53 protein-coding genes (2 of these 53 only partly in view) are annotated in these 55,228 nt (G+C 68.8%); 34 read left to right on the top strand and 19 right to left on the bottom strand.

The window, feature by feature from the left end; genetic code table 11:
* The 4 genes from glnE to PFX98_RS04920 all read left to right on the top strand — a co-directional run.
* Positions 1-947 carry the 3' end of a bifunctional [glutamate--ammonia ligase]-adenylyl-L-tyrosine phosphorylase/[glutamate--ammonia-ligase] adenylyltransferase gene (gene glnE / locus PFX98_RS04905; protein WP_285234053.1) on the top strand. It extends 1,810 nt beyond the left edge of the window, so 947 of the gene's 2,757 nt are visible here — the last part of the coding sequence; its start codon lies beyond the left edge, outside the window; its stop codon occupies positions 945-947.
* Positions 947-1,522, top strand: a complete 576-nt coding sequence (gene rrtA, locus PFX98_RS04910; protein WP_285234054.1) for a rhombosortase — start codon at positions 947-949, stop codon at positions 1,520-1,522. The genes glnE and rrtA overlap by 1 nt, the downstream gene beginning before the upstream one ends.
* Positions 1,509-2,402: a DMT family transporter gene (locus PFX98_RS04915; RefSeq protein WP_285234055.1), complete on the top strand. Its 894-nt coding sequence runs from the start codon at positions 1,509-1,511 to the stop codon at positions 2,400-2,402. Before rrtA ends, PFX98_RS04915 begins: the two co-directional genes overlap by 14 nt.
* A gap of 76 nt (positions 2,403-2,478) precedes the next feature.
* Positions 2,479-3,132, top strand: a complete 654-nt coding sequence (locus PFX98_RS04920; protein WP_285234056.1) for a glutathione S-transferase — start codon at positions 2,479-2,481, stop codon at positions 3,130-3,132.
* Positions 3,133-3,378: 246 nt separating this feature from the next.
* On the opposite strand, the gene PFX98_RS04925 is transcribed toward PFX98_RS04920, so the two are convergent.
* Positions 3,379-4,569, bottom strand: coding sequence for a serine hydrolase domain-containing protein (locus PFX98_RS04925; RefSeq protein WP_285234057.1), 1,191 nt, complete (start codon positions 4,567-4,569; stop codon positions 3,379-3,381).
* A 124-nt stretch (positions 4,570-4,693) separates the two neighbouring features.
* Between PFX98_RS04925 and PFX98_RS04930 the strand changes: the two genes are divergently transcribed.
* From PFX98_RS04930 to PFX98_RS04950, 5 genes are all read left to right on the top strand, one after another.
* Positions 4,694-5,350 (top strand): response regulator, encoded by a 657-nt coding sequence (locus tag PFX98_RS04930; protein ID WP_285234058.1) that lies wholly within the window; start codon positions 4,694-4,696, stop codon positions 5,348-5,350.
* Positions 5,347-6,738: a sensor histidine kinase gene (locus PFX98_RS04935; RefSeq protein WP_285234059.1), complete on the top strand. Its 1,392-nt coding sequence runs from the start codon at positions 5,347-5,349 to the stop codon at positions 6,736-6,738. Before PFX98_RS04930 ends, PFX98_RS04935 begins: the two co-directional genes overlap by 4 nt.
* 141 nt (positions 6,739-6,879) lie before the next feature.
* Positions 6,880-7,230: a GntR family transcriptional regulator gene (locus tag PFX98_RS04940; protein ID WP_285234060.1), complete on the top strand. Its 351-nt coding sequence runs from the start codon at positions 6,880-6,882 to the stop codon at positions 7,228-7,230.
* Entirely contained in the window at positions 7,227-8,114 is an 888-nt protein-coding gene (locus PFX98_RS04945; RefSeq protein ID WP_285234061.1) for an ABC transporter ATP-binding protein, read from the top strand. The genes PFX98_RS04940 and PFX98_RS04945 overlap by 4 nt, the downstream gene beginning before the upstream one ends.
* 23 nt (positions 8,115-8,137) lie before the next feature.
* The gene (locus PFX98_RS04950) at positions 8,138-9,028 is read left to right on the top strand and encodes a hypothetical protein (RefSeq protein ID WP_285234062.1); all 891 of its coding nucleotides are present in this window, start codon (positions 8,138-8,140) and stop codon (positions 9,026-9,028) included.
* A 71-nt stretch (positions 9,029-9,099) separates the two neighbouring features.
* On the opposite strand, the gene PFX98_RS04955 is transcribed toward PFX98_RS04950, so the two are convergent.
* Positions 9,100-9,969 carry a ferritin family protein gene (locus PFX98_RS04955; RefSeq protein ID WP_285234063.1) on the bottom strand — a complete coding sequence of 290 codons (870 nt, stop codon included), beginning with the start codon at positions 9,967-9,969 and terminating at the stop codon, positions 9,100-9,102.
* A gap of 81 nt (positions 9,970-10,050) precedes the next feature.
* Positions 10,051-10,989: a MerR family transcriptional regulator gene (locus PFX98_RS04960; RefSeq protein ID WP_285234064.1), complete on the bottom strand. Its 939-nt coding sequence runs from the start codon at positions 10,987-10,989 to the stop codon at positions 10,051-10,053.
* 586 nt (positions 10,990-11,575) lie between these two features.
* Between PFX98_RS04960 and PFX98_RS04965 the strand changes: the two genes are divergently transcribed.
* From PFX98_RS04965 to PFX98_RS05000, 8 genes are read left to right on the top strand one after another with little or no spacing between them, the layout of a single operon-like run.
* On the top strand, positions 11,576-12,919 hold the full coding sequence (locus tag PFX98_RS04965; protein ID WP_285235536.1) for an NAD(P)/FAD-dependent oxidoreductase: 1,344 nt from the start codon (positions 11,576-11,578) through the stop codon (positions 12,917-12,919).
* Positions 12,920-12,954: 35 nt separating this feature from the next.
* Positions 12,955-13,689, top strand: coding sequence for a DUF1365 domain-containing protein (locus PFX98_RS04970; RefSeq protein WP_285235537.1), 735 nt, complete (start codon positions 12,955-12,957; stop codon positions 13,687-13,689).
* Positions 13,690-13,715: 26 nt separating this feature from the next.
* Positions 13,716-14,936, top strand: a complete 1,221-nt coding sequence (locus tag PFX98_RS04975) for an SAM-dependent methyltransferase (protein ID WP_285234065.1) — start codon at positions 13,716-13,718, stop codon at positions 14,934-14,936.
* Between the two features lie 7 nt (positions 14,937-14,943).
* Positions 14,944-15,480: a chalcone isomerase family protein gene (locus PFX98_RS04980; RefSeq protein ID WP_285234066.1), complete on the top strand. Its 537-nt coding sequence runs from the start codon at positions 14,944-14,946 to the stop codon at positions 15,478-15,480.
* Positions 15,467-16,744 carry an MFS transporter gene (locus PFX98_RS04985; RefSeq protein WP_285234067.1) on the top strand — a complete coding sequence of 426 codons (1,278 nt, stop codon included), beginning with the start codon at positions 15,467-15,469 and terminating at the stop codon, positions 16,742-16,744. The genes PFX98_RS04980 and PFX98_RS04985 overlap by 14 nt, the downstream gene beginning before the upstream one ends.
* Positions 16,741-17,277 (top strand): DUF3833 domain-containing protein, encoded by a 537-nt coding sequence (locus PFX98_RS04990; RefSeq protein ID WP_285234068.1) that lies wholly within the window; start codon positions 16,741-16,743, stop codon positions 17,275-17,277. Before PFX98_RS04985 ends, PFX98_RS04990 begins: the two co-directional genes overlap by 4 nt.
* Positions 17,278-17,279: 2 nt before the next feature.
* Positions 17,280-18,074: an SDR family NAD(P)-dependent oxidoreductase gene (locus PFX98_RS04995; protein ID WP_285234069.1), complete on the top strand. Its 795-nt coding sequence runs from the start codon at positions 17,280-17,282 to the stop codon at positions 18,072-18,074.
* The gene (locus PFX98_RS05000) at positions 18,071-18,514 is read left to right on the top strand and encodes a nuclear transport factor 2 family protein (protein ID WP_285234070.1); all 444 of its coding nucleotides are present in this window, start codon (positions 18,071-18,073) and stop codon (positions 18,512-18,514) included. Before PFX98_RS04995 ends, PFX98_RS05000 begins: the two co-directional genes overlap by 4 nt.
* Here PFX98_RS05000 and corA read toward each other — a convergent pair whose 3' ends face one another.
* Positions 18,515-19,489 carry a magnesium/cobalt transporter CorA gene (gene corA / locus PFX98_RS05005; RefSeq protein WP_285234071.1) on the bottom strand — a complete coding sequence of 325 codons (975 nt, stop codon included), beginning with the start codon at positions 19,487-19,489 and terminating at the stop codon, positions 18,515-18,517. It abuts the gene before it with no gap.
* Between the two features lie 543 nt (positions 19,490-20,032).
* Between corA and hpf the strand changes: the two genes are divergently transcribed.
* From hpf to hprK, 3 genes are all read left to right on the top strand, one after another.
* The gene (gene hpf / locus PFX98_RS05010; protein ID WP_285234072.1) at positions 20,033-20,374 is read left to right on the top strand and encodes a ribosome hibernation-promoting factor, HPF/YfiA family; all 342 of its coding nucleotides are present in this window, start codon (positions 20,033-20,035) and stop codon (positions 20,372-20,374) included.
* A 229-nt stretch (positions 20,375-20,603) separates the two neighbouring features.
* Positions 20,604-21,074, top strand: coding sequence for a PTS sugar transporter subunit IIA (locus tag PFX98_RS05015; protein ID WP_285234073.1), 471 nt, complete (start codon positions 20,604-20,606; stop codon positions 21,072-21,074).
* A gap of 23 nt (positions 21,075-21,097) precedes the next feature.
* Positions 21,098-22,060: an HPr(Ser) kinase/phosphatase gene (gene hprK / locus PFX98_RS05020; protein ID WP_285234074.1), complete on the top strand. Its 963-nt coding sequence runs from the start codon at positions 21,098-21,100 to the stop codon at positions 22,058-22,060.
* Positions 22,061-22,090: 30 nt separating this feature from the next.
* Here hprK and fur read toward each other — a convergent pair whose 3' ends face one another.
* Entirely contained in the window at positions 22,091-22,519 is a 429-nt protein-coding gene (gene fur, locus PFX98_RS05025; protein ID WP_285234075.1) for a ferric iron uptake transcriptional regulator, read from the bottom strand.
* 119 nt (positions 22,520-22,638) lie between these two features.
* On the opposite strand from fur, the gene PFX98_RS05030 reads away from it, so the two are divergent.
* The 9 genes from PFX98_RS05030 (at position 22,639) to PFX98_RS05070 (ending at position 32,452) form a co-directional block, all read left to right on the top strand.
* Positions 22,639-23,220 (top strand): outer membrane protein assembly factor BamE, encoded by a 582-nt coding sequence (locus PFX98_RS05030; protein WP_285234076.1) that lies wholly within the window; start codon positions 22,639-22,641, stop codon positions 23,218-23,220.
* Between the two features lie 41 nt (positions 23,221-23,261).
* Entirely contained in the window at positions 23,262-24,026 is a 765-nt protein-coding gene (gene dapB / locus PFX98_RS05035; protein ID WP_285235538.1) for a 4-hydroxy-tetrahydrodipicolinate reductase, read from the top strand.
* Positions 24,026-24,676 (top strand): MotA/TolQ/ExbB proton channel family protein, encoded by a 651-nt coding sequence (locus PFX98_RS05040; protein ID WP_285234077.1) that lies wholly within the window; start codon positions 24,026-24,028, stop codon positions 24,674-24,676. Before dapB ends, PFX98_RS05040 begins: the two co-directional genes overlap by 1 nt.
* 1 nt (position 24,677) lies before the next feature.
* Entirely contained in the window at positions 24,678-25,103 is a 426-nt protein-coding gene (locus tag PFX98_RS05045; RefSeq protein WP_285234078.1) for an ExbD/TolR family protein, read from the top strand.
* 49 nt (positions 25,104-25,152) lie between these two features.
* Positions 25,153-27,786 carry a leucine--tRNA ligase gene (gene leuS / locus PFX98_RS05050; RefSeq protein ID WP_285234079.1) on the top strand — a complete coding sequence of 878 codons (2,634 nt, stop codon included), beginning with the start codon at positions 25,153-25,155 and terminating at the stop codon, positions 27,784-27,786.
* Entirely contained in the window at positions 27,786-28,280 is a 495-nt protein-coding gene (locus tag PFX98_RS05055; RefSeq protein ID WP_285234080.1) for an LPS-assembly lipoprotein LptE, read from the top strand. Before leuS ends, PFX98_RS05055 begins: the two co-directional genes overlap by 1 nt.
* A complete protein-coding gene (holA, locus tag PFX98_RS05060; RefSeq protein WP_285234081.1) occupies positions 28,280-29,353 on the top strand; it encodes a DNA polymerase III subunit delta in 1,074 nt (357 codons plus the stop codon). The genes PFX98_RS05055 and holA overlap by 1 nt, the downstream gene beginning before the upstream one ends.
* Before the next feature lie 77 nt (positions 29,354-29,430).
* Positions 29,431-30,036, top strand: coding sequence for a methylamine utilization protein (locus PFX98_RS05065; RefSeq protein WP_285234082.1), 606 nt, complete (start codon positions 29,431-29,433; stop codon positions 30,034-30,036).
* A gap of 7 nt (positions 30,037-30,043) precedes the next feature.
* Positions 30,044-32,452: a putative bifunctional diguanylate cyclase/phosphodiesterase gene (locus tag PFX98_RS05070; protein WP_285234083.1), complete on the top strand. Its 2,409-nt coding sequence runs from the start codon at positions 30,044-30,046 to the stop codon at positions 32,450-32,452.
* A 10-nt stretch (positions 32,453-32,462) separates the two neighbouring features.
* On the opposite strand, the gene PFX98_RS05075 is transcribed toward PFX98_RS05070, so the two are convergent.
* The 6 genes from PFX98_RS05075 to thiL form a co-directional block, all read right to left on the bottom strand.
* Positions 32,463-35,210 (bottom strand): ATP-binding protein, encoded by a 2,748-nt coding sequence (locus tag PFX98_RS05075; RefSeq protein WP_285234084.1) that lies wholly within the window; start codon positions 35,208-35,210, stop codon positions 32,463-32,465.
* 127 nt (positions 35,211-35,337) lie between these two features.
* A complete protein-coding gene (locus PFX98_RS05080) occupies positions 35,338-38,124 on the bottom strand; it encodes an ATP-binding protein (protein ID WP_285234085.1) in 2,787 nt (928 codons plus the stop codon).
* Between the two features lie 8 nt (positions 38,125-38,132).
* Entirely contained in the window at positions 38,133-39,074 is a 942-nt protein-coding gene (locus PFX98_RS05085; RefSeq protein WP_285234086.1) for a 2-hydroxyacid dehydrogenase, read from the bottom strand.
* Complete coding sequence (locus PFX98_RS05090; protein ID WP_285234087.1) at positions 39,074-39,574, bottom strand: CinA family protein; 501 nt, start codon at positions 39,572-39,574, stop codon at positions 39,074-39,076. The genes PFX98_RS05085 and PFX98_RS05090 overlap by 1 nt, the downstream gene beginning before the upstream one ends.
* Before the next feature lie 5 nt (positions 39,575-39,579).
* Positions 39,580-40,125, bottom strand: coding sequence for a phosphatidylglycerophosphatase A family protein (locus PFX98_RS05095; protein ID WP_285234088.1), 546 nt, complete (start codon positions 40,123-40,125; stop codon positions 39,580-39,582).
* Positions 40,122-41,096 carry a thiamine-phosphate kinase gene (thiL, locus tag PFX98_RS05100; protein ID WP_285234089.1) on the bottom strand — a complete coding sequence of 325 codons (975 nt, stop codon included), beginning with the start codon at positions 41,094-41,096 and terminating at the stop codon, positions 40,122-40,124. The genes PFX98_RS05095 and thiL overlap by 4 nt, the downstream gene beginning before the upstream one ends.
* 222 nt (positions 41,097-41,318) lie before the next feature.
* Here thiL and PFX98_RS05105 point away from each other — a divergent pair, with 222 nt between their 5' ends.
* Entirely contained in the window at positions 41,319-42,569 is a 1,251-nt protein-coding gene (locus PFX98_RS05105) for a D-alanyl-D-alanine carboxypeptidase family protein (protein ID WP_285234090.1), read from the top strand.
* A gap of 220 nt (positions 42,570-42,789) precedes the next feature.
* Here PFX98_RS05105 and PFX98_RS05110 read toward each other — a convergent pair whose 3' ends face one another.
* From PFX98_RS05110 to PFX98_RS05120, 3 genes are all read right to left on the bottom strand, one after another.
* Positions 42,790-43,374 (bottom strand): glutathione S-transferase, encoded by a 585-nt coding sequence (locus tag PFX98_RS05110; protein ID WP_285234091.1) that lies wholly within the window; start codon positions 43,372-43,374, stop codon positions 42,790-42,792.
* Between the two features lie 131 nt (positions 43,375-43,505).
* Positions 43,506-43,988: a GreA/GreB family elongation factor gene (locus PFX98_RS05115; RefSeq protein ID WP_285234092.1), complete on the bottom strand. Its 483-nt coding sequence runs from the start codon at positions 43,986-43,988 to the stop codon at positions 43,506-43,508.
* A gap of 192 nt (positions 43,989-44,180) precedes the next feature.
* Positions 44,181-44,741 (bottom strand): GNAT family N-acetyltransferase, encoded by a 561-nt coding sequence (locus tag PFX98_RS05120; protein ID WP_285234093.1) that lies wholly within the window; start codon positions 44,739-44,741, stop codon positions 44,181-44,183.
* Between the two features lie 122 nt (positions 44,742-44,863).
* Between PFX98_RS05120 and PFX98_RS05125 the strand changes: the two genes are divergently transcribed.
* On the top strand, positions 44,864-46,186 hold the full coding sequence (locus PFX98_RS05125; protein WP_285234094.1) for a M16 family metallopeptidase: 1,323 nt from the start codon (positions 44,864-44,866) through the stop codon (positions 46,184-46,186).
* A 5-nt stretch (positions 46,187-46,191) separates the two neighbouring features.
* Here PFX98_RS05125 and PFX98_RS05130 read toward each other — a convergent pair whose 3' ends face one another.
* Positions 46,192-46,833 (bottom strand): response regulator transcription factor, encoded by a 642-nt coding sequence (locus PFX98_RS05130; protein ID WP_285234095.1) that lies wholly within the window; start codon positions 46,831-46,833, stop codon positions 46,192-46,194.
* Positions 46,830-48,914 carry a sensor histidine kinase gene (locus PFX98_RS05135; RefSeq protein WP_285234096.1) on the bottom strand — a complete coding sequence of 695 codons (2,085 nt, stop codon included), beginning with the start codon at positions 48,912-48,914 and terminating at the stop codon, positions 46,830-46,832. Before PFX98_RS05135 ends, PFX98_RS05130 begins: the two co-directional genes overlap by 4 nt.
* Before the next feature lie 179 nt (positions 48,915-49,093).
* On the opposite strand from PFX98_RS05135, the gene PFX98_RS05140 reads away from it, so the two are divergent.
* The 3 genes from PFX98_RS05140 to PFX98_RS05150 all read left to right on the top strand — a co-directional run bounded on the left by PFX98_RS05140 (position 49,094) and on the right by PFX98_RS05150 (position 52,512).
* Entirely contained in the window at positions 49,094-51,388 is a 2,295-nt protein-coding gene (locus PFX98_RS05140; RefSeq protein WP_285234097.1) for an NADP-dependent malic enzyme, read from the top strand.
* 333 nt (positions 51,389-51,721) lie between these two features.
* Positions 51,722-52,072 carry a guanyl-specific ribonuclease gene (locus tag PFX98_RS05145; protein WP_285234098.1) on the top strand — a complete coding sequence of 117 codons (351 nt, stop codon included), beginning with the start codon at positions 51,722-51,724 and terminating at the stop codon, positions 52,070-52,072.
* Positions 52,073-52,116: 44 nt separating this feature from the next.
* Positions 52,117-52,512 carry a barstar family protein gene (locus tag PFX98_RS05150; RefSeq protein WP_285234099.1) on the top strand — a complete coding sequence of 132 codons (396 nt, stop codon included), beginning with the start codon at positions 52,117-52,119 and terminating at the stop codon, positions 52,510-52,512.
* Between the two features lie 227 nt (positions 52,513-52,739).
* Here the strand turns inward: PFX98_RS05150 and rsmA are convergent, their stop codons facing one another.
* The 3 genes in view from rsmA to PFX98_RS05165 are tightly spaced (each overlapping or abutting the next) and all read right to left on the bottom strand, a layout consistent with a single transcriptional unit that may run on beyond the window.
* Positions 52,740-53,498: a 16S rRNA (adenine(1518)-N(6)/adenine(1519)-N(6))-dimethyltransferase RsmA gene (rsmA, locus tag PFX98_RS05155; protein WP_285234100.1), complete on the bottom strand. Its 759-nt coding sequence runs from the start codon at positions 53,496-53,498 to the stop codon at positions 52,740-52,742.
* A complete protein-coding gene (locus PFX98_RS05160; protein WP_285234101.1) occupies positions 53,498-54,835 on the bottom strand; it encodes a peptidylprolyl isomerase in 1,338 nt (445 codons plus the stop codon). The genes rsmA and PFX98_RS05160 overlap by 1 nt, the downstream gene beginning before the upstream one ends.
* Positions 54,828-55,228, bottom strand: the end of a protein-coding gene (locus PFX98_RS05165; protein ID WP_285234102.1) for an LPS-assembly protein LptD. The gene runs 1,936 nt beyond the window's last position; 401 of the gene's 2,337 nt are visible here — the last part of the coding sequence; its start codon lies off the right edge, out of view — the gene reads right to left on this strand; its stop codon occupies positions 54,828-54,830. The genes PFX98_RS05160 and PFX98_RS05165 overlap by 8 nt, the downstream gene beginning before the upstream one ends.

Below are 55,228 nucleotides of genomic sequence, written 5' to 3' on the forward strand. Positions count from 1 at the left end.
ACCATGCCGAAGTGTTCCGCACCCTGGTGCGCGACGTCGAGGGCCATATCACGGTGGAGCAGGTGGCCGACGATCTCTCGGCCCTGGCCGATGCCACCCTGCAATGCGTGATCAGCTGGTCCTGGGCGCGCCTCAAGCAGGCGCACCGCCCGGCCCCGAGCTTTGCGGTGATCGCCTACGGCAAGCTGGGCGGCAAGGAGCTGGGCTACGGCGGCGACCTGGACGTGGTGTTCCTGTTCGACGACGCGGACGAGAACTCGCCCGAGATCTACGGCGCCTTCGTGCGCAAGCTGATCACCTGGCTGACCCTGCGCACCGCCGCTGGCGAGCTGTTCGACATCGACACCGCGCTGCGCCCGAACGGCAACTCCGGCCTGCTGGTGACCTCGCTGGCCAGTTTCGAGCACTACCAGACCGGCCGCGGCAGCAACACTGCCTGGACCTGGGAGCACCAGGCCATCACGCGCGCGCGCTTCTGCGCCGGCGCACCCGAGCTGGCCGCGCGCTTCGAGGGCGTGCGCCGCGCCGTGCTGACGGCCGAGCGCGACATCCAGGCGCTGCGCCAGGAGGTGCAGGCGATGCGCGAGAAGGTGCGCCAGGCCCGCCCGGTGCGCGCCGGCCTGTTCGATGTGAAGCACAGCCCGGGCGGCATGATGGACGCGGAGTTCGCGCTGCAGTTCCTGATCCTGGCGCATGCGCGCCAGCATGCCGAGCTGCTGGACAACGCCGGCAATATCGCCCTGCTGCAGCGCGCCGAGGCCGCCGGCCTGCTGCCCGCCGGCGTGGGCAAGGCCGCCGCCGATGCCTACCGCGAGCTGCGCCGCGTGCAACACCGGGCACGCCTGGACGAACAGTCCACCGCGCTGGACGAGGCGGCGCAGGCGGCGCAGGGCATCGCCACGCACCGCGACGCGGTGCTGGCGCTCTGGCGGGCCGTGTTCGGCTGATGTCCTGGGCGGCCCTCAGCGCCGGCCTGGCCACGCTGGCCGGCCTGGCCTGGTGGCTGCCGCGCGCGTGGCTGGACTGGCAGCCCGCCCTGTGGGCACAGGAACCCTGGCGCGTCCTCAGCGCCGCCCTGGTGCATTGGAGCGCCCAGCATCTGCTTGCCAATCTGGCCGGCTGTGCCGTGCTGGCCCTGCTGGGCCGGGCCGGCCGGCTGCGCGCCACCCCCGCCTGGCTGGCCGCCTGGCCGCTCACCCAGCTGGGCCTGCTGCTGCAACCCGCGCTGCTGCATTACGGCGGGCTCTCGGGCCTGCTGCACGCGGGCGTGGCGGTGGCGGTGGTGGAGCTGCTGGCACGGCGCGGGCGGGATCGGCTGGTGGGGGCGGCCATCGCGGCCGGCCTGCTGGTCAAGCTGTGGCTGGAACAGCCGCTGGGGCCTGCGCTGCGCACCCTGCCCGGCTGGGACATCGCGATCGCGCCCTTTGCCCATCTCAGCGGCACGCTGGCAGGTGCGCTCAGCGCCCTGGCGTGGCTGGCCTGGCGGCGGCTGCGGGCATCATCGCGCCATGCTGAAGTCTGATCGCAAGCCCCATCTCGACGCCTTTGCCGTCGCCTCCGTGCTGTTCTGCTGCGCCCTCTGGGGCCTGGGCCAGGTGGCCATCAAGGCGGCGCTGAGCGAGATCACCCCGTTCTGGCAGGCGGGGCTGCGCTCGCTGATCGCCGGCGCGCTGGTGTGGCTCTGGGCACGGGCGCGCGGCATCGCGCTGTTCGACCGCGACGGCAGCCTGGGTGGCGGCCTGCTGGCCGGCGGCCTGTTCGCGGCCGAGTTCGCGGCCATCTTCTGGGGCATGCAGTACACCAGCGCCTCGCGCATGGTGGTGTTCATCTACCTCGCGCCCTTTGTGGTGGCGCTGGGCATGCCCTTCATCTCGCGGCACGAGAAGCTCACGCCGCGCCAGGGCCTGGGCCTGCTGCTGGCATTCGGCGCGGTGGCGTTCGCCTTTGCCGAAGGTTTCAGCGCGGGCGGGCAGCCGCAGCAATGGCTGGGCGATGCGCTGGGCCTGCTGGCCGCGCTGCTATGGGGCGGCACCACACTGGCGATACGCGGCAGCCGGCTCGCCAGCGCCAGCGCCGAGAAGACGCTGTTCTACCAATTGGCGGTCTCGGGCCTGGCGCTGAGCCTGGCGGCCCTGGCCCTGCACGAGCCGCTGCCGCTGGCCTGGTCGGCCCGGCTGCTGGGCTGGTTCGGCTTCCAGGCGGTGATCGTCTCCTTTGCCAGCTACCTGCTGTGGTTCTGGCTGGTGCGCCATTACCCGGCCACGCGCCTGGCCAGCTTCACGCTCAGCACGCCGCTGTTCGGCCTGCTGGCCGGGGTGCTGGTGCTGGGCGAGGCGATCACGCTGCGCCTGGTCATCGCCCTGATCGGGCTGGCGCTGGGCATCCTGCTGGTGAACAAATAGCGGCATGTCTCCTGGGTGGCAAAGGCGTGCCCCGCCTCGGCATAGACTGCGCCCACCCCACAAGGAGACACTCACCATGACGATCACACTCTGCGGCTTCTCGCTCTCGAACTACTACAACAAGGTCAAGCTGGCCCTGCTGGAAAAAGGCATCCCCTTCCAGGAGGAGGTGGTGATGACGCATTCCAAGGACGAGGCCGTGCTGGCCGCCTCGCCGCTGGGCAAGGTGCCCTTCATCCGCACCGAGCAGGGCACGCTGTGCGAGAGCCAGGTGATCCTGGACTATCTGGAATCTGCCTACCCCGCCCACCCGCTGCTGCCGGCCGAGCCCTTCGCACAGGCCAAGGTGCATGAGCTGATCACCTTTGTGGAGCTGCATCTGGAGCTGGTGGCGCGCGAACTCTACGGCCAGGCCTTCTTCGGCGGCACGTGCAGCGACGCCAACAAGGAGCGCGTGAAGAAGCTGCTGGACAAGAACATCCCCGCCTTCAAGCGCCTGGCCAAATTCGGCCCCTATCTGGCCGGCGATACCTTCACCCAGGCCGATTGCGCCGGCTGGGTCAGCCTGCCCCTGGTGGCGATGGCCACCAAGTCGGTGCTGGGCGAGGACCTACTGGCCGCCCATGGCGTCGAGTGGAAGTCCTACGCCAAGCTGATCGGCGAGCGCCCCGCCGCCCAGAAGGTGACGGCCGACCGCAAGGCCGACCAGGACCGCTTCGCCGCCAAGTAGGCGCAGGCGCTCCGCCAGCGGGAGACTTCTGGCAAGGGCCTTCGAGCGGCTCGCTAAGCACGCGCCAGACCGCCAGGCGCGGTCCGATGACGTCGCGCCCGGCGCGGGCAAGGCAGTCAGCAGGCACAGCGCCGCCTCGACGGGCACGCTAACGTCCAGCGGACTGGCCTCGAAGTTGCCCAGCTCCGTATCCCATTACCACTTCATCCCATAGGCGGCCGGCAGGCGCTGGGCGCGCCAAGGAGCCTATAGGCCCGGCTGGATGATCTGCGCCACCGTTCGTGCGATCACGCGCGCGTTGGCGTGCCGTTCGTCCAGATTGGTCATGACGATGACCGTCAGCTGATCGTCCGGATAGCGAATGAAGTCGACCACATGGCCAGGCATGCCTCCTGAGTGATAAACCCAGCGATGCCCCTGCTGGGTGCGCAGCTGCCAGCCCAGGCCGTACCAGATGTCGGGCGTCGTCGCGTTCGCGGCCTGCATCAGGCTGTTGGGCGTCCACATCAGGTCCAGCGTGGCGCGCTTCAGAATGCGCTCGGTGTACAGCGCCGCGTCCCACTTCGCCATGTCAAGTGCGTTGATCTGCAGGCCGCTGGCCGCCAGCGCCAAGTAGTTGCGCTCGGCGCTGTTGTAGGCATGGGGACGGCGTTGCTCGGCCACGATCTCGTAGCCGATCGCGTTGCCTGCTGCCGACTCGTTCGGCGCCATCAGGCGCGCGCTGTCCATGCCTAGCGGCTGGAACACGCGCCGGCGCAGGAACTCGCCGTAGTGCTGGCCGCTGACCTTCTGGATGATCAGGCCGATCAGGTCGTAGCCTGTATTGCTGTAGAGGAAGGACGAGCCGGGCGGGAAGGCCAGGCCATGGGTTTTGAAGCGCGCCAGCAGCTCGGCGGTGGAGAAGCCCTGATCACGTTCGAGCGCGGCGAAGAAGGCATCGTCCGGGTATTCGGGCAGGCCCGAACTATGGTTGAGCAGATGCCGGATCGTGATGCCGTTCCAGGCCGCGGGCGTGGCGCCAAGATACGGCTCAAGCCTGTCATCGAGCGTGAGGAGGCCGTCTTCGACCAGCAGCATGATGGCGCTCGCGGCAAAGGACTTGGTGACCGAACCGATCTCAAAGCGCTGTTCGACCTGTATTGGCGTGGCAGCCTCGAGATCGGCATAGCCATAGCCCTTGGCATAGACGATTCGGCCGGACCTGGCCACCACCAAGCTGGCCCCCGGAATGCGCTGTGCGAGCAACTGCTGCTGGACCATATCGTCGACCGCGGGTATCGCCCCCTGGCTCGAACCAGCAGGCTGCGTGCTGACCTGGGGCAGCACGCGCTCGGACGCCAGCGCCCCCTCGCCGCCCCCGCCTCCTCCGCCACAGCCAGCCAAAGGCAGAGCCAAAATAGATTGCAGGAGCAGGCGGCGCTGGGTCAACTGGGACATGATATTGGGGTGTCGTGGAAGCAGCGCGAGTCTGCCAGCGCGCGCCCGACTTCGGGGTAGGCCGCGGCAGTGCGCTTTGGCTGGCCTTTGGCCGCGCGCCTCCCGACCGCACCGATACTGCGCCATGCACATTCTGTTAATCGAGGACGATCTCGACCTTGGCAAGGCCCTGCAGGCCGCGCTGCGCCAGGGCGGCTTCAGCAGCCGATGGCTGCGCCGCGGCGCCGATGCGCCCGAACGCTTGGACCCTGTCCAGCAGGACGCGGTGTTGCTCGATCTCGGTTTGCCCGATGGTTGCGGCTTGCAATTGCTCAAGCGCTGGCGCGCTCAAGGGGCCGCCACGCCGCTGCTGGTCATGACCGCACGGGTCGGTCTTGCCGATCGATTGGAGGGTCTGGACGGCGGCGCCGACGACTACCTCAGCAAGCCCTTCGAGATACCCGAGTTGATGGCCCGCTTGCGGGCCCTGCTGCGTCGCAGCGCGGGCCAGGCCAGCGAGAACTGGCGCATCGGCGACCTGACGATCCGGCCGCGCGAGCGCGAAGTGCGGGTGTGTGGGCGTGCTGTCGAGCTGAGCCCGCGCGAGTTCGATCTGCTGAATCTGCTGGCCGGCGAAGCTGGCACCGTCGTTCCCAAGGGCAAGCTGGCGCAAAAGCTGGCGCCCTTGGGCGAGGCGCTGGATTTCGCCAACCTCGAGATGTACCTGTCGAACCTGCGCCGCAAGATCGGCGCCGAGCGCATTGGCACCGTGCGCGGCATAGGCTATCGCCTGCTGACATGAGCCGCCGCATCGCGTGGCGCCGGATGCTCGGTCCCTCACTAAGTCGCCGCATTGGCCTGGCGCTGCTTGCTACCTTGATGTTGGTCGGGCTGGAGATTCTGGCCTGGAATTACCTCGAATACCGGCGCGATATGGCGGTGGATCCCGGCGTCCGGGAGATCGTCGTCAACATCACCGCACATTTGCAAAGGACGCCCGCGATGAATCGCGCGGTTTCACTGCGCGTCCTGATCGACGACGCCAACCAATGGCGCCGCGCCCAGCCCGATCGTTGGAAGGGCGAGCTGGCGGTGCTATGGCTGGCACCTGATGGTCAGGTCCTGTACGAATCGCACCCCCATTGGCGTGCCGCCTTGCTGGCCCAGACCCCAGGTCGGGATGACCACATGATCGAAGGGCGCCCACATTGGGCCTATCGGCAAGACAGCGCCGTGGGCTCGGTGCGCGTCGCCGAGCCAGTCCGCGGCCCCGAGGCGATGCTGCGCAAGGTGGCGCATCAGCTGGGGTTCTACCTGCCGATCGCATTCCCGGTCGTGCTGCTGCCCCTGTGGTTGGCTTTGCATCGCGGCCTGCGCCCGCTGCGCGAACTGGTGCAGCGCCTGTCGCAGCGCGATGCCCAGGACCTGGGCCCGCTGGACGTACACCTGCCGCAATCGGAGTTGCAGCCCCTGGGCCAGGCCTTCGACGCGATGCTCGGTCGTCTGCGCCTGCAGCGCGAGCGCGAACGCCGGTTCGTGCAGGAAGCCGCGCACGAGTTGCGCACGCCGCTGGCCGTCATCGCTGCACAGGCCCATGTGTTGCGCCAGGCCGAGACCGAAGCCGAACGTGAGCAGGCCGCGCGAGCCCTGGAGGGCGCGGTCACGCGCGCCGCGCATCTGAGCCAGCAACTGCTGACTCTGGCCAGCGTTGAGTCTGTCCACACTACATCCGACCGGAACACCGATCTGGCCGAGCAGACGCGCGCCCAGCTGGCTGAACTGTTGCCGCTGGCCGAGGCGCGCCGCATCAGCCTGGCGCTCGAAGCGCCAGACCAATTGCCCAGCCGGATATCGCCTACGCTGTGGGGCTCACTGCTCGGCAATCTGGTCGGCAATGCCTTGCGCTATTGCCCCGAAGGCAGTCGCATCGAAGTCCGCTTGAGCGAGCAGGCCGAAGGCCTGTGCCTGCAAGTCGCCGACGATGGCCCTGGCATTGCCGAAGCCGACCGGCAACGCGTGTTCGAACGCTTTTGGCGCAGCGACCAAACCGGAGCCAGCGGCAGCGGCCTGGGCCTGGCGATCGTGCGCCAGGTGGTGCACAGTCTGGGCGGCACCGTCGCCATCGGTTCCGGTCTGGACGGGCGCGGCGTCGCCTTCAGCGTCAGCGGGCTTGCGCCGCAAGGGGATTGAGCGCGATACCGCCCCGAGCGGTATTCGACGTTTCATCCGTCTTTTTGAGCAGCCTGTCGCCACGGCCTGGGTCGCCCGGGGGAGTCTTGTTATGGTGTGCTACATCAGCAACACACCGCGGGGTCCCGCCCCGACAAGGACATGCAAAGCTGGAACGACAACGCGCCGATCTACCAGCAGCTGGCCGACCAATTGGCCGCGCAGCTGCTGGACGGCACCCCTCCCGAGGGCGAAGTCCTGCCCTCGGTCCGCAGCCTCGCAAGCCGCTACCTGATCAATCCGCTCACCGTCAGCCGGGCCCTGCAGGCCCTGGTGGACAACGGCCTGGTCGAGAGCCGCCGCGGCGTGGGCATGTATGTGCGCCAGGGGGCGCGCGAGCGCCTGCTGCAAAGCGAGCGCCAGCAGTTCCTGCAAAAGGAATGGCCGCAGCTGCGCGCCAAGCTGCAACGCCTGGGCCTGTCGGCCTCGGATCTGAACTGGGGACAACAATGAACAACACGGACCACTCCAACCTCGTCGAAGCCAGCGGCTTCAGCCTGCGCTACGGCCGCAAGACCGCCGTCGACGACATCAGCTTCAAGATCCCCAAGGGTCGCGTGGTGGGCCTGCTGGGTCACAACGGCGCCGGCAAGACCTCGCTGATGAAGGCCATGGTGGGCCTGATCGGTGGCTCGGGCCAACTCAGCGTGCTGGGCCTGGACCCGCGCGCCCAGCGCAACGAGCTGCTGACCTCGCTCTCCTACATCCCCGACGTGGCGGTACTGCCGCGCTGGGCCAAGGTGGAAGAGCTGCTGACCCTGATGAGCGGGCTGCAGCCGCGCTTCTCGGCCGAACGCGCCCGCACCCTGCTCAAGCGCACCAGCGTGGCCAGCGGCGACAAGGTGAAGAACCTCTCCAAGGGCATGGTGACGCAGCTGCACCTGGCGCTGATCGCCGCCATCGACACGCGGCTGATGATCCTGGACGAGCCCACCCTGGGCCTGGATGTGATGTCGCGCAAGAGCTTCTACGAGATGCTGATCGACGAATGGTGCGATGGCGAGCGCACCGTCATCATCTCCACCCACCAGGTGGAGGAGATCGAGACCCTCTTGTCCGACGTGATGATGCTGGACGAGGGCAAGCTGGTGCTCAACATCAGCCTGGAGGAGATGGACTCGCGCTTCGTGGCCCTCTCGCACGATGCCGCCGCCGCCGATGCGGTGGCCTCGGCCCATCCGCTGCTGCGCTACCGCCTGCAGGGCAAGCCCGCGGCGCTGTTCGACGGCGAGCCGCCGGTGCACTTGCAGGCCCTGGGCCAGCGCTTCCGCCCCAGCCTGGTGGACCTGTTCATGGCCCTGACCCGCAAGCCCGAAATGCAAAGCCGCCAGGCCTGAGCAGAACAAACGAGGAGAAAACCATGTCCACACGTTTCATGACCCTGCTGCAGCGCGAATGGATGCAGCACCACCGCGGCTGGCTGCTGCTGATCCTGATCCCGCCGCTGCTGGTGCTGCTGGCCATGCCCTTCGGCCGCGTCGAAACCGATGCCAGCAGCGCCCCCACCATGGCGGTGGCCGCGGTGGCCCTGGGCGCCACCGCGCTGGGCGGCTTCGGCATCAGCTGGCTGGTGTCGATGTTCCAGATTCCGGGCCTGGCGCGCCGCGACCAGCAGGATCGCTCGATCGAGTTCTGGCTCTCGCTGCCCGGCACGCACACCGAGAGCATCGCCGCCACCGTGCTGATGCATGTGGTGTTCGTGCCCCTGCTGGCCCTGGCGATCAGCGCCGGGTTGGGCCTGGTGATGGCCGCGGCGGTGGTGATCAAGGTCAGCGGCCTGGCGGCCCTCACCGAGGTGTCCTGGCTGGGCCTGCTGATCGCCGGCGTGGTGGGCGTGCTGCGCCTGGGCTTCGGCGTGCTGCTGATGAGCTTGTGGCTGGCGCCCATCTACCTGGGCCTGATGGCCGCCTCGGCCTGGCTGAAGCGTTGGGGCGCACCGCTGCTGATCGTGGCCACGCTGATCGCCGGCAATGTGCTGAACAAGGTCTACGACAACCCGATCGTCTGGAAGCTGCTGCAAGCCCAGGCGGACGGCGCCGGCCGCGCCCTGATGGATGCCAAGAAGGAGCTGGAGCGCACCGTGGACGGCCCGGCCAGCCTGCCGCAGTTCATCGGCGAGATCTCCAGCTGGGCGCTGCACGACGCGCTGGCCGCCCTGGGTCAGCTGGCCTCGCCGCACCTGATCGGCGGGCTCGCCATCGCCGCCGCCTGCTTCGGCCTGCTGATCCTGCATCGCCGCAACGCCCACTGAGCACGGCACCAGGCCGAATGCCAAGAGCCCGCGTCAGCGGGCTCTTTTCATTGGGGGCAGGGGCCGGCGCTTCAGCTTGATGCGAGCGGCACCACCACCCCGGTGGCCGCGGCGACGCGCGCCGCCATCTCCTTGCGGAAGCGGTTCAGCTCCTGCACGCTCGCGAAGCTGCGATCCATCAGCAGGCTCATGTTGTGGAGGATGCGCTCCACCACCTTGTTCTCCCACACCGCGTCGAACTGGATCTGCGTGTCCAACCACTTCTCAAGCCACTCGGGGTCGGGCAGGCGGCTCTGGATGGTGTCGCGCGGGAACAGCTTGGCGTTCACATGCAGATTGGTGGGATGCAGGGCCTGGGCGGTGCGGCGCGCGCTGGCCATCAGCACCCCCACCTTGGCAAAGGCCGCCTTGGCCTCGTCGCCGAACTTCTGCATGGCGCGCTTCATGTAGCGCAGATAGGCGCCGCCGTGGCGCGCCTCATCGCGCGCCAGGGTCTCGTAGATCGCCTTGATGACGGGTTCGGTATGCCATTCCGACGCGCGCCGATACCAGTGGTTCAGGCGGATCTCGCCGCAGAAATGCAGCATCAGCGTTTCCAGCGCCGGCGCGGGATCGAAATCGAAGCGCACCTCGTGCAGCTCCTGCTCGGTGGGCACGAGGTCGGGGCGGAAGCGGCGCAGGTATTCCATCAGCACCAGCGAATGCTTCTGCTCCTCGAAGAACCACACGCTCATGAAGGCCGAGAAGTCGCTGTCGTCGCGGTTGTCGCGCAGAAACATCTCGGTGGCCGGCAGCGCCGACCACTCGGTGATGGCGTTCATCTTGATGGTGCGGGCCTGGTCCTCGGTGAGGCGGCTGGCATCGAACTTGTCCCAGGGGATGTCCGTGTCCATGTTCCAGCGCACGGCTTCGAGTTGCTTGAAGAGTTCGGGGTAAAGCATGACGAGTCCTCGCTAAGGCAGCAAATTCTATGCGTCTGCCGTGACAACGCACGCGTGGTCGGACGGCCGGCAGGGCCTCGCTCAGGCGGGGTCGGCGCGCCAGCGCTGCACCGCGGCGGCCACCTCGCCCAGCTGCGCGACGCGCTGCACGCCGCCGACCGCGCTGCGCTGCAGGGCACTGCCACTGCCGCCGGCCCATAGTGCCACTGCGGGCGGCAGCAGGGCGCGCAACTGCTGCAGGCCCTCGTGCACCGCGCCGGCGGGCAGCACATTGCTGAAGCTCAGCGCCACGATGTCGGCGGCATGGGCGCGCGCCGCCAGCGGGATGTCGGCCAGCGGCGTCTGCACGCCCAGCGAGAGGCATTGGCAGCCCTCGATCGTCAGCATCGCCTCGGCCATCAACAGGCCCAGGCCATGGGCCTCGCCGGGCAGGGTGCTGAGCAGCACGCGCGGCCGCTCACTCAAGGCCTGGCGCGGCACCGCATGGATGGCCTGGCGCAGCACCTGCTGCAGGCATTCCGAGTAGATGTGCTCTTCGAACACCGCCAGCTCGCCCTGCATCCAGAGCTCGCCCACCTGCGTCGTCAAGGGGGCGATCAACTCCAGCACCGCCGCGCCCAGGCCCATGCGCACGATGGCCTGGGCCAGCAGGCGGCGCAAGTCTTCCACCCGATGCGACTGCAGCAAGTCCAGATATGGCGCGAGCGTCTCGGCAGGCAGGTAGCCCTGCTTGGCCTGCAAGCTGCTGCGCCGCTGCATCGCCTCCGCCAGCAAGGCCTGCAACACCTCCCGATCGGCGGGCACGACGCGCCCGGGCCGATGACCTGCATCGAGCAGGCGCTTCAGCAGGCGCAGCTTCTCGACCTGCTCGGGTGGATAGATGCGCTCGTCCTGCGCATCGCGCAGCGGCGCCGGAAAGCCATAGCGGCGCTCCCAGATGCGCAAGGTGTCCTTGCTGAGCCCGGTCTCGCGCTCGACGGCGGCAATGCCCGGCATCCCGGCGGACGCGGATTCAGCCACGGCGCGTTCCGTCCAGCAGCCATTTATTTGCAATTTTGTCCTGGACAAACATATGACATTCCGTTTGATATGCCCTAATATAGCGACGCGACATCGATTTGACTAGGACAAACAATGTTCAAAGCCGGCCCAATACCAGCGCACCCATGCCGACTCACCGGGCGGCAAGCCGCGTCAGCCAGGCGTTAACTTCATGACCCATACTGTTGCTCATCTGCTGACCATTGTCCCCGCTAGCTGGGACAAATCCGGCCCGGCCAGCGCCAAGCGTGGGCGGACGCAGTACACAGTGGTCAAGCCCTTGAGTGCGGCTGCCGATACCGTGGCAGCCGTCTCGGCTTTGAGCACAAGCCCGCAACAAACAGGTAAAGTTTCCACCAACTTTCAGTCGCAAGATCTCCCCGTCAATGGGGCTGTAATCCCGGAGCCTTTCTCCTCCTCCTCCCTCCCTCCCTCGTTAGCTCCGGGGCGTCTTGCGGCTACTTTTATGTCCAGGGCTTCCGCCTCGTGCGGAAGCCCTTTGCTTTTGCGCCAGGCCTCGGGCGCCGCCGATCATGCACGCGGGCTGAGCGAGTTCCTGGCCGGCCTGCATGCGCTTCCCCCCGGTGGTGGCGCCGGCCCTGGCGGCCCGCGCGTGGCGGTGGTCGGTTCCGGCATTGCGGGTCTTTCGGCCGCCTGGGCGCTCAGCCGCCACGCCGATGTCACGCTGTTCGAGGCCGGGGACTATTTCGGTGGCCACACGCACACCGTCGACATCACGCTGCAGGGTCAGCGGCACGGCGTCGACACCGGCTTCCTGGTCTTCAACGAGCGCACCTACCCGCTGCTGATCCAGTTGTTCGCGCAGCTGGGGGTGGAGGTCGCGGCCAGCGACATGTCCTTCTCGGTCCAGCTGCCCGAGCTGGCCCTCGAATGGAGCGGCTCCAACCTCAACAGCGTGTTCGCCCAGCGTCGCAATCTGCTGCGCCCCGCGTTCTGGGGCATGTTGCAGGATCTGCTGCGCTTCAACCGCCTCTGCACCGCACTGGCCGAGCGCGGCAGCGAAGCCGCACTGTCGCAATCGATCGGCGACTTCCTCGGCGAGCAGCGCTTTGGCGAGGCCTTCCGGCGCTGGTATCTGCTGCCCATGGTGGCCTGCATCTGGTCATGCCCGACCGCGCAGATGCTGCAGTTCCCAATCCGCACGCTGATCCGCTTCTGCCACAACCATGGGCTGCTGCAGGTGACGCAGCGGCCGCAGTGGTTCACGGTGCGCGGTGGCGCACGCCACTATGTGGACAAGCTGCTGCCGCAGATCCGGCACAAGCGCCTGAACTGCGCCGTCCATGCGGTGGAGCGTTGCGGCACGCAGCTCAGGGTGCACAGCGGCGCCGGCACCGAGCTGTTCGATGAGGTGGTGCTGGCCGGCCACAGCGACCAGTCGCTGGCCCTGCTCGGCAACGCCAGCCTGCAGGAGCGCCAGATCCTCGGCAGCATCGGCTACCACCGCAACCGCGCCGTGCTGCATACCGACGCGGGCCTGCTGCCGCAGCGCCGGCGCGCCTGGGCGGCCTGGAACTACGAACATGGCGGCAGCGCCGGCCAGCTCCGGCGCGGGCGCGAAGACCAGGCGGTCTGCCTGCATTACCTGCTCAACCGGCTGCAGCCCCTGCCCTGGCAGCAGCCGGTGCTGGTGTCGCTGAACCCGGTGCGCGAGCCGGCTGCCGCGCAGGTGCTGGGCGAGTTCGACTACGCGCATCCGGTGTTCGACCTGCCCGCCGTGCGTGCCCAGGAGCGCCTGCACGAGATCCAGGGCCGCGATCATCTCTGGTACTGCGGCGCCTGGACCCGCTATGGCTTTCACGAGGATGGCCTGCTGTCGGGCCTGGGCGTGGCCAAGCGCATGCTGGAACATTGGGCCGCGCGTGCCCCGGCCGGAGCCACACCGTGAGCAGCAGCGCCTGGCCGCAGCAGGCGCTGCTGGGCATGGGCCGGGTGCGCCACACGCGCCTGCGCCCGGCCCGGCACCATTTCAGCTATGCCAGCTACTTCCTGATGCTGCCGCTGCGGCGCCTGCGCGAACAGCCCTGCGCGGCCCTGCATCGCAACGGCTTCGGCTGGCTGAGCTTTCACGACGCCGACCATGGCGACGGCGGGCCCGACTGCCTGCACTGGCTGGATGCGCTGCTGGCGCGCGAGGGCATCGACGACGCCACCGGCGAGGTCTGGCTGCACTGCCTGCCGCGCGTGCTGGGCTATGCCTTCAAGCCGGTGAGCTTCTGGTACTGCGAGCGCGCCGACGGCGCGCTGGCCGCCATCGTGGTGGAGGTTAACAACACCTTCGGTGAACGCCACTGCTATCTGCTGCAGGGCGCGCAGCTGGGGCGCGAGCTGCGTGCCCACAAGGTCTTCCATGTCTCGCCCTTCTGCCGCGTCGGCGGGCATTACCGCTTCCGCTTCATGCATGCCTGGCAGGCCGGGCGCGCGCGCACCGTGGCGCGTATCGATCACCACGACGAGGCCGGCGCGCTGCTGGAGACCAGCGTCAGCGGCGAGCTGCAGCCGCTCAGCGAGCGCAGCGCCCGCGCGGCCTTTCTTGCCATGCCCTGGCTGAGCGCCGCCGTGATGGCGCGCATTCACTGGCAGGCGCTCAGGCTCTGGCTCAAGCGTGTGCCCTTCTTCCGCAAGCCGGCCGAGCCGCCCCGATTCCTGACCCGCTGACGGCCTCGCCAGAAACCGCCACCACGATGAACTCGACCACCTGCACCAACCGCTTCGGCCTGCCGGAGAGCGCCCCCGGCGCCGCGCGCCGGGTATTCCGCCTGCTCAGCCTGCTCCAGCATGGCAGCCTGGACGTGCAGCTGCCCGACGGCAGCCAGCTGCATTTCGGCCGGCATGAGGGGCCGCGGGCGGCGCTGCGCATCAAGTCCTGGGAGGTCTGCGCCGCCGCCCTGCGCGCCGGCGACATCGGCTTTGCGGAAAGCTATGTGGCGGGCGACTGGAGCACGCCCGACCTCTGCGCCCTGCTGGAGCTGCTGGTGCGCAACCGCGAGGCGCTGGAGCGCGTGGTCTACGGCCGCTGGTGGGGCGCGCTGGCCTACCGCATCAGGCATTGGCTCAACCGCAACAGCCGCGAGGGCAGCCGCAAGAACATCCACGCGCACTACGACCTCGGCAACAATTTCTACAAGCTCTGGCTGGACCCGAGCATGAACTACTCGAGCGCCTGGTTTGACGGCGACCGCCGCCAGCCCCTGGCGCAGGCGCAACAGGCCAAGATGCGGCGTGCCCTGCGCGAATGCGAGCTGCAGCCGGGCCAGCGCGTGCTCGAGATCGGCTGCGGCTGGGGCGCCGTGGCCGAGACCGCCACGCGCGACTTCGGCGCGCGGCTCACCGGGGTGACGCTGTCGAGCGAGCAACTTGCCTGGGCCCAGCAGCGCCTGCAAGGCGCCGGCCTGGCCGAGCGCGCCGAGCTGCGCTTCCAGGACTACCGCGACATCGCTGACGCCCCCTTCGACGCCATCGTCTCGATCGAGATGTTCGAAGCGGTGGGCCGGCAGTACTGGGATGGCTACTTCCAGACCCTGCGCGACAAGCTCAAGCCCGGCGGTCGCGCCTGCATCCAGAGCATCACCATCCGCGACGATCTGTTCGAGCGCTACACGCGCTCCAGCGACTTCATCCAGCAATACATCTTCCCCGGCGGCATGCTGCCCAGCCCCAGCCAGTTCCGCGCCCATGCGGCCAGGGCCGGCCTGCGCGTGGTCAACGAGCTGGCCTTCGGGCTCGACTATGCCGAGACGCTGAAGCGCTGGCGCGAGGCCTTCCTGGCCCAGGAGGCGACGGTGCGCGAGCAGGGCTTCGACACCCGCTTCATGCGGCTGTGGGAGTTCTACCTGGCCTATTGCGAAGCCGCCTTCGCGGCCGGCAATACCGATGTCATGCAGTTCACGCTGCGGCGGGATTGAGGCCGCGATGCCGCGGCGCCGCGTCCTGCTGAGCCTGGCCGCCGCGCTGTGCTGGCCGGCCGCCCGCGCACGCCCCGCCCCGCCGGAGCTGGCGGGCCTGCATTTGCAGGGCCAGGCGCGCATGCGTTTCTTCGGCCTGGCCATCTACGACATCCGGCTGTGGGTCAGGGAGCGCGTCGATGCGCGCAACTGGCCCGAGCAGCCGCTGGCGCTGGAGCTGGAATACGCGCGCAGCCTGCGCGGCGCCGAGATTGCCAAGCGCTCGCTGCAGGAGATGCGCCGCCAGGCCGAGATCGCCGACGCCGCGGCGCAGCGCTGGCTGGCCGAGATGCAGCAGAGTTTTCCGGATGTGCAGGCGGGCGACCGCCTCAGCGGGCAGCTGCTGCCGGCGCAGGGAGCCCAGTTCTTCGTCAACGGCCGGCGCGGCCGGCTGATCGCCGAGCCCGAGTTCGCGCGGCTGTTCTTCGGCATCTGGCTGTCGGAGCGCAGCTCCGAGCCCGGCCTGCGCAACACCCTGCTGGAGGGCCGGCATGACGGCGGCTGAACTCGGCGCGCTGGCCGGCCTGCGCTATGGCGCGCTGGGCTTTCCGCTCGCCTTCGTGGCGCTGCCGCTGTATGTGAACCTGCCGGCGCACTATGCGCAGCAGTACGGCGTGCCGCTGGCGACGCTGGGGCTGCTGCTGCTGGTGTCGCGCGCGCTCGATGCCCTGGCCGACCCCTTCATCGGCCTGGCCTGCGATCGCTGGCTGCGGCGCGGCCCGCGCCCGCTGTTCGCGCTGCTGAGCCTGGCCGCGCTGCTGCTGGCCGCGGCCTTTGCCGCCCTGTTCCACCCGCCCGCCTGGGGCCCGACGGGCCTGCTGGCCTGGTGCGCGCTGATGCTGATGGCGGCCTACCTGGCCTACAGCCTGCTCAGCGTGATGCACCAGGCCTGGGGCGCCAGCCTGGGCGGCAGCGCCGTGCAGCAGACGCGCATCGCGGCCTGGCGCGAAGGGCTGGCCCTGGCCGGCGTGATCTGCGCCTCGGTGCTGCCCGGCCTGGCTGGCATCGGCGCCACCAGCCTGCTGCTGCCCCTGGCGCTGGCCCTGGCGCTGCTGGGTCTGTGGGGCGCACCCCGGGGGCGGCCCGGGCAGGCCACCGCGCCGCGCCCGGACCCCTGGCTGGCCTGGCGCGTGCCGGGCTTTCGGCGCCTGCTGCCGGTGTTCCTGCTGAACGGCGTGGCCGCCGCCATCCCGGCCACGCTGCTGCTGTTCTTCGTGCGCGACCGCCTGCAGACGCCGCAGGCCGAGGGCCTCTACCTGGGCAGCTATTTCGCCGCCGCGGCACTGTCGATGCCGCTCTGGCTGCGCGCCGTGGCGCGCTTCGGCCAGGCGCGCAGCTGGCTGATGGCGATGCTGCTGGCGCTGGCCTGCTTTGCCTGGGCGGCCAGCCTGCCGAGCGGCGCGGTGGCGGGTTTCACCCTGGTCTGCCTGGGGTCAGGTCTTGCCTTGGGCGCCGACCTGAGCATCCCCGCCGCCATGCTCGCACGCGTGCTGCAGGCGGCCGGGCTGAGCGGCCGGGCCGAGGGTGTCTTCTTCGGCTGGTGGAACCTCTGCAACAAGCTCAATCTGGCGCTGGCCGCCGGGCTGGCGCTGCCGCTGCTCGGCGCGCTGGGCTATGCGCCGGGGCAGCGCGAACCCCAGGCATTGCAAGCCCTGACCCTGGCCTATGGCGCCCTGCCCTGCCTGCTGAAGGCCGCTGCCGCGGCCTTGCTCTATCTGCTGTGGATACGCCGCGAGCCAGGTGCGCTGCGGCTGAAGGAAGCCCGATGACAGCTCTCACCCGCCGCCGCACCCTGCTGCTGAGCACCCTGGCCCTGGCGGGCTGTGCCACTGCCCCCGAGCCGGCCGACTACGCGCGCGAGGCGCCGGCACTGGACCTGCGCAGCTATTTCAACGGCCCCTTGATCGCGCATGGCATCTTCACCGATCGCGCCGGCAAGGTGCAGCGCCGTTTCATCGTCCGGCTGCTGGGGCGCTGGCAGGGCGACGAGGGCGTGCTGGAAGAGGACTTCGAGTACAGCGATGGCGCCAGGGAGCGCCGCGTCTGGCAGCTCAAGCGCCTGGGTGACGGCCGCTGGAGCGGCCGCGCCGCTGACGTGCTGGGCGAGGCGCAGGGCATGTCGGCGGGCAATGCGCTGCGCTGGAGCTACACGCTGAAGCTGCCGGTGGACGGCAAGGTCGTCGAGGTGGACTTCGACGACTGGATGTACCTGCTGGACGACAAGGTCATGCTCAACAAGGCGCAGATGAGCAAGTTCGGCATCCGCCTGGGCGAGGTCACGCTGTCGTTCCGGAAGCTCTGAACATGGCGCTCAACCCCAAGCTGCAGGACTGGGAGGGCAAGGTGGTCTGGCTGGTCGGCGCGTCCAGCGGCATCGGCCAGGCGCTCGCCACCGCGCTGCATGCGCGCGGCGCGCGCGTCTGCGTGTCGGCGCGCCAGGCGGCGCGCCTGCAGGACTTCGCGCGCGCGCATCCCGGCAGCCTGGCCCTGCCGCTGGATGTGCTGGACCCCGGCGCCCTGCCGCAGGCGCTGCGCCAGATCCTGCGCCAGCACGGGCGCATCGACCTGTGCGTCTACTGCGCCGGCCATTACCAGGCCATGGGCGCGGCGCAGTTCTCACTGGCCGAGGCCCAGCGTCACCTCGACATCAACTACGTCGGCGCGCTGAATCTGCTGGCGGTGCTGCTGCCGCAGCTGGCCCTGCAATCGCACCAGGGCCGGGGCGGGCACCTCAGCCTGGTGTCGAGCGTGGCCGGCTACCGCGGCCTGCCGAGGTCGATGGCCTACGGGCCCAGCAAGGCCGCGCTGACCCATCTGGCCGAGGTGCTCTACCTGGATCTGCAGCCGCTGCGGCTGGGGGTGTCGGTGGTGCATCCAGGCTTTGTGGCCACGCCGTTGACGGCGCGCAACGACTTCCACATGCCAGCGCTGCTCAGCCCCGAGCAGGCCGCCCAGGCGATGCTGCGCGGCTGGGCGCGCGGCGCCTTCGAGATCCATTTCCCCAAGCGTTTCACGCTCTGGCTCAAGCTCATGCGCATGCTGCCCTATGGCCTGTACTTCCGGCTCGTGCGGCGCGCGACCTCGCCTTCCCAGTCATGACCACAGCCCCACGACACCCCGACAAGCGCATGGCGGCATTGATCGCCTATTTCGAGCAGCTCGGCACCGCCGATCTGGCGCGCCTGGACGAGCGCTACACGGAGCAGGCCTTCTTCAAGGATCCGTTCAACGAGGTGCAGGGTCTGGCCGGCATCGAGCGCGTATTCGCCCATATGTTCGAGACCCTGGCCTCGCCCCGCTTCGTGGTGCTGGATGCGATCACGCAGGGCTCCCAGGGCTTCATCAGCTGGGACTTCCTGTTCCGGCTCAAGGGCGAGACCCAGGAGCGCCGCATCCATGGCAGCAGCCATCTGCGCTTCGCTCCCGACGGCCGCGTGGCCTACCACCGCGATTACTGGGACGCCGCCGAGCAGTTTTATGAGCAAGTGCCGCTGCTGGGCACGCTGCTACGCCTGATCAAGCGCCGGCTGCGCGCCTGATCAGCGCAGCCAGCCCTTGCGGCGGAAGTACACAAAGGGCGCGGCCACCGTCGCGACCATCAGCAACAGCGCGAAGGGATAGCCCCACTCCCAATCCAGCTCGGGCATGTGCTTGAAGTTCATGCCGTAGATGCTGGCGATCAGCGTCGGCGGCAGCAGCGCCACGCTGGCCACCGAGAAGATCTTGATGATCTTGTTCTGGTTGATGTTGATGAAACCGACGGTCGCATCCATCAGGAAGTTGATCTTGTCGAACAGGAAGGCGGTGTGCGAGTCCAGCGAGTCGATGTCGCGCAGGATCTGGCGCGACTCCTCGAACTGCTCGGCATTGAGCATGCGGCTGCGCATCATGAAGCTGACCGCGCGGCGCGTGTCCATCACATTGCGGCGGATACGGCCGTTCAAGTCTTCCTCGCGCGCGATCGCCGCCAGCACCTCGCCGGCCTCGGTGTCGTTGACGTCCTTCTTCAGCACGCGCGCACTGACCTTCTCGAGGTTGTCGTAGATGCCTTCCAGCACATCGGCCGAGTACTCGGCGTCGGCGTCGTAGAGCTTGAGCAGCACATCCTTGGCATCCTCGATCAGGGCCGGGATGCGGCGCGCCCGCAGGCGCAAGAGGCGGAACACCGGCAGGTCCTCGTTGTGCACCGAGAACAGCACGTTGTTGTAGAGGATGAAGGCCACGCGCACATTGCGCGCCGACTCGTCGTCGTCGATCAGGAAGTCGGAGCGGATGTGCAGCTCACCGTTGTCTTCCTCGTAGAAGCGCGCCGACTCCTCCAGGTCTTCGTCGACGATGTCCTCGGGGATGGTGAGCCCGAAGCGATCGCGTATCCAGCCCTTTTCTTCCTGGGTCGGGCTTTCCAGGTCGACCCAGATCGGCCGGCTCAGGGCCAGGTCTTCGGCGGTTTCGATTTCTTCCTGGAACAGCCCGCCCTTGAGGCGGCCGTTGTCCAGCGTGAACACGTTCAGCATGCAGTCTCCAGCGTATGGCGCTGATGGCGCCTGGCGCAGGGGGACGGGCCTGGTGTTGATGCGGGCGCAGGGCGCCCGAGGCTCGTCCGGATGAGGGTCAAAAGTTCGGAACCCGTCTCACTCCGGACAAGCGGCGCGGCCCGCATTCAGATGCGCAGGCCGCTGCGTTTGGCACTGGAGTGGACGGTCACCGAGGGTGGTCGCTGTCCAAGTAAGGCTCCAGAGATGGGAAGCGCGCATTATCACATCGCGGCAGGAGCCTCCAAGCAAAAACGCCGCAGGGCTTGAAACCCGCATCAACAGGCGCATCTGAGGCCTGTGCGCATTTCGTCACAAGTCGGGGAAGGCGCGGAATTGGACTTTCAAATGACCACAAACCCTGGTTTAAAACGCTTGTCACGATCAGGCTTCAGGAGCACACTGAATTCGACAAGTTCCCCACTCCCTCCTTATCCGCTACCCGACATCCTCCCCCCTATCCCCTGCTCTTTGATTGATCCGCTTTCCCGTCTTTCCGACCAAGCCCTTGTGAAAGGAGGCTTTATGAACCTGACTATCAGCGGCCACCATCTTGAAGTGACACCAGCTTTGCGTGAGTACGTGCTCACCAAGCTAGACCGGGTGACCCGCCACTTTGACCAGGTTGTTGACATCAACGTCCTGCTCACCGTGGAGAAGCAAAAGGAAAAGGAACGCAGACAGAAGGCCGAAGTCACCGTCCATGTGAAGGGACGCGACATCTTTGTCGAACAGGCCAACGAGGATCTCTACGCCGCGATTGATCAGTTGATGGACAAGCTAGACCGTCAGGTCGGACGCTACAAGGAAAAGGTTCAGGACCACCACCACGCCTCCGCCAAGCGGCTGGACGTACCGGCCCCTTGAGCCCTGGAGCAAGCAACGAAGGCGACCGCATCGGTCGCCTTTTTGTTTACAAGGCACAATTCGCCCTGCGTACCCGGATGTTGCTGCAGTGCCGCAAGTTCCGTGAATACTGCACCCCCGGCGATTGCAGGGCCCCACCAGGCCCGGGCAATTTCTATAATCCGCAGCCTAGCTACCGAACAAGCGTCCCGCCCAAGGCCTATCCAGCCGTAATCGGCGCTGTGACCTGATGAACCGTCTCGCAGCCATCCTCCCTGCCGGCAATGTGCTGGTGAATGTGGACGCATCCAGCAAGAAACGCGTGTTCGAGCACGCTGGCCTGCTGTTCGAGAACAACCATTCGATTTCCCGCGCCTCGGTGACGGACAACCTGTTCGCCCGTGAGCGCCTGGGCTCCACCGGCCTGGGTCATGGCGTGGCCATCCCGCACGGCCGCATCAAGGGCCTGAAGAACCCGCTCGCCGCGGTGCTGCGCGTGCAGCAGGCGATCGGCTTCGATGCCCCCGACGACGAGCCCGTCAGCCTGCTGATCTTCCTGCTGGTGCCCGAGGCGGCCACCCAGCGCCATCTGGAGATCCTCTCCGAGATCGCCGAGATGCTGTCGGACCGCGACCTGCGCGAAAAGCTCAAGACCGAGCCGGACGCCGCCGCCGTGCACCGGCTGATCGCCGACTGGGAACCACTCAAGTCCGTGGCCTGAACCCGCGCTAGAGTCCAGGCTTAGTGAAACCCACCTCGATCAGTGCCGACCGGCTCTTTGAAGAGCACCGCGAAACCCTGCGCTGGGAGTGGATCGCCGGCCACGCGCATCCGGAGCGCCGCTTCGATGACACCGCGGTGCGCGACGCGCAGTCCGCCGCCGATCTGGTCGGCTACCTCAACTACATCCACCCCTACCGGGTGCAGATCGTCGGCCGCCGCGAGGTGGCCTATCTGAGCCAGGCCTCGGGCGAGGTGCTGGATCGCCGCATCTCGCGCATCGTCACGCTGGAGCCGCCGGTGATCATCGTGGCCGATGGCGAAAGCCCGCCGGACCGGCTGGTGGCGATGTGCGACCGCGCCGACATCCCGCTCTTCGTCACGCAGGAATCGGCCGGCCACGCGATCGACGTGGTGCGCACCTATCTGGCCCAGATCTGCGCCAACCGCACCACGCGCCACGGTGTCTTCATGGACATCCTGGGCCTGGGCGTGTTGCTCACCGGCGAATCCGGCCTGGGCAAGAGCGAGCTGGGTCTGGAGCTGATCTCGCGCGGTCACGGCCTGGTGGCCGACGACGCGGTGGACTTCTACCGCATCGCCCAGACCGCCATCGAGGGCCGCTGCCCCGAGCTGCTGCTGAACCTGCTGGAGGTGCGCGGCATCGGCCTGCTGGACATCAAGGCCATCTTTGGCGAGACCGCGGTGCGCCGCAAGATGCGGCTCAAGCTGATCGTGCACCTGGTGCGCAAGGAGACCATGGAGCGCGACTTCGAGCGCCTGCCCTATGAGCCCTTGTACGAAGAGGTGCTGGGCATGCCGGTGCGCAAGGTCATCATCGCGGTGGATGCCGGCCGCAACCTGGCGGTGCTGGTGGAGGCCGCGGTGCGCAATACCATCCTGCAGCTGCGCGGCATCGATACCTACCGCGAGTTCGTCGAGCGCCACCAGCGCGCGATTGAAAAGGGCCTCAGCGACGATAGCTGAGGGCCTTTCGGGTCTGCACCCGAGCGCTGGCTAGCGCTCCTTGTGCGGGCAGTCCTGCTTCACGCAGGCCGCATACAGGGCCAGCGAATGCTCCTGCAGCTCGAAGCCCCGCTCCTTGGCGATGGCATGCTGGCGGGCCTCGATCTGCTCGTCGTAGAACTCCTCCACGCGACCGCAGGTCATGCAGACCAGATGGTCGTGATGGTGGCCCTGGTTGAGCTCGAACACCGCCTTGCCGGTCTCGAAATGGTTGCGCGACACCAGGCCGGCCTGCTCGAACTGGGTCAGCACGCGATAGACCGTCGCCAGCCCGATGTCGGCGTCCTCCACCAGCAGGGCCTTGTAGACGTCCTCGGCCGTCATATGGCGCTGCGAAGTCTTCTGGAAGATCTCCAGAATCTTGATGCGCGGCAGCGTTGCCTTGAGGCCGCTGTTCTTGATCTCGTCGGTGCGGTTCATGTCAGACTTGGGCCGGCAAACCCTCCATGGGCCTGCCGCTAGAATGCGCCGATCATAGCCAGCTCAGCCCCCGGCCGAGCCCCAAGCCCCTAAAGGCATCCCCCGAGAGCCCTGAAGACATGCCACTGTTGACTCGTTTTGCAGGTGCGGCCCGCGCACCGCTCGCTGTGCTGGCCCTGCTGCCGGTGTTGGGTGCCTGCTCCTACCTGCCCACCCTGCCGAGCTCCGAGACCTTCTCGGTCAGCGGCGACAAGGTGCTGGGCCTGATGCGCCCCTATCGCGTCGAGATCGTGCAGGGCAATGTGCTGACCAAGGAACAGCTGGAGCGCGTCAAGCCGGGCATGAGCCGCGCCCAGGTGCGCGACCTGCTGGGCTCGCCCCTGCTGACCGACCTCTTCCACGGCGAGCGCTGGGACTATGTATTCACCATCCGCCGCCAGGGCGTGGTGTCGCAGAGCCGCCAGGTGGTGGCCCTGTTTGACGGCGACAAGCTCAAGTCCATCGCGGCGCCGGACGACCTGCCCACCGAGCAGGAATTCATCGCCTCGATCAACACCTTCAAGCCCAGCGGCCCCGCGCCCAAGCTGGAGCTGAGCGAAGCCGAGCGCCAGGCCCTGCCCAAGCCGGTGCGCCCCGAGGCCGCCGCCGTCGAACCCATGGGTGCCGTGCGCGCCTACCCGCCGCTGGAGCCGCGCTCGTGAGCGAGCCGCTGCGCATTGCGGTGGCCGGCGCCTCCGGCCGCATGGGGCGCATGCTGATCGAAGCGGTGGTCAACGCCCCCGACTGCCAGCTGGCCGGCGCACTGGACCTGCCCGGCAGCCCGGCGCTGGGCCAGGACCCCGCCGCCTTTCTGGGCCGCACGAGCGGCATCAGCATCAGCGCCGATCTGCATGAGGGCCTCAAGAATGCCCAGGTGCTGATCGACTTCACCCGCCCCGAGGGCACGCTGGCCCATCTGGCCGTGTGCCGCGAGCTGGGCGTGAAGGCCGTGATCGGCACCACCGGTTTCGATGCCGCGCAGAAGGCCCAGATCGGCGCCCATGCCCAGCACATCGGCATCATGATGGCGCCCAATATGAGCGTGGGCGTGAACGTGGTGATGAAGCTGCTGGACATGGCGGCGCGCGCCCTCAACGAGGGCTACGACATCGAGATCATCGAGGCCCACCACCGCCACAAGGTCGATGCCCCGAGCGGCACCGCGCTGAAGATGGGCGAGGTGGTGGCCGCGGCCCTGGGCCGCGATCTGAAGGATTGCGCCGTCTACGGCCGCGAAGGCGTGACGGGCGAGCGCGACCCCTCCACCATCGGCTTTGCCACCGTGCGCGGCGGCGACATCGTGGGCGACCACACCGTGCTGTTCGCCGGCACCGGCGAGCGCATCGAGATCACGCACAAGTCCTCCAGCCGCGTCACCTATGCCCAGGGCAGCCTGCGCGCCGCGCGCTTCCTGGCCAGCCATGGCGCCGGCCTGTTTGGCATGGACGAAGTGCTCGGCCTGGGCTGATGAGCGGCATCGGCAGCTATACCGAGTTCTGGGCCCAGGGTGACGCGGTCACGCGCGCCGTGGCCCTCTTGCTGCTGCTGATGTCGGTCAGCGCCTGGATGCTGATCCTCTGGAAGAGCTGGGTGCTGGGCCGCGCACGCCGCGACCTGGCGCGCGCCGTGCCGGCCTTCTGGGCCGCCGCCGATCTGGAGGCCGGCCGCATCGCCCTGCGGGCGATGGACCGCGAGTTGCTGCTGCTGCCCATGCTGGACGCGGCCACGGCCACCGCCCAGGGCCAGAGCCTGGAGGCCGCCGGCCGGCGCGAATCGCAACTCACGCGCCGCCTGCGCGATGCCCTGCACCAGGCCCTGCGCAGCCTGCAATGGGGCCAGGTCTTGCTCGCCTCGATCGGCAGCACCGCGCCCTTCGTGGGCCTGTTCGGCACCGTCTGGGGCATCTACCACGCACTGGTGAACGTCTCGGCGGCCGGCAATATCAGCATCGAGAAAGTCGCCGGCCCGGTGGGCGAGGCCCTCATCATGACCGCCGCCGGCCTGGCCGTGGCCATCCCCGCGGTGCTGGCCTACAACGTCTTCGGCAAGCTGGTGGGTGCCTGCGAGGCCGAGCTGGAAGGCTTTGCGCACGACCTGCGCGAGCTGCTGGACCACTAGCATGGCCTTCGGTCGCCTGGAGCGCCGCGATCAGCCCAAGCCCATGGGCGAGATCAATATGACGCCCCTGATCGACGTGATGCTGGTGCTGCTGGTGATCTTCATGATCGCCGCGCCGCTGATGTCCTCCTCGCTGCGCCTGGACCTGCCCAAGAGCGAGGCCGCCAGCCCTTCGGAGGCGCCGCAGTTCATCGCCGTGGCCATCACCCCCGATGGCGCCCTGCACCTGGGTGACGAGCAGCTCGACGCCAAGGCCTTCAGGGCGCGCATCGCCGAGCTGGCCAAGGCACGACCCGAGGCCGAGATCCAGCTGCGCGCCGACCGCCTGGTGCCCTATGGCCAGGTGGCCGAGCTGATCGGCTGGGTACAGGGCGTGGGCCTGAACCGCATCGCCTTCGTGGCCGAGGCCGCAGCGTCGGCGCCTTAAGCGCTTGAGGCGGGCGGGGCGGCATGACCCGCCACGTACAATTTGCCGCATGAACGACAAGTACGCCCCCTCCGAGATCGAAGCCGCCGCGCGCCAGTACTGGAACTCCCGTGACGCCTACCGCGTCGGCGAAGACCAGAGCAAGCCCAAGTTCTACGCTTGCTCCATGCTGCCCTACCCCAGCGGCAAGCTGCACATGGGCCATGTGCGCAACTACACGATCAACGACATGCTCACGCGCCAGCTGCGCATGAAGGGCTACAACGTCCTGATGCCGATGGGCTGGGACGCCTTCGGCCTGCCGGCCGAGAACGCCGCGATGAAGAACAAGGTGCCGCCCGCCAAGTGGACCTACGAGAACATCGCCTATATGAAGAGCCAGATGCAGGCCATGGGGCTGGCGATCGACTGGTCGCGCGAAATTGCCACCTGCACGCCCGAGTACTACAAGTGGAACCAGTGGCTGTTCCTGAAGATGCTGGAGGCCGGCATCGCCGAGCGCCGCACCCAGGTCGTCAACTGGGACCCGGTGGACCAGACCGTGCTGGCCAATGAGCAGGTGGTGGATGGCAAGGGCTGGCGCTCCGGCGCGGTGGTCGAGAAGCGCGAGATCCCGGGCTACTACCTCAACATCACCAAGTACGCCGACGAGCTGCTCTCGGCCGTGGCGAACCCCGAGGACAAGAGCTATCTGAGCGGCTGGCCCGAGCGCGTGCGCCTGATGCAGGAGAACTGGATCGGCAAGAGCGAGGGCGTGCGCTTCGCCTTCCCGCACGAGATCAAGGGCGCCGACGGCGCGCTGATCCAGGACGGCAAGCTCTATGTCTTCACCACCCGCGCCGACACCATCATGGGCGTGACCTTCTGCGCCGTGGCCCCCGAGCATCCGCTCGCCAGCCACGCCGCGGCGTCGCAACCCGAACTGGCCGCCTTCATCGAGGAATGCAAGCGCGGTGGCACCACCGAGGCCGAGCTGGCCACGCAGGAAAAGAAGGGCCAGCGCACCGGCCTGTTCGTCACCCATCCGCTCACCGGCGCGCAGGTCGAGGTCTGGGTCGGCAACTATGTGCTGATGAGCTATGGCGACGGCGCGGTGATGGGCGTGCCCGCCCATGACGAGCGCGATTTCGCCTTTGCCAAGAAGTACGGCATCGAGATCAAGCAGGTCATCGCCGTCGACGGCGCGACATTCAGCCTGGACGCTTGGGCCGAGTGGTATGGCGACAAGCTCAAGGCCGTCTGCGTCAACTCCGGCGAACTCGATGGCCTGGGCCACAAGGCCGCCGTCTCCAAGGTGGCCGAGCTGGTCGGCGCCAAGGGCCTGGGCGAGAAGAAGACCACCTGGCGCCTGCGCGACTGGGGCATCAGCCGCCAGCGCTACTGGGGCACGCCCATCCCCATCATCCACTGCGATGACTGCGGCTCGGTGCCCGTGCCTGCCAAGGACCTGCCGGTGGTGCTGCCCGAGGAATGCATCCCCGATGGCAGCGGCAATCCGCTCAACAAGCATGCCGGCTTCCTGAACGTCGGTTGCCCCAGCTGCGGCAAGCCGGCCAAGCGCGAAACCGACACCATGGACACCTTCGTGGATTCATCCTGGTACTTCATGCGCTACTGCGATGCGCAGAACGGCGAGGCCATGGTTGGCGAGGGCTCGCAGTACTGGATGCCGATGGACCAGTACATCGGCGGCATCGAGCACGCCATCCTGCACCTGCTGTACGCGCGCTTCTGGACCAAGGTGATGCGCGATCTCAAGCTCATCAGCTTCGACGAACCGTTCAAGAACCTGCTCACCCAGGGCATGGTCTTGAAGGGCGCGTTCTCGCACAAGCCCGCCGACGCGGGCAAGAACTACTACTGGGAGCACGAAGTCAACGTGCAGACCAACGAGCATGGCCAGGTCATCGGCGGCACGCTCAAGACCGACGGCACGCCGCTCGAGTACGAGATGACGACGATGTCCAAGTCCAAGAACAACGGCGTCGACCCGCAGGAGCTGATCAACCAGTACGGCGCCGACACCGCGCGCCTGTTCGTGATGTTCGCCTCGCCGCCCGAACAGACGCTGGAGTGGAACGATGCCGGCGTGGAAGGCGCGCACCGCTTCCTCAAGCGCGTGTGGGGCTTCGGCGCCAAGCACGCGGCCGCCATCCAGGCCGCCGGCACTGACTTTGCTGCGCTGAGCGGCGAGGGCAAGGCGCTGCGCCGCGAGGTGCACATGGTGCTCAAGCAGGTCTCGTACGACTACGAGCGCATGCAGTACAACACCGTGGTCTCGGGGGGCATGAAGCTGCTGAACGCGCTGGAAGGCTTCAAGGCCGCCGGCCAGGACGCCGCCGTGCGCGAGGGCTTCTCGGTGCTGCTGCGCGTGCTCTACCCGGCCTGCCCCCACATCGCCCACACCCTGTGGCAGGAGCTCGGCTTTGCCGCCGAGCTCGGCGACCTGCTGGACGCGCCCTGGCCCGCGGTGGACGAGGCCGCCCTGGTGCAGGACGAGATCGAGCTGATGCTGCAAGTGAACGGCAAGCTGCGCGGCGCTATCAAGGTGCCGGCCGCCGCCGACAAGGCCGCCATCGAGGCCGCGGCCCTGGCCAGCGAGGACTTCGCGAAGTTCAGCGAAGGCAAGGCGCCCAAGAAGGTCATCATCGTGCCCGGTCGCCTCGTCAACCTGGTGGTCTGATGCACAGGCGCCTGCTGCTGGCATCCGCGCTCGGCGCGGCCCTCGCGGGCTGCGGCTTCGAGCTGCGCCGCGAGCCCGAGCTGCAGTTCCGCAGCCTGGCCCTGCAGGGCTTCAAGCCCGGCTCGCCCTTCGCGGCCGAGCTGAGGCGGCAGCTGGCGCGCACCCAGGTGCAGTTGCTGGAAGACCCCAACAAGGCCGAGCTGGTGCTGGAAGCCAAGCGCGACGAGCGCAGCAAGAACGCGGTGGTGTCCACCAGCGCCGGCCAGGTGCGCGAGTGGCAGCTCAAGCTGAACGTCGATTTCCTGATCCGCACGCCGGGCATGGACATCCTCTTGCCGCGCACCGAGCTGCGCATCCTGCGCGACATGAACTACACCGAGAGCCAGGCCCTCGCCAAGGAGCAGGAAGAGGCCTCGCTGTACCGCGCCATGCAGTCCGAGGCGGTGGCGCTGCTGATGCGCCGCCTGGCCGCAATACGCCTGCCGGTGAACTAATGCAGATCCGCGCCGAGGCCCTCGCCGCCCAACTCGCCAAGGGGCTCAAGCCCATCTACACCGTGCATGGCGACGAGCCCCTGCTGGCGCAGGAGGCGGCCGACACCATCCGCGCCGCCGCGCGCGCGCAGGGCTATGGCGAGCGCAAGGTCTTCATCGTCGCGGGCGCGTACTTCGACTGGGGCCCGGTGCTGGGCGCGGCCCAGGCCATGAGCCTGTTCGCCGAGCGCCAGTTCATCGAGATCCGCATCCCCTCGGGCAAGCCCGGCAAGGACGGCTCGGAGGCCTTGCAGCGCTATTGCGAACGCCTGCCCGAGGACGTGGTCACGCTCGTGACCCTGCCGCGCCTAGACAAGACTCAGCTCAGCAGTGCCTGGTTCAGCGCGCTGGACGGCGCCGGCGTCACCCTCAAGGTGGAGCCGGTGGAACGCCGCGCCCTGCCGCAGTGGATCGCCCAGCGTCTGGCCGCTCAGGGCCAACGCGTCAGCGAGGGCGAGGAAGGCCAGCGCGCCCTGGCCTTTTTTGCCGACCGCGTGGAGGGCAATCTGCTCGCCGCCCACCAGGAGCTGCAGAAGCTCGCCCTGCTCTATCCGCAGGGCGAGATCGCGCTGGCGCAGATCGAGTCGGCGGTGCTGAACGTGGCGCGCTACGACGTCTTCAAGCTCAGCGAGGCGGTGCTGGCCGGCCAGGTGCCGCGCGTGCTGCGCATGCTGGAGGGCCTGGAGGCCGAGGGCGAGGCCGCGGTGCTGGTGCACTGGACCCTGGCCGAGGACGTGCGCGCGCTCAAGAAGGTGCGCGATGCGCTGGACGCCGGCAAGCCCCTGCCGATGGCACTGCGCGAAGCGCGCGTATGGGGCAACAAGGAGCGGCTTTTCGAGCGCATCGCGCCAGGGCTAAACGATCAAAATCTGGCCAGCCTGGTGGCGGCGGCACAGATCTGCGACGGCATCGTCAAGGGCCTGCGCCACCCCGAATGGCCGCTGGACGCCTGGGGTGCGCTGCGCCGCCTGGCCCTGATGCTGGTCGAGGCGACCCAGGCGCGCGGCGGCATCAAGCTGGCTCTGCAGGCCTGAGGCGCGGCCCGGCCCGCATGCCGCGGGGCCGAATTCGCGTTATGGTCAAGGCTGCAAAGCCAGGGAGATTGCTCATCATGACTGTGCTGCCGCGACATCGGTGGACCGCCGGCCTGGCGCTGGCATCGGCCATGGGCGCGGCCCAGGCCGTGCCCTGGACCATCGAGCTGCGCAACAGCGCCGGCCAGCCGCTCGCCAACGCCGCCGTGGCGGTGGAACTGAAGGGTCAGCCCAGCAAGGCCGGCCCCGGCGCCAAGGCCGAGATGGCGCAGCGCGAGCGCCAGTTCCAGCCCGCGCTGCTGGTGGTGCAGACCGGCACGCCGGTGAGCTTCCCGAACTTCGACACCGTGCGCCACCACGTCTATTCCTTCTCGGCCGCCAAGAAGTTCGACCTCAAGCTCTACTCCGGCACGCCGGCCGAGCCGGTGCTGTTCGACAAGCCCGGCGTGGCCGCGCTGGGCTGCAATATCCACGACCGCATGAGCGCCCACATCGTGGTGGTGGACACGCCGCTGTTCGGCAAGAGCGATGCCCAGGGCCAGCTGAAGCTGGACCTGCCCGCCGGCGAGCACCGCCTGCTGGTCTGGCATGCCAGCATGCCCACGCCACAGCTGCAGGCCCAGGCCCTGCAGGTCGGCAACAGCGCCGGCCACACCACGCTCAGCCTGCCCGCGGGGCCATGAGCCGGCCATGCGCCTGCCGGACTTCCTCAACCTGAAGCGCCTGGAGGGCCGCATCGTCGGTATCTTCCTGGGGCTGCTGCTGGTGGTGCAGCTGGCCAGCCTGGCCCTCATCACCAGGAGCATCGACAGCAACGCGAGCGCCTCCATCAGCCAGGAGCTGGCCACCGGCGCGCGCGTGCTGCAGCGCCTGCTGGTGCAGGACGCCCAGCAGCGCCTGGACGCGGCGCGCCTGCTGGAGGCCGACTATGGCTTCAGCCAGGTGCTGGGCGATGGCCTGAACACCGAGGAAGACCGCGAGACCCTGAAGAGCGCGCTCGTCAGCCATGGCGAACGCATCAAGGCCAGCCTGGTGGCTTATGCGGACCCGGCCTTCCGGCTCGTCACCGCCACCACCGAGCAGGCCGCGCCCTTCATCAAGCTGCTGCCCAGGCTGGCCGGCGCCAAGGGCGGCGCCAGCGCCAAATCGCCCAATCTGGCCCTCGTCGACGGCAAGGCCTACCAGGTGGTGACCGTGCCGGTGCGCGCCGCCGGGCTGGGCGGCTGGGTGCTGATGGCCTTCGAGCTCGACCAGACCGAGCTGCTGGAGCTGCAAAGCCTCTCCAAGCTGCAGGCCGTGCTGCTGCTGCGCCGGCCCGACAGCAGCTGGCAGGCCCTCGCCTCGGTGCTGGACGAGGCCGCCACCCGCACCGTGGCCGGCCAGGTGCCGCAGGGCGAGCGCGAGTTCCCGCTCGCGCTCGGCGCGGAACGCTGGCGCGGCCTCTACCTGAAGCTGGGCGAGGAAGAAGCAGGCCAGCAGCTCGGCGCCGTGCTGCTGCGCTCCTTCGACGAGGCGGTGGCGCCCTACCGCCGGCTGCAGCTGACCCTGCTGGGCCTGAGCGCGCTGGGCGTGCTGGTGTTCGCGGGCGGCAGCATCCTCACCGCCAGGCGCATCAGCGGGCCGGTGAAGGCGCTCTCCGAATCGGCCGAGCGGCTCGGCCATGGCGACTACACCACGCCGGTGGCGCGCACCTCCACCGACGAGATCGGCGACCTGGCCCAGGCCTTCGAGGGCATGCGCATGGGCATCCGCGAGCGCGAGGCGCAGGTGCACCGCCTGGCCTTCTGGGACACCCTCACCGGCCTGCCCAACCGCGAGCAGTTCAGCCAGCAGCTGCAGGCGCGGCTGAGCCAGGGCGAGGCCCCCTGCGCGGTGCTGATGCTGGACCTGGACCGCTTCAAGCATGTCAACGACGTGCTGGGCCACCGCTTCGGCGACGAGCTGCTGCGCGGCCTGGCCGAGCGTCTGCGCCTGCTGCTGAAGGACCAGGCGCATCTGCTGGCGCGCCTGGGCGGCGACGAATTCGTGCTGATGCTGGAAGGCGCGGGCGAGGAGGAAGCGCTCGAGGCGGCGCGCCGCATCCACCGCGATTTCGAGCGCCCGCTGCACATCGAGGACCAGACCGTGGACCTCAGCGCCGGCATCGGCATCGCGCTCTACCCCAAGCAGGGGCGCGAGGTGAGCCAGCTGCTGGCGCGTGCCGAACTGGCCATGTACGCGGCCAAGCGCAAGCAGGCCGGCAGCCAGATCTATGTGCCCGAGCTCGACGCCGGCAGCCAGGAATCGCTCTCGCTGCTGGGCGAGTTGCGCCGCGCCGTGGAGGGCAACGAGCTGCGCCTGTTCCTGCAGCCCAAGGTGGACCTGCGCAGCGGCCTGGTGATCAGCGCCGAGGCGCTGGTGCGCTGGGAGCATCCGCAGCGCGGCCTGGTGCCGCCGATGCAGTTCATCCCTTTTGCCGAGCAGACCGGCTTCATCCGCAGCCTCACCAGCTGGGTGCTGGAGGCCTCGGTGCAGGCCTGGGCGCGCGCCGAGGCGCGGGGTCAGGCCTTGCGCATCAGCGTCAACCTCAGCACCCGCGACCTGCTCGACCAGGACCTGCCGCTGAAGATCGCCGCGGTGCTGCAGCAGCACCGCGTGCCGCCCCAGGCGCTGTGCCTGGAGATCACCGAGAGCGCCATCATGGACGACCCGACGCGCGCCATGATGACGCTGGAACAGCTCAGCGCGATGGGTTTCAAGCTCTCGATCGACGACTTCGGCACCGGCTACTCCTCGCTCGCCTATCTGAAGCGCCTGCCGGTGGACGAGCTGAAGATCGACAAGAGCTTTGTGATGGCGATGGAGCGCGACCTCGACGATGCCAAGATCGTGCGCTCCACCATCGAGCTGGCGCACAACCTCGGGCTCTCGGTGGTGGCCGAGGGCCTGGAGACGGCCAAGACCTGGAAGCTGCTGGCCACGCTGGGCTGCGACGAGGGCCAGGGCTACTACGTCAGCCGCCCCATGCCCGAGGCCGAGTTCGCGGGCTGGTTGGAACAATGGCAGCCGCCCGATCTGGGCGAGGATTCGCCGGACACCGTGCTGGCCGGGCTGCTCTGAGGCCGGGGCGTCAGGGCGCGCGCAGCGGCAGTTCCATGGTGAAGCGGCTGCCCTGGCCGGGCGCGCTGCTGACGCTCAGATGCCCGCCCAGCAGGCTCTCGACGATGTTGTGCGCGATGCTCAGGCCCAGGCCGCTGCCGCCCTGGCCGAAGCGCGTGGTGAAGAAGGGCTCGAAGACGCGGCGCCGCACCGCCTCGCTCATGCCCACGCCGTCGTCGGCCACGCTCAGGCTGATGCGTTCGCCGGCCAGCGCATGCAGCTCCAGCGTCAGCGTGCCGCCGCTGCGGCCGGCAAAGGCATGGGTGAGCGCATTGCTCATCAGTATCACCAGCACCTGGCCCAGCGCGCCCGGGTAGGCGTCCAGCTGCGGCGCCGTCTCCAGCTGCAGTTGCAGGCCGACGCCGGCCTGGCGCAGCGCGACGCCCAGGGTCTGGGCGCATTGCTCGCAGACCTCGGCAACGCGGAAGCGGCGGCGCTGCTCGGCGCTGCGGTCCACCGCCACCTGCTTGAAGCTGCTCACCAGGGCGCCAGCGCCCTGCATGCTGCGCTCGATCACCGCCAGGCCCTCGCCGGCCTGCTGCAGATAGGCCTGCAGCTCGGCGCGCCGCATCGGCTGGGGCTGCTCCACGCGCTCGGCGAGCGCGTGCGTGGCGGCCAGCACGGTGGAGGCCACCAGCAGGCTGTTGCCGATCGGCGTGTTGAGCTCATGCGCCACCCCCGCCACCATCGCACCCAGCGCCGCCAGCTTCTCCTGCGCCATCAGCTGCTGCTGCAGCGCGCCCAGGCGCTGATAGGCGCGCGCGTTCTCCAGCGCGATGGCGCCGTAGGAGCACAGCATGCGCAGGATCAGCTGCTCGCGCTCGCCATAGGCGGCGGCGCGCACCGACTGCACCGTCATCACGCCCAGCATGCGCTCGCTCAGGCGCAGCGGCACGAACATCATGCTCAGCATCGCGCGCGTGCCCGGCACCTCGCTGTGCGGATCGGCCAGCTCGCCGGCGCCCAGCACGAATTCGCGGCGCTCGCGCAGCGCCCGCGCGCAATAGCTGTTGGGGCTGTCCAGCGCGATCGGCGGGTCGACGAAGGCCTGGCCGGACTCCATGCCGAAGCTGCAGACCAGCTGGCCGCCCGCCTCGTCCAGCGTGTAGATGGCCACACTCTGCGCGTCCAGCATGGTGTGCACCAGGCGCTCCAGCGCCTCGAAGATGCGTTCGGCCTGCAGCTCGGTGGTGATCTCCTGGCTGATGCTGCTGAGGTGCAGCAGCAACTCGTGGTTGCGGCGCAGATGCTCGTGCTCGACGCGCGCGCGCTCCATCTGGTGCTGGGCGCGCAGGCCGGTCATGCGGCGCGTCGCCTCCTCGCTGAAATGGCGCTGGCGGTTCGCGCTGGCCTCATGCGCCAGCGCATAGGCGCGCTCGAACCTGCCCTGGGCGGCCTGCGCCGCCGAGGCCGCCTCCAGCAGGGCCGCCTGCGGCCGGTAGGCGGGCAAGGTGGCGGCCTGCGCCAGCGCCTGCTCGTACCAGCCCAGCGCCGCCGGCCCATGCGGGTCCAGCGCCAGCGCGATGTCGGCCTGGGCCCACAGGGCCTCGATCTCGTAGTTGCGATTGAACTGGGCACGCGCCCGGCTGAGGGTCTGCTGGATGCCGGTGGCGGCCTCGGCCACGCGCCCCAGGCCCAGCAGCGCGCGCGCCCGGCCGATGCCGGCGATCACGCGCAGATCGGCGGCCGCGGCGCTGGGCAGCGCCGCCATCTCCTCGTAGGCCGCCAGCGCCTCGGCATAGCGGCCCGACTCCAGCTCGATGCGCGCCAGCACGTTCAGGCGCACCGCCTGGTTGCGGCCATGCGGCAGCGGGCGCAGCACCTGTTGCGCTTCCTGCAAGGCCTCGCGCGCCGCATCCAGCTGGCCCAGATGGCGCAGCACCTCGCCCACATGCATCAGGCAGCCGCCCACCAGCGAGGGCCAGCCGGCCGCGCGCGCCAGCTCCAGCCCGCGCTGCAGCCAGCTCAGCGCGGTCTCGTAATCGGCCATATTGCCGTAGTTGAAACCGAGGTTGCTGGCCAGCGCGATGGCGCGGCGCAGCTGGCCCGATTCGAGCGCCGCCTCGAAGGCCGCGCCGAAGCTGGCGATGCAGGCCTCGTAGTCGGCCCGCAGCGCCGCCAGCACGCCGCGGAAATCGGCCACGGCGGCGCGCGCCGCCGGCGGCAGGCCGGCCAGCTCGGCGGGCAGCAGCGGGCCCCAGTCCTGCTCGGCCTTGAGGTTGTCCTGGAAGGCGGCACTGCGGCCCAGCTCGGCGCGGAAGATCAGCAGGCGCAGCGTATCGCCGGCCTGCTCGGCGGCGGCGGCCGCGGCCAGCAGTTCGCGCTGCTCGCCGGCAAAGTCGCCGCGCAGCGCGGCCAGGCCCTGGGCCAGCCAGGCCGCGTCCGCCTGCGCGCCGAGGTCGCCCAGCGCCAGCGCCTCGGCCCGGATCGCGGCCAGCAGGGGCTCGAGCTGCTCGAGCTGCGCATACAGCAGCGCCGCCTCGGCGCGCAGCAGCTGCAGGCGCAGCCGCAGGCCGCGGCGCTCGGGCTCGGCCTGCGTGGCCGCATGGGCCTCCAGCGCCTGGGCCAGCGCCAGGGCGCGCGGCATGTCGCGCTGGCGCAGCGCCCAGGCCATGAAGAGCTGCAGCTGGGGATCCTGCGGCGTGGCGCGCAGGCGCTGCTCGCCCGCCTCGAGCGCGGTTTGGCTGGGGAACAATTCCAGGGCCGCACGGAACGACATGCGGATGCTCTTGTGGGGGCCAACGACAGCGCCAGACTACTGCAGCGGGCGCCGCCTGCCTACCGCGCCTGGCCCACGGCGCCCGCGCGGGCGCGAGCAAATCACGCTATGCGCACAAACGCGGCGCTCAGGGCGCTTGCAGCGGCAGTTCGAGGGTGAAGCGGCTGCCCTGGCCCGGCTCGCTGCTGACGCGGATGCGCCCGCCCAGCAGGGTCTCGACGATGTTGTGGCAGATCGAGAGCCCCAGGCCGCTGCCGCCCTGGCCGAACTTGGTGGTGAAGAAGGGCTCGAAGATGCGCTCCTGCAGGGCCGCGCTCATGCCCTGGCCGTTGTCGGCCACCCATAGCGCCAGGCGGTCGGGGCTCAGGGCCTGGGCGCCGAGTTCGATCTGCCCGTTCTCGCGGCCCTCGAAGGCATGGGCCATGGCGTTGTTGATGAGTATCAGCAGCACCTGCCCCACCTCGCCGGGATAGCCATCCATGCGCAGCTCGGCAGGCACCTGCAGCGACAGCCGCAGGCCGGCGCGGCGCAGCGCCAGGCCCATGGTCTGGGCGCATTGCTCGCACACCTGGGCCAGCGCGAACGCGCGCCTTTGCTCGGCGCTGCGGTCCACCGCCACCTGCTTGAAGCTGCGCACCAGCGCGGCGGCGGCGTCCATGCTGCGCTCGATCACCTCCAGGCCCTGCACATGCTGGTCGGCAAAGCGCTGCCAGTCCGAGCGCCGCAGCGCGCCCTGGGCCAGCCGGGCGTTGAACTCGCGCGCGCCGCCTAGCAGGGTGCTGGCGAGCAGCAGGCTGTTGCCGATCGGCGTGTTCAGCTCATGCGCCACGCCGGCCACCATCGAGCCCAGCGCGGCGAGCTTTTCCTGCGCCATCACATGGCGCTGCAGATCGGACAGGCGCCGGTAGGCGCGCGCGTTGTCGAGCGCGATCGCCGCGTAGGCGCTCAGGCTGCGGAAGGCCAGGGTCTCGCGTTCGCCATAGGCCGGCAGATGCAGGGATTGCACCGTGATCACGCCGATCACGCGCTCGCCCACGCGCAGCGGGGCGAACATCATGGCCTGCATGGCGCTGGTGCCGGGCACCTGGTAATGCTCGCGCGGCAGCTCCGACATGCGCAGGATGAGCTCGCGCCCCTCGCGCACGCAGCGCGCCGAGTAGCTGCGCGCGTCGTCCAGCGCGATCGGCGGATCGACAAAGGTCTGGCCATCCTCCATGCCGAAGGCGCAGTAGAGCTGGGTGCCGCCCTCGTCGAGCAGGTAGACCGCCATGCTGTCCACCTCGATGAGCGCATGCACATGGCGCTCCAGCACCGCCAGCACGCGGTCGGTCTCGAGCTCGGCGGTGAGCTCGCGCCCGACCTCGCTGAGATGCAGCAGCACCTCGTGCGTGCCACGCAGGGCCTGGAAGCGCGCCGCCTCCGATTCGGCCAGCTGGCGCAGGTGCTCGCTTTCGGCGCGCGCACGTTCGATCTGGTGATGGGTGTGCAGGGCCAGCGAGCGCTGGCCCACCTCCTCGCCGAAACGGCGCTGGCGCAGCACGCCGGCGCGCTGCGCCAGCTCGTAGGCCTGCTGATAGGCGCCCGCCAGCGCATGGGCCCGCGCGGCCGCCTCCAGCAGCTCGGGCGGGGGCACGAACGCCTCCACGCGCGCGGCCCGCTCGAGCGCCTCCAGGTAGTACCGCAAGGCCTGCTGCGGCGCGCCGGTCTCGGCCAGCGTGACCTCGCCGAGGATCCACAGCAGGTCCACCGTGGTCTCGAGCTGGCCGTGCGCCAGCTGCAGCGCGGCCTCGGCGGCGCTGCGCGCCTCGGCGTGGCGGCCCAGCGCCAGCAGGGCGCGCGCGCGCCCCAGCTGGGCATCGATCTTCAGATCGTTGGCATCGGCATGCACGGCGCGCTGCATCAGGGCATCGAAGGCCTGCAGCGCCGGCTCGGTGCGGCCATCGTCCTGCTCGGTATGGGCGAGGTATTTGAGCGCCAGCGCCGCGGTGCGTGAGGCCGGCTGCGCGCCCAGCATGCGCAGGCAATCCTGCAGCTGCGCGCGCGCCTCGTCGCGGCGCCCCAGCCGCCTGAGCGTCTCGCCCGCCTGCGCCATGCACAGCGCCATCGAGGCCGGCCAGCCGGCCTCGCGCGCCAGCGTCAGGCCGCGCGTCAGCCATTCCATCGCGGCCTGGAACTCGCTCATGCCCCAGTAGGCGCGGCCGAGGTTGCTGGCCAGCGCGATAGCGCGGCGCAGCTGGCCGGTCTGCAGCGAGAGCTCAAAGGCCCGCGTCATGGCCGCGATGGCGGGGGAGAACTCGGCGGCCATGCCGGCCACCAGGCCGCGCAGGTCGGCCACGGCGGCGGCCACCACCGGGCTCAGGCCCTCGATGTCCAGGCCCAGCAGCGCGGCCCAGGTCTGCCGCGCGGTAGAGAGGTCGCGAAAGGCATCGGCCCGGCCCAGCACCGCCTGCAGAAACAGCAGACGCTCGCCATCGCCGGCGCGCCGGGCGCAGGCGATGGCCAGGCCCAGCTGATCGTGCACCCGCTGCACCTCGCCCAGGTCGGCCGCCAGCGAGGCGGCGAGGTGGTGGGCATCGGCGCAGCCGATCTCGTCCTGCTGCGCCTGCAAGCCGCCCAGCGCCTCGTCCAGCAGCGTGCGCGCCGCCTCGAAATCCATCGCCTGCAAGGCCTGCTCGGCGCGCACCAGCCGCATGCGCGCGCGCCAGGCGGCCTGCGCGGGCAGCGGCCAGCCGGAGGCCGCCACGCCTTGCTCGACCTGCTCGGCCAGCCCCTGCGCACGCGCGCCGGCAGATTGGCGCAAGGCCCAGGCCAGCTGCGCCTGCAGGGCCAGGCTCGGGCCCTGCTGCAGCGCCAGCTCCAGCCGGGCAAGTTCATCGGCCGGGAGAAAGAGTGCGGGGGCGGCCGGAGCGCTCATCGTCATGCTCAGTAGCCGCGCGTGCGCGCCACCAGATGCTGCAGGGGCGCGCCGCGGCGCAGCGCCGCCAGGTTCTCGGCCACCACCAGCGCGGCGCTGCGAGCATCGGTCTGCGCCGCCGTGTGCGGCAGCACCGTCACGCGCGGGTGGCTCCAGAAGCGATGCGTGGGCGGCAGAGGCTCGACGGCGAACACGTCCAGCAGCGCGTGGCCGATCTGGCCGCTGTCCAGCGCCGCCAGCAGGGCCGCTTCGTCGACATGCGCGCCGCGCGCCAGGTTCACCAGGCCGGCCCCGGGCTTGCACGCGGCCAGGTGCGGCGCGTCGAAGAAGCCCTGCGTCTGCGGCGTCAGCGGCAGCAGGTTGATCAGGGTGTCGGCGCCGGCCATCGCCTCGGCCAGCCCGGCCTCGCCATGACAGCAATGCACGCCGTCCAGCCGGCGCGGGCTGCGGCTCCAGCCGCTCACCGCATAGCCCTGCGCCGCCAGCGCCATAGCCACGCGCCCGCCCAGCTCGCCCAGGCCCAGCACCAGCACCGACCATTCCTGCGCGCGCAGCTGCGGCAGCGGCCGCCACAAGGCCTCGCGCTGCTGCGCCTGCAGGCGGAAGAAGCCGCGGTGCAGACCCAGCACCGCCCACAGCGCGGTGTGCACCATGGCCTCGTTCATGGCCGGGTCGACCATGCGCGCCAGCGGCACCTCGGCGGGCAGCGTCGGGTCGCCGAGCAGCTTGTCCACCCCCGCCCAAACCGACTGGATCAGGCGCAGATTCGGCAGGCCCTGCAGACTGCCATGGGGCGGGTTGGCGACGATGGCGGCCTCCACGGTGGCGGCCTCGGCGGCCGTGCGCGGCGTTTCCAGCAGCCATTGCTCGCCCGGCATGGCGGCCTGCAGGGCCTGGAGCCAGGCCTGCTGCTCGCCCTCGGCCCAGCGCCCCAGCAAGAGCAGACTCATCAGCTGTCCCTGTCCTCCAGGGCCTCGCACAGGGCCGTCAAGCCGGCGCGCACGGTGGCCATGCGCACATCGCAACGATCGCCCGGGAACAGCTCCTTCCAGACCCGCACCGGCTTGCCGGCATGCAGCAGCGCCAGCCACACCGTGCCCACCGGCTTGCCCTCGCTGCCGCCGGTGGGGCCGGCGATGCCGGTGACGGCCAGGGCCCAGTCGATCGGCGCATGTGCCATCAGGCCGCGCGCCATGTGCTGGGCCACCTCGCCGCTGACCGAGCCATGCAGCTCGATGAGCGCGCCGGGCACGCCCAGCAACTCGGTCTTGGCCTGGTTGCTGTAGCTCACCACGCCGCGCTCGAACCATTGGCTGGAGCCGGCCAGGCTGGTGCAGGCGGCGGCGATCAGGCCGCCGGTGCAGGACTCCGCCGTGCCCATGCGCTCGCGGCGCTGTATCAGGGCCAGGGCAATGCGGTCGATCAGCTCGGACTCGTCGGGGAACAGCATGATGTTCAGCCTCCAGAAGAAACGGCGCGCCACAGCGCCAACACGACTAGGGTACAGCCAGCCGCGACGAAATCATCGAAGAGGATGCCGAATCCCTGGGCCCAGCTGACGGCCGCGCCACGCTCGCCCTTGAACAAGCGGTCGGCCCAGCCCACGGGGCCAGGTTTTGCCGCATCGAAGAAGCGGAACAGCGCGAAGGCCGCCAGCTGCATCCACAGGCCCGCCGGCATCACCAGCCACAGCACCAGCCAGAAGGCCAGCACCTCGTCCCAGACGATGGCGCCCGGGTCCGGGGTGCGCAGATGGCGCGCGGTGACGGTACAGGCCCACCAGCCGATCAGCGTGCCGATGCCGATCACCCAGGCCCACCCCTGCGGCGTGAGCCAGCGGTTCAGCACCAGAAAGGCCAGCCAGGCCCACAGCGTGCCGACGGTGCCCGGCGCCTTGGGCGAGAGCCCACTGCCGAAGCCCAGCGCCATCCAGTGCGCCGGATGCTCCAGCATGAAGGCCGCGCTGGCGCGGCGCGGTGCCAGGTCGGCGGGTTCGCTCATGATTTGAAATGGTCGAAGGAGGACAGCGCCAGCGGCAAGACCTGGCCCTGGGCGTCGAACAGGCGCAAGCCCGGCTCGGCCTCGATGCGGCCGATGCGGGTGACGGGGGTGGCGGCCAGGGCGGCCGCCGCGGCCACCTCGACGCGCCGCGCGGCCGGCGCGGTGAACACGAGTTCGTAGTCGTCACCGCCGCTGAGCGTGCACAGGCGCTGCAGGGCCAGGTCTTGCGCGGCCAGGGTCGCGCTGCGCGGCAGCGCATCCGCCTCCAAGCGGGCGCCGACGCCGGAGCGCGCCAGAATATGGCCCAGATCGCCGCACAGGCCGTCCGACACATCGATGGCGCTGCTGGCGAGGCCGCGCAGCGCCTGGCCCAGGGCCACGCGCGGCTGCGGCAATTCCATCGCGCGGCGCACGCTTTCAAACGCATCGCCCGCCAGCCGCACCGTGCCGCGGAACAGCTCCAGAGCCAGGCGCGCATCGCCCAGCGTGGTGCCGGAGACATAGATGTCGTCGCCCAGCTGCGCGCCGCTGCGCAGCAAGGCCTGGCCGCGCGGCACCTCGCCCATCACCGTGATACAGATGTTCAGCGGCCCGGCCGTCGTGTCGCCTCCCACCAGGGCAATGCCATGCGCCTGCGCCAGCGCGAACAGCCCGCGCGCAAAGCCGGCGAGAAACGCCTCGTCGGCGCGTGGCAGGCTCAAGGCCAGGGTGAAGGCACGCGGCGTGGCGCCGCAGGCCGCCAGATCGCTCAGATTCACCGCCAGCGCCTTGTGCCCCAGGCGCTCCGGTGCCACCGTGGAGAGGAAATGCCGCCCTTCCACCAGCATGTCGCTGGACACCAGCCACTGCATGCCCGGCGTCGGATTGATGACCGCACAGTCATCGCCAATGCCCACCGGCACCTCATCACCCGCCGCCAGCCGGCCCTGGCCCTCAAGAAAGAAGCGCTGGATCAGATCGAATTCACCCATGGGGGGGATTGTGTCAGGGGTGCGGGGGGCGGCGACGGAACCGGTGGCAGCAATAGGCTGATCTGAGTCGCTCGCGGTCCAGTGCCTGAACTGCAGCAAGCGCCACCACAATCGGCAGAGTCACTCCATTGGCACAATGCCCCATCTGGCCGCATTGCGCCCCGTGCCGTTGCCAGCCCTTTCATGCTCCCAGCCGTCGCCCTTTTGAAAAAGCAGCTCTCGATGATTCCCCGCTTCCACTCCGCCTTCCCGCTTCCCGTCGTGCTTGCCAGCGCCTTCTTGGTCGCAGCGCACACGACGGCCCTCAGCGCCCCGCACGCCAAGCCGCGCGCCGCCGCGCACAAGCCAAAGGCCGCTGCCCCCGCCGAGCCCGCGATGACCACCGACGCCAACGGGCAGTCGGTGCCGGTCCTCGCCAACAAGGCCTGGGTGCTGATGGATTTCAATACCGGACAGCTGCTGGCCTCGTCGAACCCGGACGAGCCGCTGCCGCCGGCGTCCTTGACCAAGATGATGACCAGCTACCTAGTCGAGCAGGCGCTCAAGAGCGGCAAGGTCAAGCCCAACGATCCGGTCACCATGAGCCTCAGCGCCTGGTGCCGCGGTGGCAAGGAGGGTGACAGCTGCATGTTCGTGCCGCTCAACGCGCAGGCGTCCCTGATGGACATGCTGCGCGGCGTGGTCATCGCCAGCGGCAACGACGCCTCCAAGGCCTTGGCAGAGCACATCGGCGGCTCCGAGCCCGGCTTCGTGGCGATGATGAACACCGAGGCGAAGAAGCTGGGCATGAGCAAGACCCAATTCGCGAATTCGGCCGGCCTGCCCGACCCCAACAACAAGGCATCGGCACGCGACCTGGCCGTGCTGGCCGCCGCCATCATCCGCAACAGCGCCGAGTACTACCCCATCTATGCCGAGCGGCAGTTCAGCTACAACGGCATCAAGCAAGGCAACCGCAATGCGCTGCTGTACACCGACCCCACGGTCGACGGACTCAAGACCGGGCACACCGACGAAGCGGGCTACTGCCTGACCGCATCGGCCAAGCGCAACGGCATGCGCCTGATCTCGGTCATCATGAATGCCGACAGCAAGCAGGCCCGCGCCGACCAGACGCGCGTGCTGTTCAACTGGGGCTACGCGAACTTCGAGGAAGCGACACCCGCACAGGCAGGCGCGACGCTCGCCAGCGCCAAGGTCACCTACGGCGTGGCGCCCACCGTCAATGCAGGCCTTGCACAGCCCTGGACGCTGGTGGTTCCCAAGGGCCAGGCGGCCGCAGTCAAGACGGCCATCACGCTGAATCCGGCAGTCGAAGCGCCGATCGCCAAGGGCGCCGTGATCGGCAAGATCGTCGCCACGGCCAACGGAAAGCAACTCGGCGAGGCCCCCGTCGTCGCGCTCGCTGACATGGAGCGCGCAGGCTTCTTCGAGCGTTTGCGTCAGCGCGTTGTCGGCTGGTTCTCGAAGTAAGGCAGCTGGTGAGCATCGACGTCGAGCTATCGCTGTCAAGTGCGACCGGCGCCCACCAACTGGTCTGAGTCGTTCGCGGTTCAGTGCCTGAGCGACCGCGCCAGCCAAGACCAGCCATTCAGCGCCGCTGGCGTGACAGGCTCAATTCGCTGCGAAGCAGTCGTCGTGCTTGCCAGCCCAGCCGACTAGATTGGGTCGATGGCGGACAGCCAGGGCAGGGCTAGAGCGGCGGGAAGGGATTCACGCCATCCGTGGGCAACTTGTGCATGCAGGCAACGAACAGCGGGTTGACGAGCCATCCATCGAGCCACTGCCGTACCGATGGCAAGTCCAGCCTCGCAAACCATCCCGGCTCCACAGCGGCGAACTGGCGAACGAAGGGCAGCACGGCCAAGTCGGTGGCGCACGGCGTTGCCCCTCCCAGGTAGGACGCCTTGTGCAGCCGTGCCTCAAGCGGTTCTAGAAGCACTCCCAGTGCCCTGTCGCGGTGTTCGTCTGGAGTGAGCATCTCATTTGCGTACCGTTGGGGGTACTTCCAGCGGTCCAGGTGACGCTTGAAATCGCCGTCATTTCGCTGCACAAGGTCAAGGTTTGCAGGCGACTGCGCCCTCGCCCACCAACCCTGTGCATCGGGTGCTGCCAGCGCCCAGCGCATGATGTCCCAACTCTCCTCGATCACGCTGCCATCGGGCAAGTGCAGCACCGGCACCGTAGCTTTGGAAGACAAGGCCAGCAAGCTTGCCGGCTTGTCGCGCAAGCTGACCTCCGCTGCCTCGAAGACCTGTCCAGCTTGCAGCAACGCCATTCGAGCGCGCATCGCATAGGGGCAGCGGCGAAAGGTGTAGAGCCGAGGCAAGAGCGGGCCTGAGGCGCAGAGAGGTGCCCGCGGCGTCAGCGTCGATGGGTGCATGGGTGTGGCGTGAACTTGCTGGCGGCTCAATGAACCCACAGCACCTCGAACTGCTGTCGGATGGGCGCCCCCTCTATTGACACCTCATCACCCTCGTATTTGCCCAACATGGCCTTGCCCAGGGGGGCTTCGCTGCTAATGACCTGAACGACCTGAGTGCCATTGACCAACTTCATGCTGCCTCCAGCCGGGCCGAGAAGGAACTGTTGCTGCTTGTCGTCGGCATCGACGAGGCAAACCAGCGCGCCAACCTGAATGCCTTTGTCGACATCGTAGGCACATGGACGGAATTGGCGCCAATTGGCCATCGCCTGGCGGATGGCTTCGGCGCGACGAGCTTGGCCGGCGGCCAGATAGGCAGCTTCAAGACCGAGCGTGTCGTACTTGTTCTCGGCGATGTTCTCTTCGTGTGTTGCCGTTTCATGCGCCACCCGCGCGGCCTCGTCGGCTTGCAGCAGGTCTTCGGCAAGCCGCTCCAGAACCTGCTGTTGCAGCAAGAATTTATCCATGATTGAAGGTCGGCATCTCAAACAAGCGCGGCGCTTGATTATGAAGGGCCTCACCAGATCTCTACGCTGCTGTGAATGACTCAGTTCAGCCTAGAACTGTCTCCTGCATCGGATGGGCGAACTTCCACTCCTGGCCGGGAGCGGTCCCTATGTAACAGTCAGATGACTGAGCACACCCGCTGCATCCCCGCCCTATCCCACCACCCTCACATACTCCTCGTCATCCATCACCACCCCCCGGATCACATCGTTGCCCGGCAGGATGCGTGTGAACTGAAAACCAATTCTCTGCAGCAGCCGCCCCGAGGCCTGGTTGCCTACGGTCACGGTGGCGACAAAGCGGCGCACGCCTCGCGCCGTTAGCTTCTCAATCGCCGCTGCGGCGGCTTCGCTGGCGTAGCCCTGGCCCCAGTAGCGGCTGAAAAAATAGAAACCGAAATTGCTGGCCTCCAGTCCGTCGGTGATCTCGGCATCGACGCGGCCGAGGTAGTGGCCATCGGACTTGCGGCGCACCGCCCAGATGGGCCATGCGAACTGGGCGTCGGGGTCCATGCGGCTGTGCTCGATGCGCTGCCAATACGCGCGCAAGGCCTCCAGGCTGGCCGGCTTGGCCATGGAGATCCAGCGGTACAGGGCCTCGTCGTCCTGCAGCGGCTGGAAGAACGCATCAGCATGGCGCGCGCACAGCGGCTCCAGCAGGAGCCGGGGCGTTTCGATGGCGGCTGCCAGTTGGGCGGCGATCTCGGGCTGCATGAGAAAGGAAGGAAGGCCTGGTTGCAGGCTGCGGTGATGCGATAGATCAGCAGCCTGGGACTGTAAGGCAGGCCAAGTTCCGCACATGGGCGACACTGGGCATTTGATCTCCCAGCACAGTCTTGGACCACGCCCCCATTTCCGCCGCCCCGCCCGCCAGCCTGGCCACCCTGGCCAATGGCCTGCGCACCGTCACCATCCCCATGCCCTGGCGCGAGACGCTGAGCCTGAGCGTCTTCATCCGCACCGGCAGCCTGCACGAGAGCGCGCGGCTGAACGGCATCAGCCATGTGGTGGAGCATATGGCCTTCAAGGGCACAGCCAACCGCGACTGCCAGCGCATCAATCTCGATGCCGAGGCGCTGGGCGCCGAGGTCAATGCCCACACCGACAAGGACCACACCGCCTTTCATATCGAGGGCCTGCCGGGCGATCTGCCGGCCTTTGTGGAGTGGCTGGCCGATATCGTGCTGAACAGCAGCTTCCCCGCCGATGAGCTGGAGCGCGAGCGGCGCGTGATCGAGCAGGAGTTCAGCGAGTTCGAGGACGACCCGGGCAGCGTGGCCTTCCTGCTGCTGGACCGTGCCTGCTACGGGCCGGGCCATGCGGCGGGCCGGCCCATCATCGGCACGCGCGCCAATATCCAGCGCTTAGGCCGCGCGGACTTGCTGGCCTATGCCCGGGCCCAGTACACCGCCTGCAATGTGGTGGTGGCGGCGGCCGGGCCGGTGGATGCCGAGGCCTTCACGCGCCTGGTGGAGCAGGCTTTTGGCGCCATGCCCACGGGCCAGCCCAATGGCTTGAGCGCGCCGCGCTGGCAGGGCGGCCTGAAAACCCGGCGCATGGCCGGCAGCGGCCAGTGCCAGGTCTTGCTGGGCTTCGAGGCGCCGAGTCTGGGCGCCGCCGAGAGCACCGCGCACCTACCCCATGTGCTGGCCGCCGCGCTGCTGGGCGAGGGCATGAGCTCGCCGCTGCTGGACGAGATCCGCGAGCGCCGCGGCCTGGCCTACCACGTGGCCTGCTCGGCCGACATCCTGCCGCTCTACGGCCAGTTCCTGATCGAGGGGGCCACCGCGCCGGCTCAGGCCGAGGAGTACCTGCAGGCGGTGCATGCGCTGCTGCTGCGCCAGGCCCAGGGGCCGCTGGATGCGGTGGCGCTGGCGCGCGCACGCAAGCAGCTGCAGATGCGCGGCCTGCGCGCCCTGGAGCAGCCGGCGCGGCGCATGGAAGCGGCGGCACAGGAGCTGTTCCACTTCGGCCGGCTGCGTGCGCCGCAGGAGCTGATGGCGCAGCTGCAGGAGGTCTCGGCGGCACAGGTGCAGGCGGTGTTCGAGCAGCTGCTGCTGGGGCCGGAGCAACAGCCCGGCCGGCCGCGCCCGGCCATCGCCCTGGCCGGCAGCGTGCCGCAGCGCGTGCGGGCCTGCGCGCAAGCGCTGGTCGGCTGAGCGGCTCAGCCGTCGCGCAGCATGTTGGAGAGTTCTACCGCCGACTTGACGTCCATCTTCTCGAACACGCGCGCCCGGTGCACCTCCACCGTGCGCACGCTGATGTTGAGCTGATCGGCGATCAGCTTGTTGGGCAGGCCCTGAATCACCAGCTGCATGACTTCGCGCTCGCGCTCCGTCAGCTCGGCCATGCGGTGCGCCAGCGCGCCCTGGGCCGAGCGCGCGGCGATCGCCTTGGCGCTCTCGGCCAGCGCCAGCTCGACGCGGTCGACCAGGGCGTTGTCGGAGAACGGTTTCTCGAAGAAGTCGAAGGCGCCGCGCTTCACCGCGGCGACCGCCGTCGGCACGTCGCCATGGCCGGTCAGGAAGATCACCGGCAGCGACGCTGCCAGGCCGCGCTCGATCAGCCGCTCGAACAGGGCGATGCCGCTCAGGCCGGGCATGCGCACGTCCAGCAGCAGGCAGCTGGGCGCGTCGGGCCAGCCCTCGCCGCGGCGCGGCAGCGCGTCCAGCATGGCCTCAAAGGCCTCGGCGCTGGCATAGCCCTCCGACAGCAGGCGGCGCGAGCGCAGCAGCCAGGCCAGGCCGTCGCGCACCACCTCCTCGTCGTCCACCAGATAGACCATGGGCAAGGCGACTCGGTTCATGCTTGGATCCCTCCTTCATCGGTGGGCGATGCTAACGCGGCACGCTCAGCGCTTGGCAAGGTGAAGCGGAACTCGGTGCCGGCGGGCAGGCCGGCGGCGGCCTCGGTGCGGGTTTCGAAGTCCATCGCGCCGCCATGCTGCTCGATCACGGTGCGGCACAGGCTCAGGCCCAGGCCCATGCCCTCGCTGCGCGTGGTGAAGAAGGGCGTGAAGAGCTGCTTGGCGATGGCGGGCGCGATGCCGGGCCCGCGGTCGCTCACCGCGATGCTGACCCAGCGCTGCTGCAGCTGGCGCACGCGCAGGGTCAGCACGCGCTCGGCCGGCGGGGTGGGGCCGTCCATCGCCTGGATGCCGTTGCGGGTGAGGTTGAGCAGCACCTGCTCGACCATGGTGCGGTCGCAGCACACGCGCGGCGCGGGATGCGGCAGGTCGAGCTCGATGCGGGTGCCGCTCTTGCGCGCCTGCAGGCTCACCAGCGGCAGCACCGCGTCGATCAGCTCGTCCACCGCGATCGGCTCGCGTGCCTGCTCGCGGCGGCGCACGAAGTCGTGCACGCTCTTGATGACGCGGCCGGCGCGCGCCGCCTGTTCGGCGATGCGGGTGACGGCCTGGCGCACCATGTCGGGCGTCTGCGGATCGGCGGCCTCGTGGGTCAGCAGGTTGAGCGAGGCGGTGGCATAGCTGGAGATGGCGGAGAGCGGCTGGTTCAGCTCGTGGCTCAGCAGCGAGGCCATCTCGCCCACGGTGGCCAGGCGGGCGGTGGCCTGCAGGCGGTCCTGCTGCTGGCGCGAAAGCTCCTCGACGCGGCGCTGCGCGCTCACGTCCAGCACCGCGCTCATCCAGCCGGTCTGCTGGCCCTCGGCGTTCAGCAGCGGCGCCTCGAAGATCAGCACTGGGAAGCGCTCGCCGCTACGGCGCATGAACACCGTCTCGAAGCCCTGGCGCGGGTCCAGGCCCGCCTCCATGCGGGCGCTGCGGTCGCGATGGCGGCGCTGGTATTCCTCGACGAATTCCGGCGGCCAGTAGGGCGGCACCGATTGCCCCAGCAAGGCCTCGGCGGGGAAGCCGACGATGGCGCAGAAGGCCGGGTTCACATAGGTGATGATGCCGGCCATGTCGCGCGCGCGCAGGCCGGTGATGAGCGAGTTCTCCATCGCCTGGCGAAACGCCAGCGATTCGGCCAGCGCATGCTCGGCAAAGGCGCGCCGCCGCACGTCGCGCGCCAGCAGCAGCACCACGGCGAACAGGGCCAGCGAGAGCCCCAGCACCAGGGCGGTGGCGAGGTTGGGGATCAGCTTGGGCTGGCCGGCGGCACTGTCCACGCGCAGCTGCAGGCTCAGGCCGGCGAGGTCGACCACGCGCTCGGCCTGGTAGTAGCCGGCACCGCGCGTGAGGCCGACGCGCGCCAGCCGCGTGCCATCGCCCTCCACGAAGCTGAGCTCATGGTGGCGTGCATGCTCGCTGGTGGTGGCCTCGTCGAGCAGCTGGCGCAGCCCCAGGGTGGCGACGACATAGGCCTGGGGCTGGCCGGCGCGCAGCTGGGGCAGGCACAGGTCCACCACCTCCAGGCCCTCGCCGCCCGCCAGTGGCACGAAGTAGGAGCGCGAGAACAGCGGCGTGCCCTGGCGCAGCGCGGCCGCGCAGGCCAGCTCGGTCTCGAGCTGCATCTGATCGCGCGAGAGCTGGGCAAACAGCGGCGTGACGAAGGGCGACTCGACCGCGGTCTGCACCTGGCGGCGCGCATCGCGGTACTCGATGCGCAGCACCGGCCGGTTGAAGCGCAGCAGCTCGGCGGCCTCGCTGTGCCAGCGCGCGTCATGCACCTCGGCCCACAAGAGGGCCTGCAGGCTCTGCAGCTCGCGCCCGGCCAGCTGCTTGGCGCGCGCGGCGACCTCGGCCGCCACCTGATCCACCTGCTCCTGCGAGCGCGCTGCCTCGTAGCTAAGGGTGAGCGCCACCAGCAGCGATTGCGCCACCAGCAGCAGGCCCACCAGCGCCCCCCACAACAGGGCACGGCGCCAACGTCGCCTGAGCGCGGGGCTGGAAGAGTTGGCCGCGTCGGGCACGGGGTGAGGCGTCATGCGTGGGATCTGCGAGCTGCCGCACAGTATGCGAGCGGCATTGGCCGCGGGGATGCGCAGTTTCGCGTATGCCGGCGGGCGCGCCTGGCCCGACACTTGCAATGCACGATAGGCATGAGGGCGCAAGCTTCGCGCCAAGATGCACTCCTACAATCGTCGGCCAGTATCGAGACCACGCCATGTCCACCTCTGAACAGAAAGCAGCCCAGCTGCGCCAAGCCGCACTCGAATATCACGAGTTCCCGACCCCGGGCAAGATCGCGATCGCCGCGACCAAGCAGCTGGTCAACCAGCGCGATCTGGCGCTGGCCTATTCCCCGGGCGTGGCGGCGGCCTGCGAAGAGATCGTGGCGGACCCGGCGAATGCCTTCCGCTACACCTCGCGTGGCAATCTGGTGGCGGTGGTCACCAACGGCACGGCGGTGCTAGGCCTGGGCAATATCGGCCCGCTGGCCTCCAAGCCGGTAATGGAAGGCAAGGGCGTGCTGTTCAAGAAGTTCGCCGGCATCGATGTGTTCGACCTGGAGATCCAGGAGAACGATCTCGACAAGCTGGTGGACGTGATCGCGGCGCTGGAGCCCACCTTCGGCGGCATCAACCTCGAGGACATCAAGGCGCCCGACTGCTTCTACGTCGAGCGCAAGCTGCGCGAGCGCATGAAGATCCCGGTCTTCCACGACGACCAGCATGGCACGGCCATCGTGGTGGGCGCGGCCTTCCTGAACGGCCTCAAGGTGCTGGGCAAGGACATCAAGCAGGTCAAGCTGGTGACCTCGGGCGCTGGCGCCGCAGCGCTGGCCTGCCTGGGCCTGCTGATGAAGCTGGGCCTGCCGCGCGAGAACATCTGGGTCACCGACCTGGCCGGCCTGGTCTACGAGGGCCGCACCGAGCTGATGGACCCGGACAAGGCGGTGTTCGCCCAGCCCACCTCGCAGCGCAGCCTGGGCGAGGCGATCGCCGGCGCGGACGTGTTCCTGGGCCTCTCGGCGGGCGGCGTGCTCAAGCCCGAGATGGTGGCCAAGATGGCGGCGCGGCCGCTGATCTTCGCGCTGGCCAATCCCACGCCCGAGATCCTGCCCGAGGAAGTGAAGCAGGTGCGCGACGATGCGGTGATGGCCACCGGCCGCACCGACTATCCGAACCAGGTCAACAACGTCCTGTGCTTCCCCTACATCTTCCGCGGCGCACTCGACTGCGGCGCCACCACCATCACCGATGAGATGGAAATCGCCGCGGTGCGCGCGATTGCCGAGCTGGCCCAGGCCGAGCAGAGCGAGGTGGTGGCCGCCGCCTATGCCGGCGCCAACCTGAGCTTCGGCCCCGAGTACCTGATCCCCAAGCCCTTCGACCCGCGCCTGATGATGAAGATCGCGCCGGCGGTGGCACAGGCGGCGCTGGACTCGGGCGTAGCCTCGCGCCCGGTCAAGGACATGGACGCCTACCGCGAGAAGCTGCAGAGCTTCGTCTACGCCTCGGGCACGACCATGAAGCCGATCTTCAACGTCGCCAAGCGCGCCGTGAACAAGCGCGTGGCCTATGCCGAGGGCGAGGAAGAGCGCATCCTGCGCGCCGTGCAGGTGGTGGTGGACGAGGGCCTGGCCCGCCCCACCCTGGTGGGCCGCCCCGGCGTGATCGCAGAGCGCTGCGAGCGCTTCGGCCTGCGCCTGCAGGAGGGCCGCGACTACGACATCGTCAATGTCGAGAACGACCACCGCTACCGCGACTACTGGCAGACCTATCACCAGATGACCGAGCGCAAGGGCGTCACCCAGCAGCTCGCCAAGATCGAGATGCGGCGCCGCCTCACGCTTATCAGCTGCATGATGCTGCACAAGGGCGAGGTCGACGGCATGCTGTGCGGCACCTGGAGCAATACGGCGATGCACCTGCAGTACATCGATCAGGTGATCGGCCGCCGCCCCGGCGTGAAGACCTATGCCTGCATGAACGGGCTGATCCTGCCGGGCCGCCAGGTCTTCCTGGTCGACACCCATGTGAACTACGACCCCACGGCCGAGCAGCTGGCCGAGATCACCATCATGGCCGCCGAGGAGCTGATGCGCTTCGGCATCCGCCCCAAGGCCGCCCTGCTCTCGCATTCCAATTTCGGTTCCAGCAACCAGCCCTCGGCGCTGAAGATGCGCGAGGCCCTGGGCCTGATCCAGCAAGCCGCGCCCTGGCTGGAGGTGGATGGCGAGATGCATGGCGATACCGCGCTGGACGCCGCCTACCGCAACCAGCTGATGCCGCGCAGCACCCTCAGCGGCGAGGCCAATCTGCTGGTGCTGCCGAACATCGACGCCGCCAACATCTCCTACAACCTGCTCAAGACCACCGCCGGCGGCGGCATCGCGATCGGCCCGGTGCTGCTGGGTGCGGCCAAGCCGGTGCATGTGTTGACCCCCTCGGCGACGGTGCGCCGCATCGTCAACATGACCGCGCTGACGGTCGCCGACGCCAACGCCGCACGCTGATTTCAGCGCCTTATTCCGCCCAGTCTGCAGCCGCGCGGGCCGCAGACTGGGCGAAATCGCGTCCGTATGAGCCCTGAGAAACAAAAGTTTGTAAAGGCTCACAAGGGCGTGACGGCGCCGTTAATTCGGCGCCAGCCGTGAGCATCCGAAGGTGCGTGCGCACACTAACTTAGCCAATTCCTGAAGGCCTGGCAAAGCCCCGGTCTTGAGCTTTCGGGCCTCATTCTGTACCATGTTGCCTTCAGGATTCAGGGTAAACCCGTGTTGTTGCTCTCCCGGTCACCGGCGTGGCCACTGTGGCACAAGCTAGGCTCAGCAGTCGCTCTGGTGGCGATGTTGGGACTGGCAGGCCCAGCCAATGCCAGGGAATCGTTCAAGGATTCCACCGCAGCGCAAGACACGGTCGCTTTGACGGCCTTGCCGCCCGAAGCCCAAACCACGCACCGTCTGGTACTCGCCGGGGGACCTTTCCCGCAAGCCAAGGATGGCGTCGTGTTTGGCAATCGCGAACGCAGACTGCCGCCACGGGCGAGGGGCTACTACCACGAATATACCGTCAGAACGCCAGGCGCCCGGAACCGGGGCGCGCGGCGTCTGGTATGTGGTGGCACGCCGCCCACGAAGCCTGAGGTTTGCTATTACACCGACGACCATTACGCGAGCTTCCGAAAGATCGCGCCGTGATCGGCGGCCACAAAGTTCTGTGACTATATAGGAGGATCGCGACCATGCTTTTGCAGACCGTCCGTCCCAATATCGTGCAGGCCATAAGGGCCTATCGCGTAGAGGACTTGATGCAAGCCGCACAGGATGCGGGCCAGCATTTCCTGTATGCCAACCTGACCGACGCCGAGTCGAAGCAGGACGTGCTCGAAGGGATTGCCCAGGCCTTCCTGTTTCCCGCCCACTTCGGCAAGAACCTGGACGCGCTGTACGACTGCATGACCGACCTCGTGCACAAGTCGGGCGCGCAGCCCGGCTTTGTGGTGGTGCTGGAGCAGATCCCCGACAGCATCAAGTTCGACCGCGAGGCGCGCGAGCAGTTGCTCGATGTGTTCCGAGACGCGGCCGACTACTGGGCCGATCGCAAGGTCCAGTTCCGGTGCTTCTATTCTTTTCAGTAGCCCGCTCCCAAGAAAACGGGTCATGGGAGCGGGCTACTGAGGTGGCCCCGAGCGTTACTGTGAAGCCTGCAGCCAAGAGCAGCAGCAACAAGCCCAACGCCAATCCAAACTTCGGCATGAATATGCCGATGATGAGCAGCGCCTTCGACACCGCGATGTGGTTGAGCGCCGCCTGAGCCCAGGCTTAGTACAGCAGCAAAGGGGCCTGAGGGCCCCTTTTGTTTTGCTCAGAGGCTCTGCGCGAGCGCGATGAATTCCTGCACCGGCACCTCCTCGGCGCGCCGCTGCAGGTCGAACTGGCCCGTAAAACCGCGCTGCGCCAGCCACACACCCAGGCTGTGGCGCAGTAGCTTGCGGCGCTGCGAGAACGCCGCCGCCACCATTTCGCCGAACAGCTGGCGATCCAGCTGCACCGGCTCGGCATAGGGAAGCATGCGCACGATCGCCGAATCCACCCGCGGCGGCGGGTCGAAGGACTCGGGCGGCACGTCCAGGATGGACTCGATCTGGTAGCGCCATTGCAGCATCACCGAGAGGCGCCCGTAATCCTTGCAGCCGGGCGCGGCGGCCATGCGATCGACCACTTCCTTCTGCAGCATGAAGTGCTGGTCCTGCACCTGCTCCACAAAGTCCAGCAGATGGAACAGGATGGGGGTGGAGATGTTGTAGGGCAGATTGCCCACCACCCGCAGCTTCTGGCCGCGCTCGACGGCCAGGGCGGCGAAGTCCACCTTCAGCACGTCGGACTCCACCACCACCAATCCGTCGCGCTGGCGCAGACGGGCCGCCAGGTCGCGGTCCAGCTCGATCACGGTGAGCGGCTTGATGCGCGCCAGCAGCGGCAAGGTCATCGCACCCAGGCCGGGGCCGATCTCGACCATGGCCTCGCCAGGCTGCGGATCGATGGCGTCGACGATGGCCTCGATGATGACCCGGTCGGTCAGAAAGTGCTGACCGAAGCGCTTGCGCGCAATGTGCTGGGCCATCAGTCCAGCCACTCGCGCACTTCGACGAAGGCCTTGGCGCGCAGGTCCTTGACCCATTCGCCATAGGCATCGTCGTACTTGCGCTCGCGCAGCGCGCCGCGCGCCTGCTCGCGCAGCTGCTTGGCTTCCACCGCCACGGTGCGGCGCTCCAGCACCTGGATCAGGTGCAGGCCGTAACGCGACAGCACCGGGGCCGAGATGCCGCCCAGCGGCAGGGCGTTCATGGCATCCTCGAATTCGGGCACGAAGCCGCCGGGCGAGGCCCAGCCGAGCTCGCCACCATCGGCGGCGCTGCCGTCCTCGGAGTTCTCCTTCGCCACCTGCTCGAAGCTCGTCTTGCCGGCCTCGATATTGCGCTTGAACTCGTTCAGGCGGCGCGCCGCCAGTTCGGCGTTGAGCTGGGCCGAAGGCCGCAGCAGCACATGGCGCGCACGCGTCTGCGTGACCTGGTTGGCCACGCTGCCGTCCAGGCGATCGATCAGCTTGAGCAGGTGAAAGCCGGCGCCCGAGCGCAGCAGCTGCGGCGCGACCTCACCGGCCTTGAGGCCGTTGACCGCCGCCACGAACAGATCGGGCAGGCGGTCGGACGCGCGCAGGCCGATTTCGCCGCCGCGCAGCTTGTTGCTGTCCTCGGAGATTTCCTTCGCCACCGCGCCGAAATCCTCGCCCGCCTTGATGCGTGCCAGCGCGCCTTCCGCGCGCGCACGGCGCTCGGCCTCGACGCTGGCACTGGCGCCCTCGGGCACCGTCACCAGGATCTGGGCAATATTGAGCTGGGCGTTCTTGGCGAAGGCGGCCTGGCGCTCGTCCAGGTACTTGTCGATCTCGCCATCGGTGATGCGGATGCGGCCCTGCACCTCGCGCTCACGCACCCGCTCGGTGAGCATCTGGTCGCGCAGGTTCTCGCGGAAGGTGCGGTAGTCGATGCCCTCGGTCTTGAGGCGCTCGCGCAGCTGCTCCAGCGTCAGCTTGTTCTGCGCCGCCACATTGGCCACCACGCGGTCGAGTTCGGGCTCGTCCACCTTGGGGCCGTTCTCGCGCGCATAGGTCACCAGCACGCGGTCCTCGATGAGGGCCTCGAGCGCCTGCTTGCGCAGGGTCTCGGTCACCGGCATGGCCTCGCCGCGGCGCTTCGCATCGTCGCGCAGGCGCTCGGTACGCTGCAGGACCTCGCTGGCCGCCACCACATCGGAATTCACCACGGCGGCGATGTAGTCGCCCGGCCGCAGTTGGACATTGCTTGGGACGCTGGCGCCCACCTGGGCCTCGGCGGCCGCGATGCCGGCCACGCTCAGGGCGCAGGCAAGGGTCAGATTGCGTATCGACAATTCAGTCATAGGAAGCTTCAAGGCGTCCGAGCTTGTCCGAGCTCAGGGGTCGGTAACCGGGAATATTGTCTCTCAAGACCTTGAGCGCATTCGAGCCCAGCTGGGACAGGCCCACCAGCTCGATCTGCAGCATCAGCCGGGTGTTGGTTTCGGCAAAGCCGGTGGAAAGCCGCTCGACGCCGGCACGCAGGATCCAGCAGCCGGCGTCGTACTCGACGCCCACCACCGAATCGGTCAGGCGCTTGTCGCGCATGCTGTATTGCACCCGGCCGGCGCTGTACCAGGCGCCCTGGCAGGAGGAGGCCGAGCGTGCACGCCCCGCGTCGGCGGTGCCCCACAAGGGCCATTGCCAGCCCAGCTCGATCTGCTCGCTCTGGCCCGACACCAGCCGGTAGGCCGCGC

The sequence above is a fragment of the Paucibacter sediminis genome (assembly GCF_030254645.1).
Taxonomy (GTDB): domain Bacteria; phylum Pseudomonadota; class Gammaproteobacteria; order Burkholderiales; family Burkholderiaceae_C; genus Paucibacter_B; species Paucibacter_B sediminis.

What these genes read in the sequence shown, in the direction of transcription:
- PFX98_RS04990 (WP_285234068.1), top strand. Translation starts at nt 16,741, where the DNA reads ATGACAGCTCTCACCCGCCGCCGCACCCTGCTGCTGAGCACCCTGGCC.
- PFX98_RS05160 (WP_285234101.1), bottom strand. Translation starts at nt 54,835, where the DNA reads ATGACTGAATTGTCGATACGCAATCTGACCCTTGCCTGCGCCCTGAGC.
- PFX98_RS04915 (WP_285234055.1), top strand. Translation starts at nt 1,509, where the DNA reads ATGCTGAAGTCTGATCGCAAGCCCCATCTCGACGCCTTTGCCGTCGCC.
- PFX98_RS04945 (WP_285234061.1), top strand. Translation starts at nt 7,227, where the DNA reads ATGAACAACACGGACCACTCCAACCTCGTCGAAGCCAGCGGCTTCAGC.
- holA (WP_285234081.1), top strand. Translation starts at nt 28,280, where the DNA reads ATGCAGATCCGCGCCGAGGCCCTCGCCGCCCAACTCGCCAAGGGGCTC.
- PFX98_RS04925 (WP_285234057.1), bottom strand. Translation starts at nt 4,569, where the DNA reads ATGTCCCAGTTGACCCAGCGCCGCCTGCTCCTGCAATCTATTTTGGCT.
- PFX98_RS05105 (WP_285234090.1), top strand. Translation starts at nt 41,319, where the DNA reads ATGATTCCCCGCTTCCACTCCGCCTTCCCGCTTCCCGTCGTGCTTGCC.
- fur (WP_285234075.1), bottom strand. Translation starts at nt 22,519, where the DNA reads ATGAACCGCACCGACGAGATCAAGAACAGCGGCCTCAAGGCAACGCTG.
- PFX98_RS05095 (WP_285234088.1), bottom strand. Translation starts at nt 40,125, where the DNA reads ATGAGCGAACCCGCCGACCTGGCACCGCGCCGCGCCAGCGCGGCCTTC.
- rsmA (WP_285234100.1), bottom strand. Translation starts at nt 53,498, where the DNA reads ATGGCCCAGCACATTGCGCGCAAGCGCTTCGGTCAGCACTTTCTGACC.
- PFX98_RS04975 (WP_285234065.1), top strand. Translation starts at nt 13,716, where the DNA reads ATGAACTCGACCACCTGCACCAACCGCTTCGGCCTGCCGGAGAGCGCC.
- PFX98_RS04935 (WP_285234059.1), top strand. Translation starts at nt 5,347, where the DNA reads ATGAGCCGCCGCATCGCGTGGCGCCGGATGCTCGGTCCCTCACTAAGT.
- PFX98_RS05040 (WP_285234077.1), top strand. Translation starts at nt 24,026, where the DNA reads ATGAGCGGCATCGGCAGCTATACCGAGTTCTGGGCCCAGGGTGACGCG.
- PFX98_RS05115 (WP_285234092.1), bottom strand. Translation starts at nt 43,988, where the DNA reads ATGGATAAATTCTTGCTGCAACAGCAGGTTCTGGAGCGGCTTGCCGAA.
- leuS (WP_285234079.1), top strand. Translation starts at nt 25,153, where the DNA reads ATGAACGACAAGTACGCCCCCTCCGAGATCGAAGCCGCCGCGCGCCAG.
- PFX98_RS04970 (WP_285235537.1), top strand. Translation starts at nt 12,955, where the DNA reads ATGGGCCGGGTGCGCCACACGCGCCTGCGCCCGGCCCGGCACCATTTC.
- PFX98_RS05055 (WP_285234080.1), top strand. Translation starts at nt 27,786, where the DNA reads ATGCACAGGCGCCTGCTGCTGGCATCCGCGCTCGGCGCGGCCCTCGCG.
- PFX98_RS05015 (WP_285234073.1), top strand. Translation starts at nt 20,604, where the DNA reads ATGAACCGTCTCGCAGCCATCCTCCCTGCCGGCAATGTGCTGGTGAAT.
- corA (WP_285234071.1), bottom strand. Translation starts at nt 19,489, where the DNA reads ATGCTGAACGTGTTCACGCTGGACAACGGCCGCCTCAAGGGCGGGCTG.
- PFX98_RS05070 (WP_285234083.1), top strand. Translation starts at nt 30,044, where the DNA reads ATGCGCCTGCCGGACTTCCTCAACCTGAAGCGCCTGGAGGGCCGCATC.
- PFX98_RS05145 (WP_285234098.1), top strand. Translation starts at nt 51,722, where the DNA reads ATGTTGGGACTGGCAGGCCCAGCCAATGCCAGGGAATCGTTCAAGGAT.
- PFX98_RS04995 (WP_285234069.1), top strand. Translation starts at nt 17,280, where the DNA reads ATGGCGCTCAACCCCAAGCTGCAGGACTGGGAGGGCAAGGTGGTCTGG.
- PFX98_RS05150 (WP_285234099.1), top strand. Translation starts at nt 52,117, where the DNA reads ATGCTTTTGCAGACCGTCCGTCCCAATATCGTGCAGGCCATAAGGGCC.
- PFX98_RS04950 (WP_285234062.1), top strand. Translation starts at nt 8,138, where the DNA reads ATGTCCACACGTTTCATGACCCTGCTGCAGCGCGAATGGATGCAGCAC.
- PFX98_RS05080 (WP_285234085.1), bottom strand. Translation starts at nt 38,124, where the DNA reads ATGAGCGCTCCGGCCGCCCCCGCACTCTTTCTCCCGGCCGATGAACTT.
- PFX98_RS05135 (WP_285234096.1), bottom strand. Translation starts at nt 48,914, where the DNA reads ATGACGCCTCACCCCGTGCCCGACGCGGCCAACTCTTCCAGCCCCGCG.
- rrtA (WP_285234054.1), top strand. Translation starts at nt 947, where the DNA reads ATGTCCTGGGCGGCCCTCAGCGCCGGCCTGGCCACGCTGGCCGGCCTG.
- PFX98_RS04930 (WP_285234058.1), top strand. Translation starts at nt 4,694, where the DNA reads ATGCACATTCTGTTAATCGAGGACGATCTCGACCTTGGCAAGGCCCTG.
- PFX98_RS04940 (WP_285234060.1), top strand. Translation starts at nt 6,880, where the DNA reads ATGCAAAGCTGGAACGACAACGCGCCGATCTACCAGCAGCTGGCCGAC.
- PFX98_RS05110 (WP_285234091.1), bottom strand. Translation starts at nt 43,374, where the DNA reads ATGGCGTTGCTGCAAGCTGGACAGGTCTTCGAGGCAGCGGAGGTCAGC.
- PFX98_RS05140 (WP_285234097.1), top strand. Translation starts at nt 49,094, where the DNA reads ATGTCCACCTCTGAACAGAAAGCAGCCCAGCTGCGCCAAGCCGCACTC.
- PFX98_RS04920 (WP_285234056.1), top strand. Translation starts at nt 2,479, where the DNA reads ATGACGATCACACTCTGCGGCTTCTCGCTCTCGAACTACTACAACAAG.
- PFX98_RS05090 (WP_285234087.1), bottom strand. Translation starts at nt 39,574, where the DNA reads ATGCTGTTCCCCGACGAGTCCGAGCTGATCGACCGCATTGCCCTGGCC.
- PFX98_RS05065 (WP_285234082.1), top strand. Translation starts at nt 29,431, where the DNA reads ATGACTGTGCTGCCGCGACATCGGTGGACCGCCGGCCTGGCGCTGGCA.
- hpf (WP_285234072.1), top strand. Translation starts at nt 20,033, where the DNA reads ATGAACCTGACTATCAGCGGCCACCATCTTGAAGTGACACCAGCTTTG.
- dapB (WP_285235538.1), top strand. Translation starts at nt 23,262, where the DNA reads ATGGGGCGCATGCTGATCGAAGCGGTGGTCAACGCCCCCGACTGCCAG.
- PFX98_RS05000 (WP_285234070.1), top strand. Translation starts at nt 18,071, where the DNA reads ATGACCACAGCCCCACGACACCCCGACAAGCGCATGGCGGCATTGATC.
- PFX98_RS05120 (WP_285234093.1), bottom strand. Translation starts at nt 44,741, where the DNA reads ATGCAGCCCGAGATCGCCGCCCAACTGGCAGCCGCCATCGAAACGCCC.
- PFX98_RS04985 (WP_285234067.1), top strand. Translation starts at nt 15,467, where the DNA reads ATGACGGCGGCTGAACTCGGCGCGCTGGCCGGCCTGCGCTATGGCGCG.
- thiL (WP_285234089.1), bottom strand. Translation starts at nt 41,096, where the DNA reads ATGGGTGAATTCGATCTGATCCAGCGCTTCTTTCTTGAGGGCCAGGGC.
- PFX98_RS05075 (WP_285234084.1), bottom strand. Translation starts at nt 35,210, where the DNA reads ATGTCGTTCCGTGCGGCCCTGGAATTGTTCCCCAGCCAAACCGCGCTC.
- PFX98_RS04955 (WP_285234063.1), bottom strand. Translation starts at nt 9,969, where the DNA reads ATGCTTTACCCCGAACTCTTCAAGCAACTCGAAGCCGTGCGCTGGAAC.
- PFX98_RS05130 (WP_285234095.1), bottom strand. Translation starts at nt 46,833, where the DNA reads ATGAACCGAGTCGCCTTGCCCATGGTCTATCTGGTGGACGACGAGGAG.
- PFX98_RS05030 (WP_285234076.1), top strand. Translation starts at nt 22,639, where the DNA reads ATGCCACTGTTGACTCGTTTTGCAGGTGCGGCCCGCGCACCGCTCGCT.
- PFX98_RS05085 (WP_285234086.1), bottom strand. Translation starts at nt 39,074, where the DNA reads ATGAGTCTGCTCTTGCTGGGGCGCTGGGCCGAGGGCGAGCAGCAGGCC.
- PFX98_RS05045 (WP_285234078.1), top strand. Translation starts at nt 24,678, where the DNA reads ATGGCCTTCGGTCGCCTGGAGCGCCGCGATCAGCCCAAGCCCATGGGC.
- PFX98_RS04980 (WP_285234066.1), top strand. Translation starts at nt 14,944, where the DNA reads ATGCCGCGGCGCCGCGTCCTGCTGAGCCTGGCCGCCGCGCTGTGCTGG.